General features: G+C 70.1%; 54 protein-coding genes (2 of these 54 cut by a window edge). 33 read left to right on the top strand and 21 right to left on the bottom strand.

The genetic code is table 11. The features are described from left to right. Positions 1–353 carry the 5' portion of a hypothetical protein gene (locus tag ACZ7CH_RS36060; RefSeq protein ID WP_470375990.1) on the bottom strand. The gene continues 127 nt to the left of window position 1, outside the view, so the window shows 353 of its 480 coding nt (coding positions 1–353); its start codon is at positions 351–353; its stop codon lies off the left edge, out of view. Positions 354–531: 178 nt separating this feature from the next. Here ACZ7CH_RS36060 and ACZ7CH_RS36055 point away from each other — a divergent pair, with 178 nt between their 5' ends. The 3 genes from ACZ7CH_RS36055 (at position 532) to ACZ7CH_RS36045 (ending at position 2904) form a co-directional block, all read left to right on the top strand. Further along, on the top strand, positions 532–1266 hold the full coding sequence (locus ACZ7CH_RS36055) for a lysophospholipid acyltransferase family protein (protein ID WP_360398566.1): 735 nt from the start codon (positions 532–534) through the stop codon (positions 1264–1266). Positions 1267–1287: 21 nt separating this feature from the next. Continuing rightward, on the top strand, positions 1288–1800 hold the full coding sequence (locus ACZ7CH_RS36050) for a polyadenylate-specific 3'-exoribonuclease AS (protein WP_360398564.1): 513 nt from the start codon (positions 1288–1290) through the stop codon (positions 1798–1800). 75 nt (positions 1801–1875) lie between these two features. Continuing rightward, the gene (locus tag ACZ7CH_RS36045; protein ID WP_360398612.1) at positions 1876–2904 is read left to right on the top strand and encodes a 6-phosphofructokinase; all 1029 of its coding nucleotides are present in this window, start codon (positions 1876–1878) and stop codon (positions 2902–2904) included. A gap of 94 nt (positions 2905–2998) precedes the next feature. On the opposite strand, the gene ACZ7CH_RS36040 is transcribed toward ACZ7CH_RS36045, so the two are convergent. Then, the gene (locus tag ACZ7CH_RS36040) at positions 2999–4006 is read right to left on the bottom strand and encodes a DUF2891 domain-containing protein (protein ID WP_360398562.1); all 1008 of its coding nucleotides are present in this window, start codon (positions 4004–4006) and stop codon (positions 2999–3001) included. Positions 4007–4190: 184 nt separating this feature from the next. On the opposite strand from ACZ7CH_RS36040, the gene ACZ7CH_RS36035 reads away from it, so the two are divergent. After that, complete coding sequence (locus ACZ7CH_RS36035; protein WP_360398560.1) at positions 4191–5579, top strand: class II 3-deoxy-7-phosphoheptulonate synthase; 1389 nt, start codon at positions 4191–4193, stop codon at positions 5577–5579. A 70-nt stretch (positions 5580–5649) separates the two neighbouring features. Here the strand turns inward: ACZ7CH_RS36035 and pknB are convergent, their stop codons facing one another. Further along, complete coding sequence (gene pknB, locus ACZ7CH_RS36030; protein ID WP_470375989.1) at positions 5650–7638, bottom strand: Stk1 family PASTA domain-containing Ser/Thr kinase; 1989 nt, start codon at positions 7636–7638, stop codon at positions 5650–5652. Between the two features lie 77 nt (positions 7639–7715). On the opposite strand from pknB, the gene ACZ7CH_RS36025 reads away from it, so the two are divergent. After that, positions 7716–8081 carry an Rv2175c family DNA-binding protein gene (locus tag ACZ7CH_RS36025; protein ID WP_360398556.1) on the top strand — a complete coding sequence of 122 codons (366 nt, stop codon included), beginning with the start codon at positions 7716–7718 and terminating at the stop codon, positions 8079–8081. 157 nt (positions 8082–8238) lie between these two features. On the opposite strand, the gene mptB is transcribed toward ACZ7CH_RS36025, so the two are convergent. Together mptB and ACZ7CH_RS36015 are read right to left on the bottom strand one after the other, a co-directional pair. Then, the gene (mptB, locus tag ACZ7CH_RS36020; protein WP_458433754.1) at positions 8239–9690 is read right to left on the bottom strand and encodes a polyprenol phosphomannose-dependent alpha 1,6 mannosyltransferase MptB; all 1452 of its coding nucleotides are present in this window, start codon (positions 9688–9690) and stop codon (positions 8239–8241) included. 170 nt (positions 9691–9860) lie between these two features. Continuing rightward, positions 9861–10928 carry a polyprenyl synthetase family protein gene (locus tag ACZ7CH_RS36015; RefSeq protein ID WP_470375988.1) on the bottom strand — a complete coding sequence of 356 codons (1068 nt, stop codon included), beginning with the start codon at positions 10926–10928 and terminating at the stop codon, positions 9861–9863. Between the two features lie 105 nt (positions 10929–11033). Here ACZ7CH_RS36015 and metF point away from each other — a divergent pair, with 105 nt between their 5' ends. After that, positions 11034–11915, top strand: a complete 882-nt coding sequence (metF, locus tag ACZ7CH_RS36010; RefSeq protein WP_360398552.1) for a methylenetetrahydrofolate reductase [NAD(P)H] — start codon at positions 11034–11036, stop codon at positions 11913–11915. Here metF and ACZ7CH_RS36005 read toward each other — a convergent pair. After that, a complete protein-coding gene (locus tag ACZ7CH_RS36005) occupies positions 11912–12574 on the bottom strand; it encodes a DUF3153 domain-containing protein (protein ID WP_458433753.1) in 663 nt (220 codons plus the stop codon). The genes metF and ACZ7CH_RS36005 overlap by 4 nt on opposite strands. A 97-nt stretch (positions 12575–12671) precedes the next feature. Here ACZ7CH_RS36005 and ACZ7CH_RS36000 point away from each other — a divergent pair, with 97 nt between their 5' ends. Next, positions 12672–14324, top strand: a complete 1653-nt coding sequence (locus ACZ7CH_RS36000) for a DUF885 domain-containing protein (protein WP_360398548.1) — start codon at positions 12672–12674, stop codon at positions 14322–14324. A 120-nt stretch (positions 14325–14444) separates the two neighbouring features. Here the strand turns inward: ACZ7CH_RS36000 and ACZ7CH_RS35995 are convergent, their stop codons facing one another. Next, the gene (locus ACZ7CH_RS35995) at positions 14445–14945 is read right to left on the bottom strand and encodes a VOC family protein (RefSeq protein ID WP_360398546.1); all 501 of its coding nucleotides are present in this window, start codon (positions 14943–14945) and stop codon (positions 14445–14447) included. Between the two features lie 24 nt (positions 14946–14969). On the opposite strand from ACZ7CH_RS35995, the gene ACZ7CH_RS35990 reads away from it, so the two are divergent. Beyond that, on the top strand, positions 14970–16535 hold the full coding sequence (locus ACZ7CH_RS35990; protein WP_470375987.1) for an alkaline phosphatase D family protein: 1566 nt from the start codon (positions 14970–14972) through the stop codon (positions 16533–16535). Here ACZ7CH_RS35990 and ACZ7CH_RS35985 read toward each other — a convergent pair. Both ACZ7CH_RS35985 and ACZ7CH_RS35980 read right to left on the bottom strand, forming a co-directional pair. Continuing rightward, positions 16512–17249 (bottom strand): maleylpyruvate isomerase N-terminal domain-containing protein, encoded by a 738-nt coding sequence (locus ACZ7CH_RS35985; RefSeq protein ID WP_470375986.1) that lies wholly within the window; start codon positions 17247–17249, stop codon positions 16512–16514. The genes ACZ7CH_RS35990 and ACZ7CH_RS35985 overlap by 24 nt on opposite strands. Beyond that, positions 17246–17650 carry an SAV_6107 family HEPN domain-containing protein gene (locus ACZ7CH_RS35980; protein WP_360398540.1) on the bottom strand — a complete coding sequence of 135 codons (405 nt, stop codon included), beginning with the start codon at positions 17648–17650 and terminating at the stop codon, positions 17246–17248. Before ACZ7CH_RS35980 ends, ACZ7CH_RS35985 begins: the two co-directional genes overlap by 4 nt. 203 nt (positions 17651–17853) lie before the next feature. Between ACZ7CH_RS35980 and ACZ7CH_RS35975 the strand changes: the two genes are divergently transcribed. The 4 genes from ACZ7CH_RS35975 to ACZ7CH_RS35960 all read left to right on the top strand — a co-directional run bounded on the left by ACZ7CH_RS35975 (position 17854) and on the right by ACZ7CH_RS35960 (position 20613). Next, the gene (locus ACZ7CH_RS35975; protein WP_360398538.1) at positions 17854–18354 is read left to right on the top strand and encodes a YbaK/EbsC family protein; all 501 of its coding nucleotides are present in this window, start codon (positions 17854–17856) and stop codon (positions 18352–18354) included. Next, positions 18351–18914 carry a GNAT family N-acetyltransferase gene (locus ACZ7CH_RS35970; protein WP_470375985.1) on the top strand — a complete coding sequence of 188 codons (564 nt, stop codon included), beginning with the start codon at positions 18351–18353 and terminating at the stop codon, positions 18912–18914. Before ACZ7CH_RS35975 ends, ACZ7CH_RS35970 begins: the two co-directional genes overlap by 4 nt. Before the next feature lie 86 nt (positions 18915–19000). Further along, positions 19001–19630, top strand: a complete 630-nt coding sequence (locus ACZ7CH_RS35965; RefSeq protein ID WP_470375984.1) for a GntR family transcriptional regulator — start codon at positions 19001–19003, stop codon at positions 19628–19630. Beyond that, positions 19627–20613 carry a 1-aminocyclopropane-1-carboxylate deaminase gene (locus tag ACZ7CH_RS35960; RefSeq protein WP_470375983.1) on the top strand — a complete coding sequence of 329 codons (987 nt, stop codon included), beginning with the start codon at positions 19627–19629 and terminating at the stop codon, positions 20611–20613. Before ACZ7CH_RS35965 ends, ACZ7CH_RS35960 begins: the two co-directional genes overlap by 4 nt. Before the next feature lie 749 nt (positions 20614–21362). Here ACZ7CH_RS35960 and ACZ7CH_RS35955 read toward each other — a convergent pair. Beyond that, on the bottom strand, positions 21363–25925 hold the full coding sequence (locus ACZ7CH_RS35955) for an ATP-dependent helicase (RefSeq protein ID WP_470375982.1): 4563 nt from the start codon (positions 25923–25925) through the stop codon (positions 21363–21365). A gap of 109 nt (positions 25926–26034) precedes the next feature. On the opposite strand from ACZ7CH_RS35955, the gene ACZ7CH_RS35950 reads away from it, so the two are divergent. The 8 genes from ACZ7CH_RS35950 to ACZ7CH_RS35915 all read left to right on the top strand — a co-directional run bounded on the left by ACZ7CH_RS35950 (position 26035) and on the right by ACZ7CH_RS35915 (position 33153). Continuing rightward, positions 26035–27897 (top strand): Hsp70 family protein, encoded by a 1863-nt coding sequence (locus tag ACZ7CH_RS35950; protein WP_470375981.1) that lies wholly within the window; start codon positions 26035–26037, stop codon positions 27895–27897. Positions 27898–27946: 49 nt separating this feature from the next. Continuing rightward, entirely contained in the window at positions 27947–29197 is a 1251-nt protein-coding gene (locus ACZ7CH_RS35945; RefSeq protein WP_458433746.1) for an MFS transporter, read from the top strand. 9 nt (positions 29198–29206) lie between these two features. Then, positions 29207–29401, top strand: a complete 195-nt coding sequence (locus ACZ7CH_RS35940; protein WP_360398524.1) for a DUF3046 domain-containing protein — start codon at positions 29207–29209, stop codon at positions 29399–29401. 147 nt (positions 29402–29548) lie between these two features. Next, the gene (recA, locus tag ACZ7CH_RS35935) at positions 29549–30595 is read left to right on the top strand and encodes a recombinase RecA (RefSeq protein ID WP_360398522.1); all 1047 of its coding nucleotides are present in this window, start codon (positions 29549–29551) and stop codon (positions 30593–30595) included. Positions 30596–30603: 8 nt separating this feature from the next. Continuing rightward, the gene (locus tag ACZ7CH_RS35930) at positions 30604–31113 is read left to right on the top strand and encodes a regulatory protein RecX (protein WP_360398520.1); all 510 of its coding nucleotides are present in this window, start codon (positions 30604–30606) and stop codon (positions 31111–31113) included. Positions 31114–31117: 4 nt separating this feature from the next. Further along, a complete protein-coding gene (locus ACZ7CH_RS35925; protein WP_360398518.1) occupies positions 31118–31744 on the top strand; it encodes a nucleotidyltransferase family protein in 627 nt (208 codons plus the stop codon). Positions 31745–31789: 45 nt separating this feature from the next. Continuing rightward, a complete protein-coding gene (locus ACZ7CH_RS35920; RefSeq protein ID WP_360398516.1) occupies positions 31790–32245 on the top strand; it encodes a MarR family winged helix-turn-helix transcriptional regulator in 456 nt (151 codons plus the stop codon). Positions 32246–32352: 107 nt separating this feature from the next. Further along, entirely contained in the window at positions 32353–33153 is an 801-nt protein-coding gene (locus ACZ7CH_RS35915; protein ID WP_470375980.1) for an alpha/beta fold hydrolase, read from the top strand. 54 nt (positions 33154–33207) lie between these two features. Here the strand turns inward: ACZ7CH_RS35915 and ACZ7CH_RS35910 are convergent, their stop codons facing one another. Continuing rightward, positions 33208–34008 (bottom strand): S1 family peptidase, encoded by an 801-nt coding sequence (locus ACZ7CH_RS35910; RefSeq protein ID WP_470372209.1) that lies wholly within the window; start codon positions 34006–34008, stop codon positions 33208–33210. A 397-nt stretch (positions 34009–34405) separates the two neighbouring features. On the opposite strand from ACZ7CH_RS35910, the gene ACZ7CH_RS35905 reads away from it, so the two are divergent. Genes ACZ7CH_RS35905 through ACZ7CH_RS35895 form a run of 3 tightly spaced genes read left to right on the top strand, consistent with a single transcriptional unit; the run spans position 34406 to position 36482 of the window. After that, entirely contained in the window at positions 34406–34558 is a 153-nt protein-coding gene (locus ACZ7CH_RS35905; RefSeq protein ID WP_470375979.1) for a hypothetical protein, read from the top strand. Between the two features lie 42 nt (positions 34559–34600). Next, positions 34601–35368, top strand: a complete 768-nt coding sequence (locus tag ACZ7CH_RS35900; protein WP_470375978.1) for an RNA ligase family protein — start codon at positions 34601–34603, stop codon at positions 35366–35368. Continuing rightward, positions 35361–36482, top strand: a complete 1122-nt coding sequence (locus tag ACZ7CH_RS35895; protein ID WP_470375977.1) for an AAA family ATPase — start codon at positions 35361–35363, stop codon at positions 36480–36482. Before ACZ7CH_RS35900 ends, ACZ7CH_RS35895 begins: the two co-directional genes overlap by 8 nt. 180 nt (positions 36483–36662) lie before the next feature. Here the strand turns inward: ACZ7CH_RS35895 and ACZ7CH_RS35890 are convergent, their stop codons facing one another. Further along, complete coding sequence (locus tag ACZ7CH_RS35890; protein WP_470375976.1) at positions 36663–37535, bottom strand: DUF4142 domain-containing protein; 873 nt, start codon at positions 37533–37535, stop codon at positions 36663–36665. Next, complete coding sequence (locus tag ACZ7CH_RS35885; protein ID WP_470375975.1) at positions 37536–37883, bottom strand: hypothetical protein; 348 nt, start codon at positions 37881–37883, stop codon at positions 37536–37538. 522 nt (positions 37884–38405) lie between these two features. On the opposite strand from ACZ7CH_RS35885, the gene ACZ7CH_RS35880 reads away from it, so the two are divergent. Next, a complete protein-coding gene (locus ACZ7CH_RS35880) occupies positions 38406–39098 on the top strand; it encodes a helix-turn-helix transcriptional regulator (RefSeq protein WP_470375974.1) in 693 nt (230 codons plus the stop codon). A gap of 48 nt (positions 39099–39146) precedes the next feature. Here the strand turns inward: ACZ7CH_RS35880 and eda are convergent, their stop codons facing one another. Together eda and edd are read right to left on the bottom strand one after the other, a co-directional pair. Beyond that, positions 39147–39794: a bifunctional 4-hydroxy-2-oxoglutarate aldolase/2-dehydro-3-deoxy-phosphogluconate aldolase gene (eda, locus tag ACZ7CH_RS35875; protein WP_470375973.1), complete on the bottom strand. Its 648-nt coding sequence runs from the start codon at positions 39792–39794 to the stop codon at positions 39147–39149. 333 nt (positions 39795–40127) lie between these two features. Then, positions 40128–41984, bottom strand: coding sequence for a phosphogluconate dehydratase (edd, locus tag ACZ7CH_RS35870; protein WP_470375972.1), 1857 nt, complete (start codon positions 41982–41984; stop codon positions 40128–40130). A 228-nt stretch (positions 41985–42212) separates the two neighbouring features. Between edd and ACZ7CH_RS35865 the strand changes: the two genes are divergently transcribed. From ACZ7CH_RS35865 to ACZ7CH_RS35850, 4 genes are all read left to right on the top strand, one after another. Continuing rightward, positions 42213–42503, top strand: coding sequence for a hypothetical protein (locus tag ACZ7CH_RS35865; RefSeq protein WP_360398494.1), 291 nt, complete (start codon positions 42213–42215; stop codon positions 42501–42503). Between the two features lie 84 nt (positions 42504–42587). Then, a complete protein-coding gene (locus ACZ7CH_RS35860; RefSeq protein WP_360398492.1) occupies positions 42588–43352 on the top strand; it encodes a hypothetical protein in 765 nt (254 codons plus the stop codon). Between the two features lie 9 nt (positions 43353–43361). Further along, positions 43362–45230 carry a fumarate reductase/succinate dehydrogenase flavoprotein subunit gene (locus ACZ7CH_RS35855; RefSeq protein ID WP_458433735.1) on the top strand — a complete coding sequence of 623 codons (1869 nt, stop codon included), beginning with the start codon at positions 43362–43364 and terminating at the stop codon, positions 45228–45230. Beyond that, positions 45227–45976: a succinate dehydrogenase/fumarate reductase iron-sulfur subunit gene (locus ACZ7CH_RS35850; RefSeq protein WP_360398488.1), complete on the top strand. Its 750-nt coding sequence runs from the start codon at positions 45227–45229 to the stop codon at positions 45974–45976. The genes ACZ7CH_RS35855 and ACZ7CH_RS35850 overlap by 4 nt, the downstream gene beginning before the upstream one ends. Positions 45977–46067: 91 nt before the next feature. Here the strand turns inward: ACZ7CH_RS35850 and ACZ7CH_RS35845 are convergent, their stop codons facing one another. The 4 genes from ACZ7CH_RS35845 to ACZ7CH_RS35830 form a co-directional block, all read right to left on the bottom strand. Further along, complete coding sequence (locus tag ACZ7CH_RS35845; RefSeq protein WP_360398486.1) at positions 46068–46937, bottom strand: amino acid ABC transporter permease; 870 nt, start codon at positions 46935–46937, stop codon at positions 46068–46070. Continuing rightward, positions 46934–47581, bottom strand: coding sequence for an amino acid ABC transporter permease (locus ACZ7CH_RS35840; RefSeq protein WP_360398484.1), 648 nt, complete (start codon positions 47579–47581; stop codon positions 46934–46936). The genes ACZ7CH_RS35845 and ACZ7CH_RS35840 overlap by 4 nt, the downstream gene beginning before the upstream one ends. Before the next feature lie 78 nt (positions 47582–47659). Then, positions 47660–48559 (bottom strand): glutamate ABC transporter substrate-binding protein, encoded by a 900-nt coding sequence (locus tag ACZ7CH_RS35835; protein ID WP_360398482.1) that lies wholly within the window; start codon positions 48557–48559, stop codon positions 47660–47662. A 40-nt stretch (positions 48560–48599) separates the two neighbouring features. Then, positions 48600–49328: an amino acid ABC transporter ATP-binding protein gene (locus ACZ7CH_RS35830; RefSeq protein WP_360398608.1), complete on the bottom strand. Its 729-nt coding sequence runs from the start codon at positions 49326–49328 to the stop codon at positions 48600–48602. Positions 49329–49487: 159 nt separating this feature from the next. Between ACZ7CH_RS35830 and ACZ7CH_RS35825 the strand changes: the two genes are divergently transcribed. Together ACZ7CH_RS35825 and ACZ7CH_RS35820 are read left to right on the top strand one after the other, a co-directional pair. Beyond that, positions 49488–50165: a response regulator transcription factor gene (locus ACZ7CH_RS35825; protein ID WP_065913426.1), complete on the top strand. Its 678-nt coding sequence runs from the start codon at positions 49488–49490 to the stop codon at positions 50163–50165. Between the two features lie 72 nt (positions 50166–50237). Then, complete coding sequence (locus ACZ7CH_RS35820; protein ID WP_360398480.1) at positions 50238–51623, top strand: sensor histidine kinase; 1386 nt, start codon at positions 50238–50240, stop codon at positions 51621–51623. 84 nt (positions 51624–51707) lie between these two features. Here the strand turns inward: ACZ7CH_RS35820 and ACZ7CH_RS35815 are convergent, their stop codons facing one another. After that, complete coding sequence (locus tag ACZ7CH_RS35815; RefSeq protein ID WP_360398478.1) at positions 51708–52625, bottom strand: TAXI family TRAP transporter solute-binding subunit; 918 nt, start codon at positions 52623–52625, stop codon at positions 51708–51710. A 169-nt stretch (positions 52626–52794) separates the two neighbouring features. Here ACZ7CH_RS35815 and miaB point away from each other — a divergent pair, with 169 nt between their 5' ends. Beyond that, complete coding sequence (gene miaB / locus ACZ7CH_RS35810; protein ID WP_470375971.1) at positions 52795–54279, top strand: tRNA (N6-isopentenyl adenosine(37)-C2)-methylthiotransferase MiaB; 1485 nt, start codon at positions 52795–52797, stop codon at positions 54277–54279. Then, positions 54276–54743, top strand: a complete 468-nt coding sequence (locus ACZ7CH_RS35805) for an Rv2732c family membrane protein (RefSeq protein ID WP_360398476.1) — start codon at positions 54276–54278, stop codon at positions 54741–54743. Before miaB ends, ACZ7CH_RS35805 begins: the two co-directional genes overlap by 4 nt. A 154-nt stretch (positions 54744–54897) precedes the next feature. Here the strand turns inward: ACZ7CH_RS35805 and ACZ7CH_RS35800 are convergent, their stop codons facing one another. Next, the gene (locus ACZ7CH_RS35800) at positions 54898–56250 is read right to left on the bottom strand and encodes a DUF349 domain-containing protein (RefSeq protein ID WP_360398474.1); all 1353 of its coding nucleotides are present in this window, start codon (positions 56248–56250) and stop codon (positions 54898–54900) included. Between the two features lie 170 nt (positions 56251–56420). On the opposite strand from ACZ7CH_RS35800, the gene ACZ7CH_RS35795 reads away from it, so the two are divergent. Then, on the top strand, positions 56421–56561 hold the start of the coding sequence (locus ACZ7CH_RS35795; protein ID WP_470375970.1) for a class III extradiol dioxygenase subunit B-like domain-containing protein. 540 nt of this gene lie beyond the right edge of the window; 141 of the gene's 681 nt are visible here — the first part of the coding sequence; the start codon lies at positions 56421–56423; the stop codon falls past the right edge of the window.

The following is a 56561-nucleotide window of genomic DNA, read 5'->3' as shown; positions in this document are numbered from 1 at the left end:
CCGAAGAGCCCGGGGGCCACCAGCAGCACGATGCCCAGCACCAGGATCAGCAGCGCCACGATCGTCGAGGCGCGCAGCACCGGGAACGGCGGCGGCTCCGGCGGCACGTAGTGGTCGTCGGCTTCGGACCGGTCGCGGTCGTCGTCCTCCGGTTCGGAGAGCACGTCCTCGGCCGGGTCGTCCCGGTCCTCGGTCCGCGTCCTCACGTCCTCCGTGCCCGCCTCGTCGAGGTCGAGCCAGTCCTTGCCGACCCCGTCCCGCTCGAGACCCGCGACGATCTCGGCAAAGAGCTCGTCGACGTTCTCGGGGCCGTCGGTCGAGTCGCGCCGGGCGTTCATCCAGAGCCTCTCCATGTGCCGCAACCCTCTGACCCCTCATCGTTGCACGGAGCGGATGTGTTGCGGGTTACGGCAGTCGGCTCAGTCACGCCCGTGACGCACAACCGCGGGACTCGTTGTGTGAGCAGCGGTCGGCTCCGTAGGCTGGTTGCCGGGATCAAGGTTCGCGGGGTCTAGGGAGGCGCTTCCCAAAGTGCTGTACTGGTTGATGAAGCACGTCCTCCTGGGACCGGTTCTGCGGCTGTTCTTCCAGCCGAAGATCATCGAGGGCGCCGAGAACATCCCCAAGGAGGGTGGCGCCATCCTGGCGAGCAACCACCTCGCCGTCTCCGACTCGTTCTTCCTGCCGCTGATGCTGTCGCGGCGGGTCACCTTCCCCGCGAAGATCGAGTACTTCACCGGCACGGGGATCAAGGGCAAGCTGCAGAAGTGGTTCTTCTCCGGCGTCGGCCAGGTGCCGATCGACCGGTCCAGCGCCTCCGCCGCGCAGGGCGCCCTCGACACCGGTGTGCGGATCGTGCGCGAGGGCAAGCTGCTCGGCATCTACCCCGAGGGCACCCGTTCGCCCGACGCCCGCCTCTACAAGGGCAAGGTCGGGGTCGCGTGGATCGCGCTGGAGTCCGGTGCGCCGGTCATCCCCGTGGCGATGTTCGGCACGGACAAGGCCAACCCCATCGGCTCGAGGATGTGGAAGCCGCACCCGATCCGCATCAAGATCGGCAAGCCGCTCGACTTCTCGCGCTACGAGGGCCTGTCCGGCGACCGGTTCGTGCTGCGGTCGATCACCGACGAGATCATGTACGCGCTCATGGAGCTCTCCGGCCAGGAGTACGTCGACGTCTACGCGGCCAAGGCCAAGGAGCTGCCCGGCAACGCGTCCGAGCAGGGCGGGAAGGCCGACCGGGTGCCCGAGAAGAAGGCGAGCTGAGCGGCACCCTAGGGTGTCGCGGTGCGGTTCTTCTACGACTGTGAGTTCATCGAGGACGGGGTGACGATCGACCTGGTGTCGATCGGTGTGGTCGACGAGGAAGGCCGCGAGTTCTACGCCGTGTCCACCGAGTTCGACCCCGAGCGCGCGGGTCCGTGGGTGCGGCAGAACGTCCTCAACCAGCTGCCCTCACCCGCGGACAAGGCGTGGCGCAGCCGCGCCCGCATCCGCGAGGACCTGCTCGACTTCCTCGGCGCCCGCAACGCCGCGCGCGACGACGTCGAGCTGTGGGCGTGGTTCGCCGCCTACGACCACGTGGCGCTGGCGCAGCTGTGGGGCGCCATGCCGGCGTTGCCGCGCGCCCTGCCCCGGTTCACCCGCGACTTGCGGCAACGCTGGGACGACGTCGGCCGCCCCAAGCTGCCCGCCCCTCCCGCCGACGCCCACGACGCCCTGGCCGACGCGCGGCACAACCTCGCGCGCTGGAAGGTGATCGAGGAACACCGGCAGAAAACCGGTTTTCCGGTCCGGTAAGTGAGACCCGCATTGCTGCACCGATACAGCTCGTGAAAGTCTGCGTGACACAGAACACGAGAGATGGGGAAGCAGATGCGCATCGGTGTGCTCACTGGCGGTGGTGACTGCCCCGGTCTGAACGCCGTGATCCGGGCCGTGGTCCGCAAGGGCATCAAGGCACACGGCTGGGAGATCGTCGGGTTCCGCAACGGGTGGCAGGGCCCGATCGAGAACCTCACCAAGTCGATCGACCTCGCGGACGTCGAGGAGATCCTGACCCGCGGTGGCACGATCCTGGGCTCGTCGCGCACGAACCCCTACAAGGTCGAGGGCGGTGTCGACCGCATCCGCGAGACCATCGCGGCGAACAACGTCGACGCCATCATCGCGATCGGCGGCGAGGACACCCTCGGTGTCGCCAAGCGCCTGACCGACGACGGCATCGGCGTCGTCGGCGTGCCGAAGACGATCGACAACGACCTCGGCGCCACGGACTACACGTTCGGCTTCGACACGGCCGTCCACATCGCGACCGAGGCCATCGACCGCCTGCGCACCACGGCCGAGTCGCACCACCGTGCGCTCGTCGTCGAGGTCATGGGCCGGCACGCGGGCTGGATCGCGCTGCACTCCGGTCTCGCCGGTGGCGCGAACGTCATCCTCGTCCCGGAGCGCCCGTTCAGCGTCGACAAGGTCGTCGAGCACGTCGAGCGCCGCTTCGAGAGCGAGTTCGCGCCGATCATCGTCGTCGCCGAGGGTGCGATCCCCGAGGGCGGCGCCGAGGTGCTGCACTCCGGTGAGCGCGACGCGTTCGGCCACGTCCGCCTCGGCGGTGTCGGCCAGTGGCTCGCGGAGGAGATCGCGGACCGCACCGGCAAGGAGTCCCGCGCGGCCGTCCTCGGCCACATCCAGCGCGGTGGCACGCCGACCGCCTACGACCGCGTGCTCGCGACCCGCTTCGGCCTGCACGCCGTCGACGCCGTCGCCGCCGGTGACTTCGGCACCATGGTCGCGCTGCGCGGCACCGAGATCGTGCGCGTGAAGCTCTCCGAGGCCACGGCCGAGCTCAAGACCGTCCCGGCCGAGCGCTACGAAGAGGCCGAGGTCTTCTTCGGCGCCTGACCCGGTAGCTCACGGGCAACCGATATATCAGTTGTGCAAAAGACGTTTGCGGACGACCGCAAACGTCTTTTGCATGAGTGGCGATTTGTGCTGGTCAGAAGGCTTTGACGTCGAGGTAGGCGGCGAAGGTGCCGAGCCAGTGGTCAGCCATGTAGCCGTGGCCGCCGAACACGTAGGTCCACCCGGCTTCGCGGTGTGCGGCGGAGGCCGTGCGCGCCAGGTCCGCGTACCGGTGCCCGGCCGGCACCGCATCGGCGATCGCCTCCCAGTTCCAGGCGCGCGACAACGCGAGCCCGGCCAGGTGCGAGCCGTACGGGTCACTGGGGTCGTCGACCGGGAACGGCTCACGCAGCGACCGCCACCGTTCCGCGTCCAGCTCCGGCAGGTAGGCGTCGAGCCAGGCGGCGAACTCGCCGGTGCCCAGCGCGCGCCGCATCAGGTCGGCCGTCGTCAGCGCGGGGGACAGGAAGTCGGCGGCGTCCGGTTCGAACCCGCCGTACGCCTTCTCGTCGCCGTGCCAGCGCAACGCCGCCTCGGCGCACGCGGTGACCAGCTCGGTGTCGCCGTTCGCCTGAGCCGCGTCGAACACCAGCCCGGTCGCGAACGCCGTGTTGCTGTGCGTCCCCGTCCGGATCGGCAACCGGGCCGCCGAGACCCACTCCAGCCACCGGTCGCGCAGCACGTCCGCGATCGGCGCCACCGACCACGGCAGCCCGGACGACCGCAGCTCCGCGTCGAGCAGCAGCAACCACGCCCACCCGTAGGGCCGCTCCCAGTACCGGCCCGCCGGTGAGGCGAAGAACGCGGCCTCCACGGCGCAGTTGTCCTGCGTGATCAGCTTGTCCAGCACGTCCCGCGCCAGGTCCGCGCCCTCCAGCTCCGGCCGCAACCGCAGCAGTCGCACCGCGAGCCACGTCTGGTGCACGCAGGAGTGCCAGTCGAACGACCCGGCGAACACCGGGTGCAGCACCCGTTGCGGCACCAGCCGGTCGTCGTTGTCGATCACGTGGGTCCAGTGCACGGGGTGGTCGCGCTGGACGTTGTCGATCGCGATGGCCAGCAGCCGGGCCGCGGTGCGGTCATCCAATCGGGTGGCATTCATGTGGCAATCATGCAATGTGACGTCTCAACAGGGCAGAGGCCAGCTCCCGCTGCCGATCGTTGACAACTGACAGACGACCGGGCAAAGCCGCTCGTCAACCGGTCGTGGCCGCGGTTGTGATCTTCGGCGGGCGGCTGACAGGGCCGACCCGGTCTCTCAGTGTGGAACAACTAAGCTGAGCAGCGTGAACTGGACCGTGGACGTGCCCATCGACACGCTTCCCGAGCTTCCGCCGCTGCCTCCCGAGATGCGCAAGCGCCTGGACGACGCCCTGTCGCGCCCGGCCGCCCAGCAGCCGGAGTGGCCCGACGCCGAACAGGTGCGTCGTGTGCGGACGGTGCTCGAGAGCGTGCCGCCGATCACCGTGCCCGCCGAGATCGACCGGCTGCACACGCAACTGGCGCAGGTCGCGAACGGTCAGGCGTTTCTGCTGCAGGGTGGTGACTGCGCGGAGACGTTCGCGGACAACACCGAGCCGCACATCCGCGCGAACATCCGGACCCTGCTGCAGATGGCCGTGGTACTGACCTACGGCGCGAGCCTGCCGGTGGTGAAGGTCGGCCGCATCGCCGGCCAGTACGCCAAGCCGCGTTCGTCGAACATCGACGCCCTCGGCCTGCCGTCCTACCGCGGCGACATCATCAACTCCCTGGTGGCCACGCCCGAAGCCCGTGTCCCGGACCCCGGTCGCATGATCCGCGCGTACGCCAACGCCGGTGCCGCGATGAACCTGCTGCGGGCGCTGACCGGCGCGGGTCTGGCCGACCTGCACCGCGTGCACGACTGGAACCGCGACTTCGTGCGCACCTCGCCCGCCGGTGAGCGCTACGAGGCGCTGGCCGGTGAGATCGACCGCGGCCTGCGGTTCATGTCGGCGTGCGGGGTGACCGACCAGTCGCTGCACGGCACCGAGATCTTCGCCTCGCACGAGGCGCTGCTGCTCGACTACGAGCGCGCCCTGCTGCGCCTGGACACCACCGGTGAGCAGCCCAGGCTGTACGACCTGTCGTCGCACTTCGTGTGGATCGGCGAGCGCACCCGCCAGCTCGACGGCGCGCACATCGCGTTCGCGGAGCTGCTGGCCAACCCGATCGGCCTGAAGATCGGCCCGTCGACGTCGCCGGAGATGGCCGTGGAGTACGTCGAGCGCCTCGACCCGCGGGGCGAACCGGGCCGCCTGACGCTCATCTCGCGCATGGGCAACCAGAAGGTCCGCGACGTGCTCCCGGCGATCGTGGAGAAGGTCGAGGCCAGCGGCCACAAGGTCATCTGGCAGTGCGACCCGATGCACGGCAACACCCACGAGTCGAGCACCGGCTACAAGACCCGCCACTTCGACCGCATCGTCGACGAGGTGCAGGGCTTCTTCGAGGTGCACCGGCGCCTGGGCACCCACCCCGGCGGCATCCACATCGAGCTGACCGGCGAGGACGTCACCGAGTGCCTGGGCGGCGCCCAGGAGATCTCCGACGCCGACCTGGCCGGCCGCTACGAGACGGCCTGCGACCCGCGCCTGAACACCCAGCAGTCACTGGAGCTGGCGTTCCTCGTCGCGGAGATGCTGCGCTCGTAGGTTTCCTGAAGACCGGCTGAAGAACGGAGGGCCCCGCGTCGAGAACGCGGGGCCCTCCGTGTTCTCACGGTCAGAGACCGATGATCGTGATCTCGGTACCGCGGCGCACCTTGCTGCGCGGCTGCGGGTCCTGGTTCACGACGGTCGCGTTGCCGCTCTTGTTGAACTCGACCTTGACCTTGAAGCCGAGGCGTTCGAGCTCCTCCTTGGCCTCGCGGACCTTCTTGCGGGTCACGTCCGGCACCTCGACCTCGCTGGTGTCCTCGAAGAACACCGTGACGCGCTTGCTCGACCCGACCTCCAGCACCGTGTTGGCCGCGGGATCGGTCCGGGTGACCCGCAGGTCGTCGGGGTTGCCGCCGTTCTGGCCCGCCTCCACCGGTTCGAGGCCCAGGCGCTGCAGCTCGGCGAACGCCTCGTCCCTCTTCTTGCCCTTCAGGTCCGGCACGGTCACCCGCGGCGCCGGGCCCTTGCTCAGCACCAGCGTGACCGGCTTGCCGATCTCCAGCGCCGTACCGGGCCGCGGGTCGAGCGCCACGACCTTGCCGATCGGCACGGTCTCGTGGAACGCGTCCTTCGCCGGGTCCTTGGTCGCCGTCAGACCGACCGCCTCGACCTCCTTGGTCGCGACCTCCACCTCGACGCCGACGGTCACGAACGGCACGACCGGCTTGCCCCGCGACACGATGAGCTTCACCGACTCGCTCTTACGCATCTCCGTGCCCTTGCCCGGCTCGGTGCGGATGACCTCACCCAGCGGCACCGTGTTCGACGGCTCCCGCACGACCAGCGGCGTGAGGTCGGCGCTCGACAGCAACCGGGTCGCGTTCGTCTCCGACTGACCCGACACCTCCGGCACGGTCGTCCAGCGGCCCGCGCTGAGGTACCAGGAGAACAGCCCGGCGATCAGCACCAGCACCGCGGCAACGGACCCCCAGATGGTCATCAGCCGCTTCTTGCGCTTGCGCTCCTCCTCGGCCGCGTCGACCTTCTTCTTGCGCTCAGGGGGGCGCCGGCGGGGCGGTTCGGGCCGCTGCATCGTGCGGGTGGCCGTCGCGGCCGGAGGAGGGCCGGTGTTGACCGTCGTCATCGCCGGCTTGCGCACCGGCGTCGTCGCCTCGGCCACGGCCACCGGCGTCACACCGACGGCCACCGGGACGGGGCGCATCACGACGGTCCTGTCGTTCTCGGGCGCCGTACCGGGAACGGGCACCGGCTGCGGCGTCAGGCCCAGCTCCGCGCCCACGCGTTCGAGCTCGGCGAGGAACGCGTCCGCGTTCGCCGGCCGCAGCGCAGGGTCGCGCCGCGTCGCCTTGCGCACGAGCGTGTCCAGGGCCAGCGGGATCTCGGGGATCGACGGGACGTCCGAGGTCACGTGCCGGTAAGCGACGGAGATGGGGGTCTCGCCGCGGTAGGGCGCCTGCCCGGCCAGCATCTCGTAGAGCACGATCCCGGCCGAGTACACGTCACTGCGCGCGTCCGCCGAACCCGTCTCCACCTGTTCGGGTGAAAGGTAGGCGACGGTGCCGAGGATCTCGCTGTCGCTGGTGATGCCGTTCTCACCGATCGCGCGCGCCAGCCCGAAGTCGGCGACCTTCACCTGGCCGGCCGACCCGATCAGCACGTTCTCCGGCTTCACGTCGCGGTGCACCAGGCCGGCGCGGTGGGCCGCACCCAGCGCGGACAGCACCGGGCCCAGCACGCTGAGCGCCGTGGCGGGAGGGAGCTTGCCGCGCTGGTTGAGCAGGTCGCGGAGGTTGCCGCCGTCGATCAGCTCCATGACCAGGTACACCTGGTCACCGTCGACGCCCTGGTCGTGCACCGACACCACGGCCGGGTGGTGCAGCTGCGCCGACGCGCGCGCCTCGCGTTCGAAGCGCGCGACGAAAGCGGGGTCCGCGGTCAGGCGCGGATCCATCACCTTCACGGCGACCTCGCGGTCAAGGCGGGTGTCGCGACCTCGATAGACGGTGGACATGCCACCGCGCGCGAGCACGGAGTCCACCCGGTAGCGCTGCTCCAGCAGTCCACCCATCACGTTCGAAACCGACCTCTCCACAGTGCGAGATGGTAAAGCTCAGGATGACCCGGTTGGCGGAAGGGCGTTCACAGTTGAGTTATGGCATCGTGACCCCCGTGAGTGCGATTCCTGCCGCTGCGGATGTACTGGCTGCCGACCTGGAGGTTCTTCCCCTCCCGGAGGTGGCCGACCGATTGGGACTTCCGGTCACCCGGGTCCACCAAATGCTGCGCGACGGGCAGCTGCTCGCCGAGCGGCGCGACGGCGTCCTCGTCGTTCCCGAAGCCTTCCTCGCCGCCGCGGGGGTGGTGAAGGGGCTGCCCGGCACCATCACGGTGCTGCGCGACCAGGGCTTCTCGACGAACGAGATCCTGCGCTGGCTGTTCGCGGAGGACGACAGCCTCCCCGGCACTCCGATCGAAGCATTGCGCGGAGACCGTGGGCGTGAGGTGAAGCGACGCGCCCAGGCGATGGGCTTCTAGATCACCCGATGCGGCGGTTCCGGGCGTCTCCGCAGACCAGAGGCGTCCGGAACCCCTGACCCGACGTGCCAGCCCGCGACGCCGAACGCCGCCGGGTAACGCCGGCCTCATCCGGTGGACGCTCGGGCGAGCACCACCCGGCCTGCTGTGCCGGCGCTCATTCGTAGCGGGTGGACAGGCCGAACGGGTCCGGCTTCACCAGCGACCTCGCCGCGAGCGCAGACACCAGCAACGCGAAGAACAGGTAGCCCCACGAGTACAGCGCGGTGTCGCCGTTGGGGAACGTCACCAGCAGCAGGAACACCGAGGCCAGCGACACCGCCACCAGCGCGCCCGTGGTCCACGCGAACCCGGCGGCCAGCGCCAGCGGCCAGCTGAAGTACCACGGCAGCGTGGCGGGGGACAGCAGCGCGACCGCCAGCATCGTCACCGCGCCGCGGCGGATGGCGTTGCGGACCTCGCCGTCACGCGAGGCCCACCACTGCGTGTACGCGATCCAGACGAGCACGATCGACCCGAGGGCCCGTGCGACGCCGAGGAAGATGCCGCCGTCGACGTAGACGAACCAGTTGACGACCATCCGCACGAAGTCGCCGACCGCGCTCGGGACCGACAGCCAGTTGATGATCATCGACGAGCTGCGCAGCGCCGGGATCCAGCCGAGGCCCACCCCCGCGACGAGCGTGCACGCGAGGAACGCCCCGGCGAACGCCGCCACACCGGGCAGCAGCGCCTTGCGGAACCGGGCGCGCTTGTCGCCCTCCAGCCGCGCCGCCCAGATCCACACCAGGAACGGCACGACCACGACCGCCGTCGCCTTCACCGAGAACGCGAGGCCGAGCAGCACGAAGCCCAGCACGTGCCTGCGGTCGAGCACCAGCAGCACACCGGCGGCCATCAGCCCGATCATCAGCAGGTCGTTGTGCGCGCCGCCGACCAGGTGGATCAGCAGCAGCGGGTTGGCCGCCACCAGCCACAGCGCGATCGCCGACTTCCCGCCCAGGTGCCGCGCGATGCCGGGCAGCGCCCAGCACAGCAGCACCAGCCCGCCGGCCAGCGCGAAGCGCATCGCGACGACGCCGAGGATCACGCTCGCGTCGGTGGCCCACACGATCGCCTTCGCGACCAGGATGAACAGCGGCCCGTACGGTGCCGGCGTGTGCTGCCAGACCCAGCTGACGTTGTCGCTCAGGGTGCTCTGCAGCACCGCGGGCCCGACCTCGTACGGGTCGTAGCCGGTCAGCGCGAGCTGGCCCTGCGCGAGGTAGCTGTAGATGTCCTTGCTGAACAGCGGCGGTGCGAACAGCAACGGCAACGTCCACACCGTCACCGCGACCAGCACCGCGAAGTCACCGATCTCGCCCCACCGCACGAGGCGGCCCAGGCGGACCCACGCCCAGATGACGAGGCCCAGGCCGATGTAGAGCACCATGTTGGCCAGGTCGTGGCCGTGGCCGTAGCGCAGCCAGCTCAGCCCGACCTTCGTGAGCAGCGGGTCCCGTTGCAGGATCGCGCCCGCGCCCATTCCGCCCAGCGCGATCAGCGCGACGCCCAGCAGGCCGAGCATGGTCGTGCGGATGGGGATGGCGTAGGGGTTCTTCTCGAGCACAGCTTCAAGAGGCTCCTGTGGAGACACCTCGGAGCTCGTGCGGGGAAGGGACGGGGTTGCAGCCATCGCCCGAACATCGTTGCACAAGGCGCGGAAGCGTCAGCAAGCAACGGCCCCCACTGGTCACGAGGAGTTAATCAGCGCACACGGCCGACGAGCGGCGGTCGTCCTCAGAAGGTCCGCTTCGTCGAGCTGATCGCGAGCTCGGCGAGCTTCGCGGCGGCCGGTTCCGCGACGGGGGCGTCGTCGAGCGCGGCGAGGGCGCTCTTGGTCAGGTCCTCGATGCGTTCCTCGACGGCGTCGACGGCGCCGACCTCGACGAGCTGGCGGCGGACCTCCTCGACGGTGGCGAGGTCGAGGTCCGGCTTGCCGAGCGCGATGTCCAACACATCGGCACCGAACTGCATGCCCAGCGCCACGAGCAGGGTGCGCTTGCCCTCGGCGAGGTCGTCGCCCGCGGGCTTGCCGGTCACCCCGGGGTCGCCGAACACACCGAGCAGGTCGTCGCGCAGCTGGAACGCGACGCCGATGTCGGCGCCGAACGCCCGCAGCCCGTCGACCAGCTCCGGTGAGCCGCCGGCCATCGCCGCGCCCATGTGCAGCGGCCGTTCGACGGTGTAGGCGGCGGTCTTGAGCCGGTCGATCCGCACCGCCGCGTCCGCCGACGAGTCGCCCCGCGCCTGCGTGAGGACGTCGAGGTACTGGCCGGCGAGCATCTCGGTGCGCATGTCCCGCCACGGCTCGCTCAGCCGGCGCAGCACGTCCGACGGCAGCCCGGCGGCGAAGAGCATGTCGTCGGCCCAGGCCAGTGCGATGTCACCGATCAGCACCGCGGCCGACATGCCGAACCGCTCCGGCGAACCGAGCCAGCCCTGCTCGCGGTGCCGCTCGCCGAACGCGATGTGCACGGTCGGCTTGCCCCGGCGCACCGAGGAGGCGTCCATCAGGTCGTCGTGGATCAACGCGCACGCCTGGATCAGCTCCAGCGAGCTGACCGCGGTGAGCACCTCGCCGGCGAGCTCACCGTCGGGGTCGCCCCCCGCCGCGCGCCACCCCCACCACGCGTAGGTCGGGCGGATGCGCTTGCCGCCGCCCAGCACGAACCCGGACAGCGCGTCCACCGCGCTCGCGAAGCTCGGGTCCATCGCCTCGCCCGACGCGCGCCGGGAGGCCAGGTACGTGGTCAGCGCTTCTTCGACGTGCGCGGGCAGTGCGACGTCGACGGGGTGGTGGGACACCCCTCCATGGTCCGCTGTGTCGGGTGCCACCCGCACGTCGGGGCGACCCCGTCCACATCGTGAGCCACCGTCCCACCAGGCGGACGACCCATTAGGGTGGGGACCATGACGTCGGTGGTGGAGCGGCTGCAGGGGCAGTCCCCCAAGTTCTCGGTCGAGTTCCTCCCGCCGAGGAACGCGGACGACGAGCGCGTCCTGTGGACCGCCGTGCGCGAGCTGGAGGCGTTCGACCCGGCGTTCGTCTCGATCACCTACGGCGCCGGCGGTTCGAGCCGCGACCGCACGATCCGCGCCACCGCCCGCGTCGCCCAGGAGACGACGCTGCTGCCGGTCGCCCACCTCACCGCCGTCGACCACTCGGTGGCCGAGCTGCGCAACGTCATCGGCTGGTACGCGGCGGTCGGCGTGCGCAACGTGCTGGCGCTGCGCGGCGACCCCCCTGGCGACCCGATGGGCGAGTGGGTCGCGCACCCGCAGGGCCTGACCTACGCGGAGGAGCTCGTGCGGCTCGTGCGCGAGCTCGGCGACTTCTGCGTGGGCGTGGCGGCGTTCCCGTACGGGCACCCGCGCTCCGGTGACCTCGCGACCGACGTGAAGTTCCTGGTGCGCAAGCTGAACGCCGGCGCGGACTACGCGGTGGCGCAGCTGTTCCACGAACCGGAGCCGTTCCTGCGCATGCGCGACAGCGTGGCGGCGACGGGCTGCACGGCGACGTTGCTGCCGGGGATCATGCCGATCCTGTCGCCGCGCGCGCTCACGAAGATCGTGGAGCTGTCCGGCGCCGACCTGCCGGTGGAGCTGGCACGCCGGCTGGACCGCTACGCCGACGACCCGGCCGGGTTCCGCGCGACCGGCATCGACATCGCCACCGAGATGTGCCGGCGCCTGCTCGACGAGGGCGTGCCGGCGCTGCACTTCTACACGATGAACCGGGCCAAGGCGACGCGCGAGGTCCTGGGCCGCCTGGGCCTGGTGACGCGCGCCTAGACCGTCACGTTGCGCTTGTGCGCGAGGAGCGCGAGCACGACGACGATCAGCGCCGCACCGCCGGTGAGACCCGCGACGAGCAACACCCAGCCGAGGAACGAGCTGGAGTTCTCGCCCGCGTACTGCACGGTGGCCTGCAGCATCGACGCCTGACCGGGTTTCGGAGACCACGCGATCGTGTTGTTCTCCTCCTCCCGGCCGTTGGTGTTCACGACCCGGCCGGGGAAGCTGACCTTGACCTGGATGTCCGCGCGTTCCACCGGCACCTGGGTCAGGTCGACCGAGCCCGACAGCGTGACCAGGTCGCCGGAGCGCCGGAAGTTCAGGCTGTAGCGGCTGTTCGACGAGCTGGTGGCGGTGGAGAGCGTGCGCATCTCCTCGAACGACAACCCGTTGAAGAACAGCTGCGTGCCCGCGTACGACTCCACCCGGTACGGCTTGGTGGTGACGCGGCTCGCGAGCTCCGGCGGCACCTTGAGCTGGGGACCGGGGTCGTTGTCCTGCGTGGGCGGGGTGGCCGCGACGATCTCACCCGAGACGCGGTCGTCGTCGGACACGGCCATCGCCGCGTACACGCGAACGCAACCGCTCAACGAGAACAGGGTGAGCAGCAGGAAGACCGGCACGAGCAGTGCCGAGGATCTACGCACGGCGGACATCCTGCCAGGACGGCCGGGACGACGCAGTCCCTCCTTTGGTCGTGAGCTTGACTAACTACCTTTTGGCGTCGATCACCGCGAGGTAGCGTCTGCGGCCATGGCATCCGTGCACGACATCAGCAACAAGTTCGTCACCGACCACGTGGCGCTCGACCCCATCACGGCCACCAGCCTGGGCTTCGCCGGTTCCGACGACCAGCTGACGGACTTCTCCCCGGAAGGGCACGCGGCACGCGACGAGGTCGCCGCCCGCGCACTCGCCGACATCACGGCCGCCGACCCCGCGGATGCTTCCGAAGCGGCGGCGAAAGCCGTGTTCCAGGAACGGGTCGGTCTCGAACGCGAGCTGTACGCCGCCGGCCTCACCGAATCCTCGCTGAACGTGATCGCGAGCCCCATCCAGTCGGTCCGCGACATCTTCGACCAGATGCCGACCGACACGCCCGGGCAATGGGCCACGATCGGGCGGCGTCTCGCGGCGGTACCTGCCTCCCTGTCCGGTCTGCGGGCCTCGCTGTCGGCCGCCGCGGCCCGCGGGAACGTGTCCGCGCTGCGCCAGGTGACCAAGGTGGCCGACCAGTGCGACACGTGGGCCGGCACGTTCTTCGGCTCCTTCGTCGCCAAGGCGGACGTCCCCGGCTCGGTGCGCGCCGACCTCGACTCCGGCGCCGCGGCCGCGTCCGCCGCCTACGCCGACTTCGCCTCGTTCCTGCGCACGTCGCTGGCACCGCTCGCACCCGAGAAGGACGCCGTCGGCGAGGAGCGCTACCGCCTCGGCTCCCGCTACTTCACCGGCTCGAAGCTCGACCTGGCCGAGGCCTACGCGTGGGGCTGGGAGGAGTTCCTCTCCATCGAGGCGGAGATGAAGGAGGTCGCGGCACGGCTCAAGCCCGGCGCCTCGCTCGCGGAGACGGCGGCATATCTCGACGAGCACCCCCGCTACCAGGTGCACGGCCAGGACGGCCTGCGGGCGTGGATGCAGGAGCTGTCCGACAAGGCCCTGCTCGACCTGCGCGACGTGCACTTCGACCTGCCGGACGCGCTGATGAACCTCGAGTGCAAGATCGCCCCGCCCGGCGGTGGCGTCGGCGCCTACTACACGCCGCCGACCGCGGACTTCTCCCGGCCCGGCCGCATGTGGTGGTCGGTCGCCGAGGGCAAGACGGTGTTCCCGACGTGGCGGGAGACCTCGACGGTCTACCACGAGGGCGTGCCGGGGCACCACCTCCAGTGCGCGACGGCGGTGTACCAGTCGGAGAGCTTGAACGACTTCCAGCGCCTCATGTGCTGGGTGTCGGGTCACGGCGAGGGCTGGGCGCTGTACTCGGAACGCCTCATGCGCGAGCTCGGCTACCTCGACGACGACGGCGACCTGCTCGGCATGCTCGACGCGCACCTGTTCCGCGCCGCCCGCGTCATCATCGACATCGGCATGCACCTGGAGCTGGAGATCCCGCAGGGGACCGGGTTCCACCCCGGTGAGCGCTGGACGCCCGAGCTGGGCCTGGAGTTCATGCTCACCAGGACGCTGACCGAGGCCGCGCACGTCCACGACGAGATCGACCGCTACCTCGGCTGGCCCGGCCAGGCCCCGGCGTACAAGATCGGCGAACGCCTCTGGCTCGCCGCCCGCGAGGACGCCCGTGCCCGCAAGGGCGCGGACTTCGACCTCAAGCAGTTCCACCAGCAGTCGCTGGAGATGGGCTCGATGGGCCTCGACACCCTCCGCGAACGCCTCGCCGCGCTGTAGCCGCGTTCAGCAAGCGATGTGCGATGTGCGATATCCGGTATACCGGCGTGAGCACCAGCTGCGCCCCAGCTGACTGATATACCGGATATCGCACATCGGTGGTGTGCAACGCCACACCGGTCAGGACACGGCGGCGGCCCACCGCACGCGGACGCGGTTCGTGAACGGGTCGGCGTCATCGGTGCGCACGAACTCCAGCCACGGCCCGCCGGCCTCCGGCCGCACCGAGGCGAACCCGTCCCCGCTGCGCACCACCGGGTGCCCGGTCGCCCGCGCCGCCGCGAGCGGGTCGTGCGCGTCGACGACCACCGCCGCGATCGCACCGGTGTACTCGGGACGAGGTTCGAGCACGCAGAACTCGTTGCCCTGCGGGTCTCTCAGCACCACCCACGGCACATCGCGCTGTCCGACGTCGGCGTGCTCGGCACCCAGTTCCACCGCCCGCGCCACGATGTCCGCCTGGTTCTGCGGCGAGGTCGACGCCAGGTCGAGGTGCACCCGGTTCTTCTCGATCTTCGGCGCGTCGCTCCACACGAACGTCAGCTCGACCTCGTCGCCCGCGAGCTCGGACCAGAACGCCGCCAGCGCGGAGGGATCTGCGGCGTCGAACGTGATTTCCACTCGTACGAGGGTACTGTCTCGCGGGTGACGAAGCTGGTGCTCGGACCGCTCCTCAGGTACGTCGACTCGACCTCGGCCACGGTGTGGGTCGAGACGGACGCGGCGTGTGAGGTGACCATCGCCGGCCACACGGCGAGGACGTTCCAGGTGGGCCGCCAGCACTACGCCCTGGTGCGCATCGAGAACCTGGGGCCCCGCACCGAGTACGACGTCCGGCTCGACCGCGAGCTGGTCTGGCCGGAGCCGGGCAGCGACTTCCCGAAACCGGTCATCCGCACCGGCCGGGTGCGCCGCATCGCGTTCGGTTCCTGCCGCGCCGCCCCCGACCAGCCCCTGGGCCCCGACGCCCTCGACGCCTTCGCGCAACGGCTGATGCGCCAGCCGGAGGAGGAGTGGCCGCAGGCGTTGCTCCTGCTGGGAGACCAGGTCTACGCCGACGAACCGACCGAGGGCACCAAGCAGTGGTTGTGCGAGCACCGCCGCGGTTCGGAGGAACCCGACGGCGAGGTCGTGCACTTCTCCGAGTACGCCCGGCTCTACCACGAGACCTGGGGCGACCCGGAGATCCGCTGGCTGCTGTCGGTCGTGCCGACGTCGATGATCTTCGACGACCACGACGTGCGCGACGACTGGAACACCTCCTCCGCCTGGAAGCAGCGGATGCAGGACAAGCCGTGGTGGCGCGACCGCATCCGCGGCGCGCTGTCCTCGTACTGGGTGTACCAGCACATCGGCAACCTCGCCCCGGACGAGCTCGCCCGCGATCCCTTGTACGCCAAGGTGAAGGCGCAGGGCACCGACGTGCAGCCGATGCTGGAGGAGTTCGCCGAGCAGGCCGACAAGGAGAACGAGGGCCGCAAGTCCACGCGGTGGAGCTACCGGCGCGACTTCGACCGCATCCGGCTGCTGATGATCGACACGCGCTGCGGCCGCATCCTGGAGGACGACCGCAGGCAGATGGTCAGCGACGCGGAGTTCGAATGGCTCGAACGCAACTCCGAGGGCGACTACGACCACCTGCTGATCGGCTCGTCGCTGCCGTGGCTGATGCCGCACGCGCTCAGCCACTTCCAGTCCATCAACGAGGTCGGCGCGCGCAAACCCGGCTGGCAGGGCAAAGCCGCCGAGCAGGTCCGCCAGGTGCTCGACCTGGAGCACTGGCCCGCGTTCCGCGAGTCGTTCGACCGGCTGACCCGGATGATCCGCAACGCGGCCGACAACGGCTGCGCCACCGTGAACGTGCTGTCCGGCGACGTCCACCACAGCTACGTCGCCGAAGCTGACTTCCCCGTGCCCGCCAAGGCAACGGTCACGCAGCTCGTGTGCTCGCCGGTGCACAACGAGGCGCCCAAGGCGTTGCGCCCGGCGTTCCGGCTGTCGTGGTCACGCGGCGCCGGACGGGTGTTCCGCCGGCTCGCCACGTTCGCCGGTGTGCCGGAGGACGTCGTGCGGTGGCGCAAGACCACCGGCCCGCACTTCGGGAACTCCGTGGCACTGCTGGACTTCGACGGCCGCCGCGCCCGCTACCGGCTGATCTCGGCAGCGGGCGGGGAGACCGCCTCGGTGTCACTTGGTCGCGAGCCGCAGTAGCGCCCACAGCTGCGCGATGGCGTCGTGGTCGCCGTAGACCTCGATCATCCGGTCGGGCAGGCGACCCCACAGCCAGCGGTACATCGTCATCGGGCTCGCCGTCACCAGTGCGTCGGCGTGGTCGGCCTCCTCCGGTTCGACCCGCCACGCCGAAGCGCCCTGCGGCCCGCACCGGGTGAGCCACACGTGGTCCTCGACGCGCACGGCGACCAGCTCGTCACGCGACCCCCGCACACCGAGGGTGTCGAGCTTGTGCCCCAGCCACAACGTGAGCACCTCGTCGACGCCGTCGAGCGCGACCTCGTCGCCGACCGGACCGGCCGCCAAGCCCGCGGCGCCCTGCACGTCCATGCGGTGCACCGTGGTCTCGTGCGCGAGCCGGCGCCGCCAGAAACCGTAGTTCCGCTGTTCCGGCCACCACGTCGCGCACGGCTCGTCCTCGTCGTGCGCGGCGAGCTCCGCGATCACGGCCTCGGCGCCCGAACGCGTGAAGTCCAGCAGGTCCTGCCCGTCCGCGGGGTGGCGCTGCCACTGCCGCGGCTCCTCCCCGACGCGCAGGTACTCCGACGTCCAGTGGTAGCCGCTGCCGACGTGCCGCACGGTCTCGCCCAGGTTCAGGCCGGGACAGGCGGGCACGCCCTTGTGCGTGGGCTGGCCGAGCGCGGACATGACGAGCAGATCAGCCTCACGCCGCAACACTTCCAGTGCGTTCACCGCCTGCCCTCGTTCATCACGTGACCCACCAGACCGACGAACTGCTCGGTCTGCCTCACCAAGTCGTCGGCCGTGCGCGCGTTGACGTGGCGTGTGATCCCCGCGAGCACAGCGGCGCGCGTCGAGGACCACTCCGCGAAGAACGCCGCCCACTCCCGCATCTCCGGTGCTATCGCGGCAAGCAACACCCACGCGCTCGTAGGCCTGGAACGCCCGCGGTGCGGGCGTCCGCGCAACGCGAGCACCGCCGCCGCGGCGCGCAGAGCGGCCAGGTAGGCGGCGGCGAACCGCTCCGGTGGGTCGGGGGTGCGTTCCGCCTCGGCGAGCGAGTCGCGTGCCTGCTGCAGCAACGCGAGCGCTGAAGCGGGGGGCAAGGGGATCGGGAAGGCTGGTGCTGACATCTCGGCCTCCTCGTGGCGTCGGTGAACGACGTCTCCGCCGAGGGGAAGCCGGCGGCTCTCGGAGGTGGGGTGCTTCCCCCACCCCACCTCCGAGGCATTGTGCGACTCGAACACATGTTCGAGCCCTCTCCAGCGTAGCTCCCGGCCGATGGATTCCTCAACCCGGCCCACCGCTCAGCGCCCGCTCGTGGTCTGATGGTGTGGTGAGTGCTGTCGAAAACCCTGCGGAGCACCCCGGGATCCGCAAAGTCGCCGCCGCTCTGCCGCCCGCCGCCGCGGCGCGCATCGTCGTGCTGTCCGACGCGGTGCGCACGGCGGCCGCCGCAGCCGAGGCGGTGGGGGTACCGGTGGGCGCGATCGCGAACAGCCTGCTGTTCGCCGCCGTCCGCGACGGCGTCGCGACCCCGCTGCTGGTGCTGACCTCCGGCGCGCACCGCGCGGACACCGCGCTGGTGGCCGGGCTGGTGGGCGCGGACGCGGTCAAGCGCGCCGACCCCGACTTCGTGCGCGAGCACACGGGCCAGGTGATCGGCGGCGTCTCCCCGGTCGGGCACCCAGCGCCGATCGAGACGCTGGTCGACGAGTCGCTGTCGGGCTACGAGGAGGTCTGGGCCGCCGCCGGGCACCCCCGCGCCGTGTACCCCACGACGTTCGCGGAGCTGGTCGAGCTGACCGGTGGCCGCGTCGCGGTGGTCGCGCAATGACCGCGTCGCCACGCCTGGAGCGCATCGTCGAGATGAGCGCCGCCGAGCTGAACGTGCGACTGAGCGAGGCGCTCGAGCTGTACGTGACCGCGATGAACTACCCGCCCGGCACCGTCGAGCAGCGCGCCCCGATGTGGCTCGCGCACATGATGCGCGAGGACTGGCGCTGCGTGGTCGCGGTGGGAGAGCAGGACGAGCTCGTCGGCATCGGCTACGGCTACCGCGGCGCCACCGGGCAGTGGTGGCACGAACAGGTGCGGCGCGGCCTCATGGCCGTCTCGTCGCCCTCGGTCGTCGACGAGTGGCTCCAGGACTACTTCGAGCTCACCGAGCTGCACGTGCTGCCGCGCGCCCAGGGCCGTGGCCTCGGCGAGGAGCTGCTGCGCAGGCTGCTGGACGGCGTTGGCTCCTCGCGCGTGCTGCTGTCCACTCCCGAAGGCCCGAGCAAGGCGTGGAAGCTGTACCGCCGCGTCGGGTTCCAGGACGTGCTGCGGCACTACCAGTTCACCGGCGACCCGCGCCCGTTCGCCGTGCTCGGCCGGATTCTGCCGGTCACCTAGCTCTACGTCGTCCCACTTCCCGGCCGCAGCACACCTCGTGCTGCGGCCGGTTGCGTTTGCCTGTGACCCACCCTACTCTCACCAATATGCAATATATTGGATATGGGTCGCTGAAAGAGCGAGCTGCGGCAGAGATCAGGTCGGCGATCGTGCGCGGCGACCTCGAACCGGGCACCGCCATCAAGGACGTCGAGCTGGCCCAGAAACTCGGCCTCTCCCGCACCCCGGTGCGCGAAGCCCTGGCGACCCTCACCGACGAAGGCCTCGTCGAGACCAAACCACACGCCTACACCCGCGTCACCGCACTGGAAGCAGAACCCGTGCGCGACGCCCTCGTCGTCGTCCAGACGATGCACGCCCTCGCCGCCGGCCTCGCCGTCCCCCGGATGACCGACGACGACTTCGCCACCATGCACACCGCCAACAAGGCGTTCAAGAAGGCCCTCGACGCCAACGACGCCGTAGCCGCCCTCGCCGCCGACGACGAGTTCCACGCCGTCGCCGTCCACCGCTGCGACAACTTCGCGATCACCGCCACCATCGACCGCTTCACCCCACTCGTCCGCCGCGCCGAGCACAACCGCTTCTCGTCCCCCCACGCCCGCCACTCGGTGACCCAGCACCAGCAGATCATCGAGGCCTGCGAACGACGCGACGACAAGCAGGCCGCTCTTCTCGTGGACGAGAACTGGGGCACCCTCCTGGAGGAGCTGTGAACAGGTTCCCGCTGCTCTTCGGCCCGTCCCCGGTCCACCGCCTCGACCGCCTGATCGCCCACCTCGGCGGCGCCGCGATCTGGGCCAAGCGCGAGGACTGCAACTCCGGCCTCGCCTACGGCGGCAACAAGACCCGCAAACTTGAGTACCTCGTCGCCGACGCCCTCGCCACCGGCTGCGACACCCTCGTCTCCATCGGCGGCATCCAGTCCAACCACACCCGCCAGGTGGCCGCCGCAGCCGCCTGCGCCGGCCTCAAAGCCGTGCTGGTGCAGGAAAGCTGGGTCGACTGGACCGACACCGGCCACGACCGCGTGGGCAACATCCTGCTGAGCCGCATGATGGGCGCCGACGTCCGCCTCGTGAACGCCGACTTCGGCATCGGCGTCAAACCCGCCTGGGAACAGGCCATCAACGACGTCCGCGCCGCCGGCGGCACCCCCTACCCGATCCCGGCAGGCGCCTCCGACCACCCCCTGGGCGGCATGGGCTTCGCGACCTGGGCCGACGAGGTCCGCGAACAAGAAGCTCAGCTCGGCATCTTCTTCGACACCATCATCGTCTGTTCGGTCACCGGCAGCACCCAGGCCGGCATGGTCGCCGGCTTCGCAGGCGACCCCAACCGCCGCGTCCTGGGCATCGACGCCTCCGCGAAGCCCGCGGAAACCCTCGCCCAGATCACCCGCATCGCCCACAACACCGCCAAGCTCCGCAACACCACGGTGTCCGAAGAGGACATCCTCCTCGACGACCGCTTCCACGCCGGCGTCTACGGCCTGGCCGACGACACCACCCTCGACGCCATGCGCCTCGGCGCCCAGCTCGAAGGCATGATCACCGATCCGGTCTACGAGGGTAAGTCCCTGGCCGGCCTCGTCCACCTCGTGAGCTCAGGCGAGATCGACCGCAACTCCACCGTCCTCTACGCCCACCTCGGCGGCCAACCCGCACTCAACGCCTACAGCTCCCTCTTCCCGGCCTGATGCTCGTTGCCTGTCACTCCAACGGGTGAACCTTGTCCTGATCCGTCAGTTCGCCCGCCCGCAATGCGGAGGAACGCGGGGGTGCGACCAGGGTTCGGATCTTGAGGTGAGGGAGAGGGAGGCCGACGAGCAGACGCGGTTCGAGCCAGCTGACGGAGGCCAAACCAGCGCGGCCAGTGCCGAGTGAGGTGGGGTGGAACCGCGGGGCGAGTGGGATGTCGGCGCGGGTTGTGTCGACTGTGGACTTGTCGTCGATGAGTGGGCGGCGTCTGCGATGTGGTGAGTCGGGAGTGCTCGGCTCGGCGGGTTGGGCTCGGCGGTATCGCAGAATCGGGCGTCGCACTTGGCTTGGAGATCGGGCTGGGGTGAAGCGCGCCCATCGAGTCAGCCAACGCTGCTCGGGTCGGCATCAGCAGGCTTGTTGAGCCGGACCGGGTGATCGGGCACCAGCGGAAGTTTGCTGGCTGCACCTGACCAATCGCACTCGGCCAAGTGGTGCCGCGCCAAGCCGTGCGTGCCTGCTCGCGCCGCGCTCCGCTAACCCGCACCTTTCTGTCACGCCGCACTCCGGACGACCTGCGCCCGGCCGGCCTGCGCCCCTGCCAACCCGCACCCCTGCCAACCCGCGTCCCGCCAACCTGGACCCTCGCCACGCCGCGGCCGGGCCAATCCGCGCCCCGGCCAACTCGCGCCCGGCCACAGCCGCGCGCCACCCATGCTGCCTACGCCAATCCGGCTCTGGGGTGAGGTCAGGCGCGGAGGCGGAGGCCCTTCGGGGTGGCGCGGAAGCCAGCCTCTTGCAGGACGGTGGCCAGGTGGGAGGTGAGGGCGGATTCGCCGTCGGCGCGTTGGACGGCCAGTTGGCCCAGCCAGCCGTCGCGGACTGCGCGGCTCAGGGCGGTTGCGGCGGTGCGGAGGGTTTGGTCGTCGTCGGTGAAGGAGAGCAGGGACTTGCCGCCGCGTTCCACGTAGAGGGCCGGGGTGCCGTCGACCAGGACGGCCAGGGCACCGGCTTTGCGGGCGGGGCGGTGTTTGCCTTCGCCGAGTGGGGTGGGCCAGGTGAGGGCGGCGCCGTAGGGCTGGGCCGGGTCGGCTGCGGCCAGGACCACGGCGGGCTGGTCCGCCTGTGCGGGTTGGCCCGGGGAGCGGGAGAGGGTGCGGAGGCGGTCGACGGCGCCGCGGGCGGCGAACTGGGCGGCGCCCAGGCCTTCCACGACGTAGCCGCGGATGACCTGACCGGACTCCTCCATGGCGCGCAGGACGCGGTAGACGGAGCTGAAGCCGCCGGTCACGCGTTCGGTGTCGAGGGCGCCGCGGGTGAGGACGCCGTGGCGTTCGAGGAACGACTCGGCGCGGGCGGCGGCGCGGCGGGTCGGGTCGGCGGCCGGGGCGACGGCGAGGGACCAGCGGCCGGCCGCTGATGGCGGGCCGGTGCGGGAGGGCAGGTCGGGGCGGGCGGCGCGCAGGCGGGCGTAGCGGCCGCGCGGGGTGGCGCGGCGGGACTTGTGGGCGGCGCCGCCGCCGGAGACCAGGGCGCGCAGCGGGGCCAGGGTGTCGTTCGTGGCCAGGCCCGCCCAGACCAGGTCCCAGAGGGTGCCGACGACCTCGGCGTCGGTGCACTGCACGGACAGCGAGGTGCGGTCGACGACCTGGCGGAAGAAGAGCGCGCCGCCGGACAGGGACTCCAGCACCGCGGTGTGCAGCGGGGACTCGGGGATCGACTCCGGCACCAGGTCGGGCAGCAGCAGGTCGGCCACGTCGGTGGGGGCCAGCGCGATCCAGCCGTCGCCACCGGACAGGGAACCGCACCCGGTCCAGGTGACCTCGCCGGACGCGGTCAGCTCGTCGAGCAGGGCCGGGTAGTAGCCGGGCAGGCGCGACGGCAGCAGCAACGACTCCAGCGCACTCGCGGGCAATGGGGCGCCGGCGAGCTGTTCGACGACGGAGAACACGTCGTCGGCGGTCGGGGCGGAGCGCAGGCGGCGGCCGAGACCGTGCCACGCGGGCAGGAAACGGCCGAGCGCTGCGGGTTCGACCGGTTCGACCTCGGAGCGCAGGCGGGCGAGGGAGCCGCGGCGCAGGCGGCGCAGCACGTCGGCGTCGCAGTACTCGGTGTGGGTGCCGCCGGGGCGCAGCTCACCGCGGACCAGGCGGCCGGTGGCGGCCATGCGTTCCAGCACACCCGTCACGACGGCCACACCCAGGCCGAAACGGGCCGCGGGCTCGGTGGCGGCGAACGGGCCGTGGGTGCGGGCGTAGCGGTTCAGCAGGTCGCCGAGCGGATCGGCGACCGGTTCGGTGAAGGCCTCCGGGACGCCGACGGGCAGTGCCACGCCCAACGCGTCGCGCACCCGGCCCGCGTCCTCGATGGCGATCGTGCGTTCCTCACCGGCGATGCGGACGCGGATCGCACGGCGCTCCGCCACCAGCTCGTCCAGCCACTCCCGCGGCACACCGCGCTCCGCCGCCTCCGCGTCGGAGAGGTCTCCCAGGAACCGCAACAGGTCCGCAGTGTCCTCCGCGTGCCGGGGACGGCGGTCCGCGGACAGGCGCTGCAGGCTCTGCTCGACCTCTGCGACCACCTCGGGGTCGAGCAGCTCGCGGATCGCCTCGGAGCCCAGCAGCTCGGCCAGCAGCGTCGAGTCGAGCGACAACGCGGCCGCGCGGCGTTCGGCGAGCGGCGCGTCGAGCTCGTAGAGGAACATGCCGACATACCCGAAGAGCAGGCTGCGGGCGAACGGCGACGGCGACGGCGTCTCCACCTCGACCACGCGCACCCGCCGCGCGCGCACGTCCGACATCAGCTCACGCAGGCCCGGCACGTCGTAGACGTCCTGCAGGCACTCGCGCATCGCTTCCAGCACAACGGGAAAACGCTCGTACTTCGAGGCCACCGACAACAGCTGCGCCGAACGCTGCCGCTGCTGCCACAACGGCGTGCGCCGGCGCGGGTCGCGACGGGGCAGCAACAGCGACCGGGCCGCGCATTCGCGGAACCGGGCCGCGAACAACGCCGAGCCACCGACCTCGGCGACCACGATCTGCTCGACCTCGTCCGGGTCCAGCAGCACGTCCTCCGCGCTCGCGGTGACCTCCTGCCCGTCGGCGTCCAGCGCGTCGGGCAGCCGCAGGACGATGCCGTCGTCCGAGTGCGCCGTCTGCGCCTCGACCCCGCGCCGCTCCCGCAACCGTGCCGCGATCGCGAGGGCCCACGGCGCGTTCACCTGCGCGCCGAACGGCGAGTGCACCACGAGCCGCCAGTCGCCCAGCTCGTCGCGGAACCGCTCCACCAGCACGGTCCGGTCGTTCGGCACGTGCCGCGTGGCCTCCCGCTGCTCACCCAGGTACGCCAGCAGGTTGTCCGTCGCCCACTCGTCCAGCCCCGCCGAGGCCGCACGGGCACGCGCCGCCGCGTCCTCCATCGTGGACACCTCGCGCAGGAACTTCCCCATGGCACGGCCCAGTTCCAGCGGCCGGCCCGGCGCGTCGCCCTTCCAGAACGGCATCCGCGCCGGCTGGCCGGGAGCGGGCACCACGATCACCCGGTCGTGCGTGATGTCCTCGACCCGCCACGACGACGTGCCCAGCAGGAACGTGTCGCCCACCCGCGACTCGTAGACCATCTCCTCGTCGAGCTCACCGACCCGCGACCCGGGACCGTTCTCCGACGGCGGCGTCATCACCGCGAACAGCCCGCGGTCGGGGATCGTGCCGCCCGAGGTGACCGCCAGCCGCTGCGAACCAGGACGGCCGCGCAGCTCGGAGTTCACCCGGTCCCACGTGATCCGCGGCCGCAGCTCGCCGAACTCCTCCGACGGGTACCGGCCCGACAGCATGTCCAGCACCGCGTGCAACGCCGAGTCCGGCAGCCCCGCGAACGGTGCCGCCCGCCGCACCAGCGCCGTCAGCTCGTCGACCGGCCACGCCTCCATGGCCACCATCGCGACGATGTGCTGCGCCAGCACGTCCAACGGGTTGCGCGGGAACCGCACCGCCTCGATCGCACCGCTCTGCATCCGCTCGGCCACCACCGCGCACGACACCAGGTCGCCGCGGAACTTCGGGAACATCACGCCCCGCGACACCGCACCCACCTGGTGACCCGCGCGGCCGACGCGCTGCAGCCCCGACGCGACCGACGGCGGCGCCTCCACCTGCACCACCAGGTCGACCGCGCCCATGTCGATGCCGAGCTCCAGCGACGACGTGGCCACCACGCACGGCAGCCGCCCCGACTTCAGGTCCTCCTCCACGGCGGTGCGCTGCTCCCGCGACATCGACCCGTGGTGCGCACGGGCCACCGACGCGGACTTCTGCACCGTCAGCCCCGACTGCCCGATCGCCTCCGCCGGGAACGACTCCGGCCCGGTGCCCTCCGCGGCCGCGGCCGCCTCCTCGTCGAACTCGTTCAGCCGCGCCGTGAGTCGCTCCGCGAGCCGGCGCGAGTTCGCGAACACGATCGTCGACCGGTGCGCCCGCACCAGCTCCAGGATCCGCGCCTCGACCGACGGCCAGATCGACGTGCGCTGCTCGGCACCGGCCGCCGACCCCGACACCTCACCCGTCGGCTGGCCGAGCACCGACATGTCCTCGACCGGCACCTCCACCTCGACCTGGATGGTCTTCGGGGTCTTCGGCTGCACCACCGACACCGGCCGCCCACCGGCGAGGAACGTGCTGATCTCCTCGACCGGCCGCACCGTGGCCGACAGCCCGATCCGCTGCGCCGGCCGTTCCAGCAGCGAGTCCAGCCGTTCGAGTGACAACGCCAGGTGCGCGCCGCGCTTGGTGCCCGCCACCGCGTGCACCTCGTCGACGATCACCGTCTCCACCCCGCGCAGCGACTCCCGCGCCGAGGACGTGAGCAGCAGGAACAACGACTCCGGCGTCGTCACCAGCACGTCCGGCGGGGTCCGCCCGAACGCCCGCCGCTCCTCGGGCGACGTGTCACCCGTGCGCATGCCCACCGTGATCGACGGCTCCGCCAGCCCCAGCCGCTGCGCTGCCTGCCGGATGCCCGTCAACGGCGCCCGCAGGTTCCGCTCCACGTCCACGGCCAGCGCCTTCAGCGGCGACACGTACAGCACCCGGCACCGCCGCCGCGGCTCCTCCGGGACCGCGGCCGACGCCAGCCGGTCCAGCGCCCACAGGAACGCGGCCAGCGTCTTGCCCGAGCCCGTCGGGGCGATGACCAGCGCGTGCTCGCCCGCCGCGGCGGCCGCCCACGCACCCGTCTGCGCCTGGGTGGGCGCCGCGAAGGCCCCGGCGAACCACTGCCTGGTCGCCGGTGAGAATGCCTTCGTCACGTCCATGGAGACCATCATGACGCCGGGGTCTGACAATTTCTGATTGCGCAGGTCCGAGCACCCGCCGGAGCCCCCTGTGGCACGATCACCCCCGAACGTCTGTGAGGGGAGACCGGTGCGCGTCCTGTCCGTCGACCTGGGCACCGCCAACACGGTTGCGGTGCTGTCCGACCACGGTGTCGTGGATGTGGACGGGGGGCCGACCATGCCCTCGTCGGTCTACCTCGACGAGGACGGCACCCTGCTCGTCGGCAGGGAGGCCGAACGCCGGTCCCGGCAGGACCCGTCGCGCTACGAGGCCACGCCCAAGCGCCACATCGACAAGCCCACGATCAAGCTCGCCGGCACGCAGCTCCCGCTCAACGACGCGCTCGCGGCCGTCTACGCGCGCGTGATGGAGGCGGTGACCCCGCTGCTGCAGGGCGGGCAGCTCGACGAGATCCGCCTGACCCACCCGGCCGAATGGGGCCCGACCAGGCGCAACAAGCTCCTGTCCGCCGCACGGCTCGCGGGCATGACCGGTGAGCTCGTGCCCGTCCCCGAGGCCATCGCGGTGGCCTCGCTCGGCGGTGGCCGCCCGCTCGCGGTCTACGACTTCGGCGCCGACACGTTCGACGTTTCCGTGCTCGACGCGGAGCACCGCATCCTCGCCGACGGCAGCCTCAGCGACGTCGGTGGCCTGGACGTGGACGAGGCGCTGCTGGAGCACATCGGCCGCACCGTCTCGCACAAGGACCCGGCTGGCTGGCAGCGGCTGCTGCGCCCGGTCACCACCGACGACCACCGCGCCCGCCTCGGTCTGCGCGAGGAGCTGCGGCTCGCGAAGGAGGACCTCTCCGAGCTGCCCCAGGTCGAGGTGATGATGCCGGAGCCGTTCGAGAAGGTCGTCGTCACGCGCGGCGAGCTGGAGGCGCTGATCCGGCCCAGCCTGATCCGCAGCACCGAGCTGCTCATCTCCACCGTCCGCAGGGCCGGCGTCACGCCCGAGCACGTCTACCTCGTCGGCGGCTCCTGCCGGATGCCGCTGGTCGCGCAGACCATCGCGGAGAAGGTCGGCATCGTCCCGACCAACCCCGACCACCCCGAGACCATCGTCGCGTCCGGTGCCCTCGCCGTGGACCGCGCGACGATCACCCTGAAGGCCGAGGACGACAAGCCCCGGTACGACGAGCCGCCCACGGTCGTGACCACGCCGGTCAGCCCGGCCGTGAGCGCTCCGCACCCGGTCGGCCCCACCACCAGCGGCTCGTACCCGGTCGGCCCCACCGCGAGCGGTTCGCACCCGGTCAACCCGAGCACCAGCGGCGCCTACTCCGCCAGCGGCAGCTACCCGGTCACCGGCCCCTACCCGGTGAACCCGTCGGTCAGCGGCAGCTACCCGATGAACTTCCCCGTCCCCCAGCAGGTGCAGAAGAAGGACAACAAGAAGGTCCTGCTCGGCATCGGCGGCGCGGTCGTGCTGGTCGCCGGCGTCATCGGCGCGGTCTTCGCGCTGTCCGGCCCCGACCTGCCCAGCGCCGACGAGTGCAAGGACGACGTCACCCAAGACGGCCAGGGCTTCACCCGCTGCCTGCGCCAGCTCGCCGGCACCGTGCCCGACGGCGGCGGCTGCGAGAAGGCCGACTCCGCTCAGATCACCGGCATGGACGAGATCAAGGGCACGGTCGTGAGCTGCGCGGTCCGCGACGGCTACGAGGTCCAGTACATCCTCACCGACAGCGTCACCGGCGCCGAGAACAACGCCGACGCCGTCGTGAGGTCGTTCCAGACCGACCGGGTCGAGGCCGACTGGACCGGCAACGGCCTGGAGGGCACCTACCGGGCGGCCACCTCGAGCGGCACCGGCGTGCTGGTCTTCACGGCCAAGGGCCGCCCCATGTTCGGCATCCTCACCAAGCACGCCGAGGAGAACGCCGACGAGCTCAAGCCCGACGAGGTCGCCGACTTCTTCGAGAAGTCCGTCCAACCGGGGGAGTAACCGCAACGGCCCTGTCGGCGGGGCGCCCCGGCGTGCCACGATCGCGATCATGGTGACCGTCGCGCCGCAGGTCGAACGCGTGCAGCGCAAGGTCGTTCGGGTCCTGACCGGCACCCAGATCATGGGGTCGGCCGCGATGACGATCGGCCTCGCGATCAGCACGCTGATCGCCGCGTCGCTGTCCGGGTCCGACGCCGTCGGCGGGCTCGCGCAGACCGCGGCCGTCGCCGGAGCCGCACTGCTCGCCCTGCCCGGCGCCCGTCTCGCACAACGGCGCGGGCGCCGCCCGGCGTTGACCCTCGGCTACGGCATGGGCGCTATCGGTGCGTTGGTCGCCGCTGTCGCCGTGGCCCTCGGATGGTGGCCCATGTTGTTAGTGGGACTCCTCCTGTTCGGCGGTGCGTCGAGTGCGAACCTCGCGGCTCGTTATGCCGCAACGGATCTCGCGCACCCACAACGCCGTGCGCGTGAGCTGTCGCGCGTGGTGTGGGCGGCCATGATCGGCGCGATCGTCGGGCCGAACCTCGCGGATCCAGCCGGTCGGGTGACGGCCGCGATCGGGCTGCCGGTGGGCGTCGGGCCGTTCGTCCTCTCCGCGCTGGTGCTCGGGATCGCGGTGCTGGGCATCCAGCTCGGCCTGCGCCCCGACCCGTTGGTGGTGGTCAGGAGCACCCGGCCGGTGCAACCGGCGCACTGCTCCGGCGGCGGGGCGCCCGGTGGGGTGCGGATCTGGGGATCGCTCGGGCCGATGGCACGGCTTGCACTCGTTGGGGTGATGTTGTGCCACACGGCGATGGTCGGGCTGATGTCGATGACACCGGTCCACATGAACCACGCCGGGTCGTCGTTGCGCGTGGTCGGCATCGTGATCAGCCTGCACGTGGCCGCGATGTACGCGGCGAGCCCGTTGTTCGGGTGGCTGGCGGACCGGCTGGGCCGGGTGCCGGTGCTCGCCATCGGGGCGTCGCTGGTCGTGGCGGCCGCCGCGATCGCGGGCATGGCGCCCTCGCACGACGCCCCGCAGCTCGCTGCGGGCCTGGTGGTGCTCGGGTTCGGCTGGTCGGCGGGGCTGGTGTCGGGGTCCGCGCTGCTCACGGAGTCCGTGAGTGTGGACGAGCGCCCCGCGGCGCAGGGGCTGTCCGATCTGATGATGAACGTCGGCGGCGCCGTGGGTGGCGCGGTGGCCGGTGTCGTCGTGACGGCGTGGTCGTACGCCGCGCTCGGGCTGATCGTGGGGTTCACCGCGCTGCCGCTGCTCGTCGTCTGCCTCTTCGCGTCGCTGCGCAGGACCGCCCGTTAGGGTCTGTGCGTGCGCCTCACCATGTTCCGCAAGCTGATGTCGGGGGAGTTCGGCGAGGTCAGGGGGGAGATGATCGCCCGCGACCACGTGCTGTCGTCGCTCGGCGGCCGCACCGCCGACCAGGCGCTGGAGGCCGGGATCGACGCGAAAGCGGTCTGGGTCGCCGTGTGCGAGGCGTTCGAAATCCCCGAAAACCGCCGCTGACCTCGCGGGCCGGAGTGTCACGTGTGCTCGAACACGTGTTCGGCTACAGTGGCCCCGACCCCCGGCTTCGCAAAATTGTCAGACCCCGCCAGTAGCGTCAGGTCCAACATGACGAAGCAACGGCAGACGACAAAAGGTGGACCCAAGATGGCACCCGCAGCACCCGACCGGGACAAGGCGCTCGAGCTGGCCCTGGCGCAGATCGACAAGCAGTTCGGCAAGGGCTCCGTGATGCGCCTCGGCGAAGAGGGCCGCGCCCCGATCGAGGTGATCCCGACCGGTGCGATCGCGCTGGACGTGGCGCTCGGCATCGGTGGTCTGCCGAGGGGTCGTGTCGTCGAGATCTACGGTCCGGAGTCCTCCGGTAAGACGACCGTGGCGCTGCACGCCGTGGCGAACGCCCAGAAGGCCGGTGGCATCGCGGCGTTCATCGACGCCGAGCACGCGCTCGACCCGGAGTACGCGAAGAAGCTGGGCGTCGACACCGACGCGCTGCTGGTCTCCCAGCCCGACACCGGTGAGCAGGCCCTGGAGATCGCGGACATGCTGGTCCGCTCCGGTGCGCTCGACATCCTGGTCATCGACTCGGTCGCCGCCCTCGTGCCGCGCGCCGAGATCGAGGGCGAGATGGGCGACAACCACGTCGGTCTGCAGGCCCGCCTGATGAGCCAGGCGCTGCGCAAGATCACCGGTGCGCTCAGCGCGTCCAACACGACCGCGATCTTCATCAACCAGCTGCGCGAGAAGATCGGCGTGATGTTCGGCTCCCCGGAGACCACGACCGGTGGTAAGGCGCTGAAGTTCTACGCCTCCGTGCGCCTGGACGTCCGCCGCATCGAGACCCTGAAGGACGGCGGCGAGCCCGTCGGCAACCGCACCAGGGTCAAGGTCGTGAAGAACAAGGTCGCGCCGCCGTTCAAGCAGGCCGAGTTCGACATCCTCTACGGCAAGGGCGTCAGCCGCGAGGGCTCGCTCATCGACATGGGCGTCGACCAGGGCATCCTGCGCAAGTCCGGTGCCTGGTACACCTACGAGGGCGACCAGCTCGGCCAGGGCAAGGAGAACGCCCGCAAGTTCCTGCTGGAGAACCCGGACATCGCGAACGAGATCGAGAAGCGGATCAAGGACAAGCTCGGCATCGGCGCCACGCTCGACGCCGACGAGTCGGCACCCGCGGCTCCCGTCGAGTTCTGAGTTCCGCGTTGGACGAGGCTGAGGAGCAGCGCAAGGCACGCGACATCTGCTACGCGCTGCTCACCGCTCGTGCCCGGTCCCGGCGCGAGCTGCACGACGCGTTGCTGCGCAAGGGGATCAGCGAAGGCGTGGCCGAGGTCGTCCTCGGCAAGTTCGACCGCGCCGGCCTGATCGACGACGCGCAGTTCGCGGAGATGTGGGTGCAGTCGCGGCACAACTACAACGGTCTCGGCCGCCGCGCCCTCACCATGGAGCTGCGCCGCAAGGGCGTCGCCGACGAGGTGGTGGCCGAGGCCGTCGCCGCCGTCGACGGTGAGGCCGAGGAGGAGAAGGCCCGCGAGCTGGTTCGCAAACGGCTGCGCACCATGTCCGGTGTGGACGAGACGGCGAAGATACGCCGTCTCGTGGGGGCGTTGGCGCGCAAGGGATACGCGGAAGGCCTCGCGTACCGGGTGGTGCGCGACGAGCTGCGTGCCACCGGGGACGAGGCCTCGGCGCTGGACGAGCCCTGGTCGTAGGCCCGTGCAGCACGGGGCCGCGCTCGCCCGGCTACCGGTGGACGACCAGGTCATGGCGTTGCGTGCGGTCCTCGCGCGCAACGAGCTGCTGGTCGAGGTCCTGACCCGGGCCGCGGGACTGGGCCTGCCGGGTTGGTACCTCACGGCGGGCTGCGTGGTCCAGACGGTGTGGAACGTCGTCACCGGTCGCCCGTCGGGCGAGGGCATCAAGGACTACGACCTGTTCTACTTCGACGACTCCGACCTCGGCTGGGCCGCCGAGAACGAGGTCATCGAGGTCGGCGCGCGGGTTTTCGGCGACCTGCCGGTGGACGTCGAGATCCGCAACGAGGCTCGTGTGCACCTCTGGTACGAGGACCGGTTCGGGGTGCCCTGCGCGCCCCACACTTCAACCGAGGCGGCCATCGACTCGTTCGCCGCCACGACCTGTTGCGTGGGCATCAGGCTCGAAGGCGACCGGTGGCGGGTCTACGCGCCACACGGGCTGGCCGACGTGTTCACCCTCGTAGTCCGCCCGAACCCGGTGCTCGCTCCTCGCGGTGTCTACGAGGAGAAGACCCGGCGGTGGCGTGCTCAGTGGCCGGAGCTGACTGTGCTCCCGTGGCCCGAACCGGTGATCGACGGCCGGTGACCGATCTTGCCGCTCGTCCGGTTCGTCACGAGTAGCCTGAACCACGTGAGCACCACTCCCGAGGCGTCGCCCGCTGTGACCCCCACGGTCTCCGAACTGCTGTGCTTCGACCTCTACACGACGTCGCGGGCGGTCACCGGGTTCTACCGGCCGATCCTGGACAAGGCCGGCATCACCTACCCGCAGTTCCTGGTGATGCTGCTGCTGTGGGAGCGGGACTCGCGGCCGATCAGGGAGCTCGTCCAGGAGCTCGACCTGGAGTACAGCACCCTGTCGCCGTTGATCAAACGGCTGGAGAAGAGCGGGCTGCTGGTGCGCGTCACGCACCCCGATGACGAGCGTTCGGTGCTGGTCCAGCTCACCGACAAGGGCCGTGAGCTCAGGTGGATCGGTGCGGAGATCACCACCCGGCTGAGCCAGGCGCTCGGCATGGACGCCCAGGAGATCGAGGTCCTGCGCAAGGCCCTGCACCGGGTTAAGCACGGCGCCGAACGCCAGTGAGCTGAATTACATCGCGTACGAGGTAACTCGTCCGGTAGCTTACATCGTGCACGACTTAATCGAGCACGATGCACCATCACCCGGTGCCGGACGAGAGTGAGAGAGCAATGCGAGTTCGCAAGGTTTTCGCCGTTCTGGGGACCCTGTTGGCCCTGGCCGCCGCCATTCCGTCGGGTGCCGGTGCCGTGGAGAAGACCGAGAAGCCCGGCGCCAAGAAGCCGACCATCGTGCTGGTGCACGGCGCGTTCGCGGACGCCTCCAGCTGGAACGGGGTCGTGGAACGCCTGCAGCGCAAGGGATTCCCGGTCGTCGCGGTGGCGAACCCGCTGCGCGGCCTGACTTACGACGCCAACTACCTTCGCAGGGTCCTCGCCTCGATCGAGGGTCCCGTCGTGCTGGCCGGCCACTCCTACGGCGGCATGGTCGGGTCGCAGGCCGCGCTGGGCAACCAGAACGTGAAGTCGCTGGTCTACGTCGCCGCGTTCGCGCCGGAGAAGGGCGAGAGCGCGCTGGAGCTGTCGAACAAGTTCCCCGGCAGCACGCTCGGCGACACGCTGCAGGTCATCGACCTCGGTGACGGCACCAAGGACCTCGCGATCCAGCAGGACGAGTACTGGCAGCAGTTCGCCGCCGACGTCCCGCGCCGTGAGGCGACGCTGGCCGCGGCGACGCAGCGGCCGGTCAACGACTCCGCGCTGTCGGAGGGCGCCGGTGAGCCCGCGTGGCACGCGATCCCGTCGTACTTCGTGAACGCGGGCAAGGACAAGAACATCCCGGTCGCAGCGCAGCGGTGGATGGCCGAGCGCGCCCACGCCAAGGCCGTCGTCGAGGTCCGCGACGCCTCGCACTCGGTCGCGGTGTCGCACCCGGAGGCCGTCGCCGACATGATCGTCCGCGCGGCGCGGTAGTGCGCGGACCAGGAAGCCGGGACGCGGCAAGGGGCGTCCCGGCTTCCGCCGTGCCTACGGCTTCGCGACCGCGCAGTCCGGCAACGACAGGTCGAGCGTCGTTCCGGGACCGAAGCAGGAGACGAAGCCGAACGTCTGCTGGCCGTAGTTGATGCCGCGCCGGACGGTCACCTGGCCGGCGGCGTCCACCTCGCACGGGTTGTTCATCGTGCAGCGGCCACCGCTCTCGTTGCCGGTGTTGTTGACGCCGACGACCTTGCCGCTGGTGTTGTCGATGATCGGCGAGCCCGAGGTTCCGCCGATCGTGTTGCACGCGGACGTGTAGCGGATGGAGTCGCGCCAGGTCCAGGCGTCCTCCCTGAGCTGGTGCACGAACCCGTCGATCTGGCAGGAGTAGATCCGCTTCCAGTAGCCGGAGACGACACGGATGTCCGTCTGGGCAACGGGGTGCGAGGCCGACAGTTCCAGCGCACGGCTGCCGTACTGCTGCTGGATCTGCCCGTAGGTCGTGTTGAGTTGGTAGAGCGCGGCGTCCGTGCCCGTCATCGTCGCGTAGACGAGCTTGGTGCCGGTGAGGGTCGCGATCTTCGAGCCGGACCCGCCGAGCAGGCTGAAGCTGCGGGACACGGTCTGGTTGACGATCACCTCGCCGGCCTTCATCAGCTTGACGCAGTGCCCGTTGGTGAGCACGAGCGCCTTGTCCGCCGCCGTCGAGGACGGCAGCCGGACCAGTGAGCCGGAGCAGTTGTTGAGCGCCACGATGCCGGTGAAGTCGACAGCGGCCTGAGCGGGTGCCGTCGTCACGCCGAGCGCGGCGATCGCCGCGAGCAGGGTTCCGAGGAGTCGTCGTGCCATTGCAGGGTCCTTTCGGGAAATGGCATCCAACCGGGCCAGCGTGTACGGATCGTATCCGCGCCGCTACCTTCGGAAGTCGGGTGCCGCGCCCGCGTTAACTCGATCGGGCGGTGTCCGTAGGTGGATCTCCGCGCTGTTCGTGCTGTTCACGGCCGGTGTCGTGGTCGGCATGCCGTGGAATGTGGCGGGTAACGGGCGAAGCAGACCAATCGACTTGGTGATCACACTTCGCAACCGCCCAGAGAGCACGTGATGACCCTCGGGACAGCCGGTGTCCTCGGCTCGCCGGTCATCATCTTCAACAACGTCACTGCCATCGCCGCGTGTCGGTCGACGTGGCGGCGCCTGTGCCGCCACGCCCGGCGAGTACGCCTCGCCGACGACCATCGCCCGTGCCGTGAAGTTCACCGTCACGATCACCAACGGCACGAGTGCCGCGTTCGAGACCGCGCTGCTGTCGCTCGGCAACGACGCGCAGCTGGGCGAGATGCAGCTCGTGTGCGAACCGAGCCTCGGCTCCGACAAGGCGGCGTTCGTCGGCCAGGCGTAAACCGTTCGCCCCCGCCTGCCGCGGCGAGCTACAAATCGGGGCATGTTGCGCAAGTACCCGCGGACGCCCCACCTCCAGGGCTCGCGCCTGCAACCGGGCGACGAGGACCTCGACCAGGTGCCGTTCCGTGCGATCGCGGGACGGCACCTCGTCGTCGAGGAGAAGCTCGACGGTGCCAACGCGGGCATCAGCTTCACGCCCGACGGCGTGCTGCGGCTCCAGTCCCGCGGCCACTACCTGACCGGTGGGCCGCGTGAACGGCAGTTCGCGCCGCTCAAGGCGTGGGCCGCGACGCATCAGGCGGTGCTGCACGAACGGCTCGGCTCACGTTTCGTGCTGTACGGGGAATGGTTGTACGCCAAGCACACCGTGTTCTACGACGCGCTGCCGCACCACTTCTGCGAGTTCGACCTGCTCGACCGGGAGACCGGCGAGTTCCTGTCCACTCCGGAACGCCGGCGCGTGCTCGCGGGCACGCCCGTGGTGTCCGTGCCCGTGCTGCACGAAGGTCCGTTGCGGGCGCTCAAGGACCTGAAGGCGTTGGTCGGGCCGTCGACGTGCCGCACGGCGCGATGGCGTGACGTCTTGGTGGAGGCGGCGCGCTCGGCCGGACAGGACCCGGATGTCGTTGTCGCGGAAACGGATTCCGACGACGACATGGAAGGCCTCTACGTCAAGGTGGAGGAGGGCGGTCGTACGGTCGAGCGGTACAAGTGGGTGCGACCGACGTTCCTCACCGCCGTGCTGGACTCGGGCAGCCATTGGCAGGACCGGCCTGTCCTGCCGAACCGGGTGGTGGACCGTGTTTGAGCAGCTCTGCCCGGTCGGTCCATCGTGGACGCTGGACTGGGATGCGGTGCGTGACGAGTTCGCCTGGGTGCGCGCGTTGGAAGGTGTTCCGCAGGACTCGGTGCATCACGCCGAGGGAGACGTTGCGACGCACACGCGGATGGCGTGCGAGGCCTTGACTGAGCTGCCGGAGTGGCGGGCGCGACCGGAGGCGGACCGGGTGCGGTTGTTCGCGGCGGTGCTGCTGCACGACGTGGCGAAACCGTTCCGCACGCAGGTCGAGGACGGCCGGATCACCGCGCACGGCCACTCGCGGGCCGGGGACCTGATGGCGCGCCGGCTGCTGTGGGAGATGGGGCGGCCGATCGAGTGGCGTGAGCACGTCGCCGCCCTGGTGCGCCACCACCAGGTGCCGTTCTGGGCGCTGGAACGGCCGGACCTCGACCACATCGCGTTCCGGGTGAGCCTGCTCGCGCGCAACGACGACCTGGCGACGCTCGCCCGCGCCGACATCCTCGGCCGGATCTGCGGTGACGCCGCGTCGGTGCTGGAGAACATCGCGCTGTTCGAGGAGTACTGCCGCGAACGCGCGTGCCTGGACCGGCCGCGGGAGTTCCCGTCGGACCACGCCCGGTTCCAGTACTTCCGAACGCCCGGCCGCGACCCCGGTTACGCCGCCTACGACGACACGCGCGTCGAGGTGACCGTGCTGTCGGGTCTGCCCGGTGTCGGGAAGGACCACTGGATTGCCACCCATCGGCCGGGCTGGCCCGTGGTGAGCTTGGACGCCGTGCGCACACGGCTCGGTATCGCTCCCGATGGCGACCAACGGGCCGTGGCGGCGGCTGCGTTCGAAGAAGCGCGGGTGCTGCTGCGGGCGGGGGAGCGGTTTGTGTGGAACGCGACCAACATCTCGCGGCAGCTCCGTGACCGTTGCATCGGGCTCGCGGCGGACTACCGCGCGCGAATCACGCTCGTCGGGCTGGAAGCACCGAAGGACGTGATCCACGCCCGCAACCGCTCCCGTCCGGAACCCGTGCCGGCCGCCGTGATCGACCGGCTCGTCGACAGGTGGGAAGCCGTCGACCCCACCGAGGCGCACATCGTCGACCGCGTCGACACCTCCCGCTGCTGACGACCTCGTCATCCGACAGCTGACGAACTCATACCGCGCTGACCTGGCCTCTAGCAACCAGTCTTTTGATGACGACCGCAAACGAGTCATTGCAAAGGCTGCTTCCGGTGGGTGCAGAGCTATAGGGAGAGCTAAGGGCGGGGCGCTGATATATCGGTTGGTGAGGGCTCAGCCGATATATCAGCGGCGGTGCTCGCCGTGGTGGCCGACGGCGCGGACGAGCCAGAGGGTTCCGGCGCCGGCGACGACGAGCACGGCGATGCCGGTGAGGAAGCCGATGCTCGTGGAGGAGTCGTCGGGTGGCGGCGGGGTGTTCTGCTTGGCCTGGGCGACCGGTGCCTCGGTCATCTGCAGGGACGTCGCCTTCACCAGGCCCGTGCTCTCCAGCAGCAGCATGTGCTTGAGCAGGAGCGTCAGGCCGGTCTGCGCGGCGGTGCGGGCGGGGGCACTCCTGGTCGTAGCGCGAGCTTGGGCGACCTCGACGATGAGCGAACCGTCCGCGGCGCGCGCCAGGTTCGCGAACATGCGGTCGAGCTCATCGCCCGAGCTGGACGAGACGGCGTTCGCCCACGACTTCTGCTCGGCCGTCGGCTCCGCCGGCAGGGCCACGCCGAGCTGCGCGGCGGCGTCGGTCACCGCCCGGGACAGCTGGGTGTGCTCGGCGGCGAGCTGACCCGCCACCTTGCGGACCTGGGCGTCCCTGCCCCGGTCGGAGGCCTCCCGGCTGGTCGGCTTCTGCCACAGCGAATGCCGGGCGAGCAGTACCAGCACCTCGCGGTCCGGTGGTTCCACGTTCTGGCCGATCACCCGCACCGAGTTCACCTGCGCCTTGGCGGTCACCAACTCGAAAGCGGACGGGTCGGCCAGGCCGGTGTTCTCCAATGTCATCATGGTGCGGACGAGGGTTTGCACGGTCTGGTGGGCGAGCGTGCGAATTTCGGTGTTCTGCGTCAGCGCTCGCGTTTGCGTGGCCGTCACCAAAAGGCCGCCCTGAGCCTGTCGCACGATCGTCGCGTAAGCGCGGTCGTGGTTGTCCCCGGTGCGTTCGGCCATCTACCGGATGAGTGACAGGTGTTCACTTCTCACGTCGTTCGGCAGGACGGTGCCAAGTTCCGAAGCGGCTTTCAGCAGGTCGACGTCGAGTCGTGAGTGTCCCTCGAAAATTTCCCTCGCGGCGTTGCTCAGTCCGGTGTTCGTAGTGCGCGCCGGAGCGTCTTTGCTCACCGGAACCAGCCACGAGTCGGCTTGGCGGAGCGACACCATGAACTGGCGGTCGGAATCCTGCAGATCCGCCGACTGGCCGTGTGCTGGAACCGTTCCGAGAAATCCCCAGGAAAGTGCTGCGGACAGCAAAGTGAAAAGCGCTGCCTTCTTGCTCGGCGTACCCGGCCGGTGACCCATAGTACCCGTTCCTCCCCGTGATCGAGCTGCCTTCGAAGGTGATACGGGCTGGTGGGGCGGTAGTTCACGGGAGGTGCGCACTCTATATATGACATGGATCACACAAGCTTTCGCGAACCATTCGACACTGATTTACGTATCCAAGGGATTTTCGTGTTCACGGGGTAGTATCGGTACGATTCCGCTCGGCCACCGAGTCGCTAGGCCAGCCGCCCCCAGCGAACACGTCGCCGATATTCGGGGAGGACGCAGCCTTCATGGTTGACCAGGGCAAGGTCGCACAAGCCCATCAAGATGAAGAATTGCTCACACTGCTCTACGGGCAGTTCCAGCGGATGCTGTACTCACAGGTCCTGTGCCTGACCGACTACGACCGCCAGTGGACAGAGGACGTCGTTCAGAAGACCTTGATCAGGGCCTGGCAGAACTCGGCGCACCTCGTCCGGTACGTTTCGCAAACAGCCGAGCGGTGCTCATCACTCAATTGGCGCACGACATCGGGTCACCGCGGACGGGGAACTGTTGCAGCACATCAACGTCCTCTACGCGCGGGGCCGGCTCAAGCTCGCGTCGTGCCACGCGGAGGGTGCGCTGGAGGACCTGCTGGAAGCCGGTCGCCGCCTGGCCGCGCGGGAGATGCCGAACCCGGCGCTGATGGCGTGGCGGCACCACGCCGTGCGCGCGCATCTGGTGGTGGGCAACCGGGACGAGGCCGCGCGGCTCGCGCACGAGGAGCTCGACCTGGCCAAGCGGTGGGGGTCGCCGCGGGTGGTCGGCACGGCGTTGATGAGCGTCGGCATCAGCACCGACGACGCCGACGTCCTCGCCGAGGCCGAACAGGTGCTCGCCAGGACACCGCACCGGCTGCTGCACGCGCAGTCGCTGTACTGGCTGGGACACCACCTGCGCCGCAAGGGCCGCACCGACGCCGCGGCCCCGCACCTGCGCCGCGCGTTCGACCTGGCCCGCCAGCTCAGCGCGCACCCGCTGGCCAAGCTCGCGGGTGACGAGGCGCGCGGCGAGGGCGACCAGGTGCAGGGCCTGACCAGGCAGGAGAACCGGGTCGCGCGGATGGCGGCGCAGGGGCAGACGAACCGGCAGATCGCCGAGACCCTGCACCTCACCCGCCGCACGGTCGAGCTGCACCTGTCGAGCGCCTACCGCAAGCTCGGCATCACGGGACGGGCCGAGCTCGTCGCCGCTCTGTGGTCCTGAACCGATGAGCACGGCGCCTTTCGACGCCGTGCTCGTGGCGGCGTCGGGCTAGCCGAGCTGGCTCGCCTCACGGGCGAGGGTCTCGATGCGGTCCCAGTCGCCCGCCTGCAGGGCGTCCTTGGGTGCGAGCCAGGAGCCGCCGACGCAGCCCACGTTGGGCAGCTTCAGGTAGTTCGGCGCCGTCTGCGGGGTGATGCCGCCGGTGGGGCAGAACCGGACGTGCGGGATCGGGCCGCCGATCGACCTCAGGTAGTCGACGCCGCCCGCGGCCTCGGCCGGGAAGAACTTGAGCGCGTCGAGCCCGCGTTCCACCAGCCGCATCACCTCGGACACGGTCGCGGCACCGGGCAGGTACGGCAGCCCGGTCGCGTCGGCGGCGTCGAGGACCTGGTCGGTCGTGCCGGGCGTGACGAGGAACGCCGCCCCCGCCTTCGCCGCCTGCTCGGCGTGCTCGGGCGCGGTGACGGTGCCCGCGCCGATCACGATCTCCGGCACCTCGCGGGCGACGTTCTCGATCGCGGCGAGCGCGGCCGGCGTGCGCAGCGTGAGCTCGATGACGCGGACGCCCCCGCGCAGCAGTGCCTGCGCGAGCGGCACGGCGTGGTCGGCGTCGTCGACCACGACGACGGGGATGACGGGCGACAACGCGAGCAGGTCCGCCCCGGTGGTCGCCCTCGAAATGTCACCGCTGGTCACTGGTGCTCTCCTTGATCGAAAACCGATATATCGCGTGCTGCGTGCTGTGCCGCCCACCCTGCTGCAGCGGTCTCGCGGATGCAAAGCCGAACTCGCTGTCGTGCCGAGTTCACCGACCCCGGATGCAAAAAACGTTTGCGGACGTCCGCAAAAGACTGGTTGCAAAGCTTGTTGAGCTGGGCGGCCGGTGAGCGGGCGGAGCTAGTGAGCGGGTAGCTCGACGCCGCCGTCCCGAGCTTCGACGCGCCTTAGCAATGACTCGTTTGCGGTCGACCGCAAACGAGTCATTGCTAAGGCGCAGGTCAGCGAGCAGGGGAGGCGGCAATATATGGGCTAGTGGTGGGTGACCGGGGCGAAGTGGTCGGCGGTGATCGGGCCGAACACGGTTGCCCCGCGGTCGGCCGGACCGACGCTCCGGCGCAGTGCCGCGAAGAGCTCGCGGCCCGTGCCGACCCATTCGCGACCGGTCGGCGGGAAGTCGACGAGCGGGCGTTCGGCGAGCTCGTCGGCGGAGACCTGGACCTCGAGGGTTCCTGCGGTGGCGTCGAGGCGGACGACGTCACCGTCGCGCACCCGGCCGAGCGGGCCACCGATGGCGGCCTCCGGGGTGAGCTGGATGGCGGCCGGGATCTTGCCCGAAGCACCGGACATGCGGCCGTCGGTCACCAGGGCGACCCGGTAGCCGCGGTCCATCAGCACGCCCAGCGGCGGGGTCAGCTTGTGCAGCTCGGGCATGCCGTTGGCCTGCGGGCCCTGCTGGCGGACGACGACGACCACGTCCCGGTCGAGCTCGCCGGCCTTGAACGCCTCTTGGAACGCCTCCTGCGTGGTGAACACGCGGGCGGGAGCCTCGACGACGTGGTTCTCCTCCGCCACCGCCGACACCTTGATGACGGAACGGCCGAGGTTGCCCGACAGCATCCGCAGGCCACCGTCGGCGGCGAACGGGGCCGAGGCGGGGCGCAGGACGTTCTCGTCGAGGCTGTGACCGGGGCCGTCGAGCCACACCAGCTCGCCGTCCACCAGCGCCGGCTCCTGGCGGTAGCGGTCCAGGCCGAAGCCCGCCACGGTGTTCACGTCACCGTGCAGCAGGCCCGCGTCGAGCAGCGTGCCCACCACGAACTGCACGCCGCCCGCGGCCTGGAAGTGGTTGATGTCGGCGCTGCCGTTCGGGTAGACCCGCGCGATCAGCGGCACGACCGACGACAGGTCGGAGAAGTCGTCCCAGCTCAGCTCGATGCCCGCCGCCGCGGCCACCGCCACGAGGTGCATCGTGTGGTTCGTCGAGCCGCCGGTCGCCAGCAGCGCCACCACGCCGTTGACGACGGCCTTCTCGTCGACGATGTGCGCGATCGGCGTGTACGACTCGCCCTTGGCCATCTCGACGGCACGGTGGCCCGCGTGCTCGGTCAGCGCGCGGCGCAACGGCGTGCCCGGCGGCACGAACGACGCGCCCGGCAGGTGCAGGCCCATGACCTCGACGACCATCTGGTTCGAGTTCGCGGTGCCGTAGAACGTGCAGGTGCCGGGGGAGTGGTACGACGCGGCCTCGGCGTCGAGCAGCTCCTCGCGGGTCGCCTTGCCCTCCGCGTACAGCTGCCGGACGCGGGCCTTCTCCTTGTTCGACAGACCCGACTCCATCGGTCCTGCGGGCACCAGGATCGACGGCAGGTGGCCGAACGACAGGGCGCCGATCAGCAGGCCCGGCACGATCTTGTCGCACACGCCGAGCAGCACGGCGGCGTCGAACATCTCGTGCGACAGCGCGACACCGGTGGACATGGCGATGACGTCGCGGCTGAACAGCGACAGCTCCATGCCCTCACGGCCCTGCGTGATGCCGTCGCACATCGCGGGCACACCGCCCGCGAACTGGGACACCCCGCCGGCGGCGCGGACCGAGTCCTTGATCCAGGACGGGTACTCCTGGAACGGCTGGTGGGCCGACAGCATGTCGTTGTAGGAGGACACGATCGCGATGTTCGACTTGCGCAGCGCGCGCAGCGCGGCCTTGTCGCCACCGGTGATCCCGGCGAAGCCGTGCGCGAGGTTGCTGCACGCGAAGCCGGACCGGGACGTGCCGTCCTGCGCGGCCGCGGTCACTCGTTCGAGGTAGACGCGGCGGGAGTCCGCGCTGCGGGCGGCAATCCTGCGTGTCACCTCGGTCAGTACGGGATGCACAGCGCTCATGGGGATCTCCGGGTCATCACGGGCCGTGGTGGGGCCCTTACGAGACGACAACGGTGGCGTCCCACAGACGGGCGTGACGCCACACACAGTAAGTCATGGCTGGTCGCCGACACAAAAACGATTCAGTAAGTGGGAGGCGGCCAGTGTCGAATGTTGGCGTGTGGTGCTTGTCACATGGCTTGAGATTGGGCAGAGTGCGGGGCACGACCTTGGAACGGAGGTGTCCCCATGACGTCCACGGAGATCGTCGAACTGCGCCGGGTCATCGGTCAGATGCGGCACTGCGTCAGCTCGCTGCGAGCCAGGTACGGCGATGTGGCGGCCGTGCAGCGGCTCGCCAACGACGTTGAACGCATGGACATCGACGCCACCGAGCTCGTCGACCTGAGCACCCCGAGGCAGCGTGAAGCGCCTCTGGTGGAACGCGAGGTCGTGGTCGTGCCAGACACGCCCTACGACGAGTCGTTGTGGAAGGACGCGGACGACGAAGGACTCGGTGGCTACCGGCACCGGACCTGATCCGAGCTGATCACACGGCCCCCGCCTGACGCGGGGGCCGCTGTCGTTCCTCCACAACGGCGTGGACCCCCAGAAAGGTGAGCAATGGCGAGGGCAGAGATCGCCGCCAGGACTCTGCGCACGGACCGATGGTGGTTGCCGCCGCTGACGACATTCGTCGGGCTGCTGCTCATCTCGATCTACGCGGCGTTCCGCACGTTCCAGGGGGACTACTACTGGGTCGACCAGTACCACTACCTCACACCGATGTACTCCCCGTGCCTCACCGAGGAGTGCATCCCGGCAGCCTCGCACTTCGGCCAGTGGTTCCCCGCACTGCCCGGCTTCCTGACCCCGCCGCTGCTGATCATCCCGTTCCTGCTGGGCTTCCGGATCACCTGCTACTACTACCGCAAGGCCTACTACCGCGCGGCCTGGGCGTCACCGCCCGCCTGCGCCGTGGCCGAGCCGCACTCGAAGTACACCGGCGAGACCCGGTTCCCGCTGATCGCGCAGAACCTGCACCGCTACTTCTTCTACGCGGCCTCGCTCCTGCTGCTGATCAACATCTACGACGCGGTGCTCGCGTTCGGCACCGGCCTGGGCCTCGGCAACATCATCCTGCTCGTCAACGTCAGCCTGCTCGCCGCGTACACGCTGTCGTGCCACTCGTGCCGCCACATCGCCGGCGGCCGGCTCAAGCACTTCTCCAAGCACCCGGTCCGGTACTGGATGTGGACGCAGATCTCGAAGCTCAACAACCGGCACATGCAGCTCGCGTGGGCCTCGCTGATCTTCGTCTGCCTCACCGACCTCTACGTCGCGCTGGTCGCCTCGGGAACGATCTCCGACCTCCGCTTCATCAACTAAGGAGTGGTTTTGCCCGAGCTGGAAAGGCATTCGTTCGACGTCCTCGTGATCGGCGCGGGTGGTGCCGGTCTGCGTGCCGCGATCGAGGCCCGTGAGCACGGCATGCGCACCGCTGTCCTCTGCAAGTCGTTGTTCGGCAAGGCCCACACGGTCATGGCCGAGGGTGGTATCGCGGCCGCCATGGGCAACGCGAACGAGAACGACAACTGGCAGGTGCACTTCCGCGACACCATGCGCGGCGGCAAGTTCCTCAACAACTGGCGCATGGCCGAGCTGCACGCGCAGGAGGCGCCGCAACGGGTCTGGGAGCTGGAGACCTACGGCGCGCTGTTCGACCGCACCAAGGACGGCCGCATCTCGCAGCGCAACTTCGGCGGCCACGAGTACCCGCGCCTCGCGCACGTCGGTGACCGCACCGGCCTGGAGCTGATCCGCACGCTGCAGCAGAAGATCGTGTCGTTGCAGCAGGACGACTTCAAGGAGTCCGGCGACTACGAGGAACGCCTGCGGGTCTTCCAGGAGTTCACCGTCACCGACCTCGTGAAGGACGGCGACCGGATCGCCGGCGTGTTCGGCTACTGGCGCGAGTCCGGCCGGTTCGTGCTGTTCGAGGCACCGGCGGTGATCCTCGCGACCGGCGGCATCGGCAAGTCGTTCAAGGTCACCTCGAACTCCTGGGAGTACACCGGCGACGGCCACGCGCTGGCCCTGCGCGCGGGCGCCTCGCTGATCAACATGGAGTTCATCCAGTTCCACCCCACCGGGATGGTCTGGCCGCCGTCGGTCAAGGGCATCCTCGTCACCGAGTCCGTTCGCGGTGACGGCGGCGTGCTGCGCAACTCCGACGGCAAGCGGTTCATGTTCGACTACATCCCCGACGTCTTCAAGGACAAGTACGCCGACAACGAGGAGGAAGCCGACCGCTGGTACACCGACCAGGCGAACAACCGGCGCCCACCGGAGCTGCTGCCGCGCGACGAGGTCGCCCGTGCGATCAACTCCGAGGTCAAGGCCGGGCGCGGGTCGCCCCACGGCGGTGTGTTCCTGGACGTGTCGACCCGGTTGCCCGCCGAGGAGATCCGCCGCCGGCTGCCGTCGATGCACCACCAGTTCAAGGAACTGGCCGACGTCGACATCACCGCGCAACCCATGGAGGTCGGCCCGACCTGCCACTACGTGATGGGCGGCGTCGAGGTCGACCCGGACACCGGGTCGTCCGCCGTGCCGGGGCTCTTCGCCGCCGGTGAGGTCTCCGGCGGCATGCACGGCTCGAACCGCCTGGGCGGCAACTCGTTGTCGGACCTGCTGGTCTTCGGACGGCGGGCAGGTGCGGGTGCCTCCGAGTACGTGCGCTCGATGGGCGAACGGCCTGCCGTCGCCGAGGAGGCGGTCACCGAAGCGCGTGCGACCGCGTTGAAGCCCTTCCAGCAGGAGGGCGGGGAGAACCCGTACACGCTGCACATGGAGCTGCAGCAGTCGATGAACGACCTCGTCGGCATCATCCGGCGCGCGGGCGAGATGGAAGAAGCCCTGCAACGGCTGGAGAAGCTCAAGGAACGGGCCCGCTCGCTCAGCGTCGAGGGCCACCAGCAGTTCAACCCGGGCTGGCACCTCGCGCTCGACCTGAGGAACATGTTGCTGGTGTCGGAGTGCGTCGCGAAGGCCGCGCTGCTGCGGACCGAGTCCCGCGGCGGGCACACCCGCGACGACCACCCGTCGATGGACGCGCAGTGGCGGCGCAAGCTGCTGGTGTGCACCGCGTCCGGCGACGGGGCGGAGGTCGCGGAGAAACCGCAGATCCCGATCCGGTCCGACCTGCTCGACCTGTTCGACCGCACCGAGCTGGAGAAGTACCTCACCGCCGAGGAGCTGTCATGAGCTACCAGGGGAAGTTCCGGGTGTGGCGTGGCGACGACACCGGCGGCGGGCTGGAGGACTTCACCGTCGAGGTCAACGAGGGCGAGGTCGTCCTCGACATCATCCACCGCCTGCAGGCCACCCAGGCACCGGACCTCGCGGTGCGGTGGAACTGCAAGGCCGGCAAGTGCGGGTCGTGCTCCGCGGAGATCAACGGCAGACCGCGGCTGCTGTGCATGACGCGCATGTCGGTGTTCTCCGAGACCGAGACGATCACGGTCACGCCGATGCGGACGTTCCCGATCATCCGCGACCTCGTGACCGACGTGTCCTTCAACTACACCAAGGCCCGCGAGGTCCCGTCGTTCCAGCCGCCGAAGGACCTCGCACCGGGCGAGTACCGGATGCAGCAGGTGGACGTCGAGCGCTCGCAGGAGTTCCGCAAGTGCATCGAGTGCTTCCTGTGCCAGAACACCTGCCACGTGGTGCGTGACCACGAGGAGAACAAGGAGGCGTTCTCAGGGCCGAGGTTCCTGATGCGCGTGGCCGAGCTGGAGATGCACCCGCTCGACACCGCGGACCGCGTGGACCAGGCGCAGGACGAGCACGGCCTCGGGTACTGCAACATCACCAAGTGCTGCAGCGAGGTGTGCCCCGAGCACATCCACATCACCGACAACGCGCTCATCCCGATGAAGGAACGCGTCGCCGACCGCAAGTACGACCCGGTCGTGTGGCTCGGCAACAAGCTGTTCCGGCGGTCCTAGCGACGAGCCGCGGCCTGACCAGCCCCGGCTCGCGGAGACGCGAACGGGGCGCGTCCGAAGTGGACACGCCCCGTTCCGGTCAGCCCCAGCGTCAAGCCTGGTGGTCGTTCCCGATGACCACCAGCTCCGCCTTGTCGTTCTCCAGCGCGATGACCTTCTTGTTGCGGCGGTTGCGCTTCTCCAGGTAGTTCGCGAACCACGTCAGCAACAGGCACAGTCCGATGTAGGTGGCCGCGACCACGATCATCGTCGGGATCAGCGGACGGCCGAACTGCAGCTGACCACCGATCTGGCGGCCCCAGTACAGCAGCTCCTCGAACGTGATGAGGAAGCCGAGCGCGGTGTCCTTCAGCAGCACGACGAGCTGGCTGATGATGGTCGGCATCATCGCCCGCAACGCCTGCGGCAGCAGCACGAACACCATCACCTGCGTCTTGCGCATGCCCAGCGCGTACGCGGCCTCCGCCTGCCCCTTGGGCAGCGAGTTGATGCCCGCGCGGAACACCTCGGCGAGCACCGAGCCGTTGTACAGCATGAGGCTCAGCACCACGGACGTGAAAGCGGTGAGCTTCACGCCCGTCGCCGGCAGGCCGTAGTAGAAGAAGAACATCATGATGACGAGCGGGATCGCCCGGAACAGCTCGACGACCACGGCGGCGGGAGCGCTGACCCACCGGTGGTCCGACAGCCGGGCCGCGGCGAAGACCGCACCGAACACGAGCGCGAGCGCCGCGCCGACCGCGAACGCGCTGAGCGTGCGGCCGAGTGCCTCGACCAGCGAGATCTGGATCTGCTTGTACTCGATCCAGCTCCACTTGCGGCCCTCGAACTGGCCGGTGTCGATGAAGCGCCAGATCACGTAGCCGAGGAACGCGACGATCGCGGCGATGCCGACGACCGCGAGCAGCCGGTGCCGGACCCTGGCCCGCGGGCCGGGGACGTCGAAGAGGACGGTGGTCATCGGGCCACGCTCCAGCGCTTTTCGAGAACCCGCTGCAGGAACGTCAGCGGCAGGACCAGCAGGACGAAGATGCCGGCGACCCACAGCATGCCGACCAGCGTGCTCTCACCGGCCTCCGACAGCGCGTCGCGGATGGCACCCGCCTCCCGGACCGAGAAGCCCGCCGCGACGGTGGTGTTCTTCAGCAGGGCGATGAACGTGCTCACCATCGGCGGGACGACCGACCGCATGGCCTGCGGCAGCACGATGCTGCCGAGCATCTGGGTGAACGTGAGCCCCAGCGCCCTGGACGCCTCAGCCTGGCCGACCGGCACCGTGTTGATGCCCGACCGAACCACCTCGCAGACGAACGCCGAGGTGTAGATCGACAGCGCCACGACAGCGGCGGTGAAGAACTCGAACTTGATGATCTCCAGGTACGGGTACGCGAACACGAAGAACACGAACACCAGGGTCAGCGGGGTGTTGCGCACCACCGTGACGTACAGCGTGCCGACCCCGCGGAACACCGGGACGGGGCTGACGCGCAGCATGGCCAGGAAGACACCGGCCAGCAGTGAGATCACCGCGGAGAACGCGAACAGCCGCAGCGTTTCCCCGAAGTGAGCCACGAAGAGGTCGAGATTGCGGGTGAGGACGCCCATCGATTTCCTTGCCGTCGTCCGTCGTCAATGGAACGGCCGGTGAACCCGCCGTGCGAGTCCACCGGCCACAGAGGAACGTCAGTACTTCTCGAGGGTCGGGTGCTTGCCCTCAGAGCCCGACTTGCCCAGCGTGTTCTTGTAGATGTCGTCCCACTTGCCGTCGGACAGCGACTTCTCGAGGATCTCGTTGACCTTGTCGCGCAGCGCCTTGTCGTCCTTCGGCAGGCCGATGCCGTACTTCTCCGTGGAGAACGTCTTGCCGACGACCTTCAGCTTGTCCGGCTCGGCGGCCGCGTAGCCCTTGAGGATCGCGTCGTCGGTGCTGACCGCGTCGATCTCACCGTCGAGCAGCTTCGTGACGCACAGCGAGTAGCTCTGCAGCTCGACCACGTTGGTGTCGGGCTGGACCAGCTTGTCCTCGCGCAGCTTCTTGGCCGGCGTCGCGCCCGTGACCGAGCAGACCTTCTTGTCCTTGATGGTGTCCGGACCGGTGATGGCGGAGTTGTCCTTCTTCACCAGCAGGTCCTGGCCCGCGATGTAGTACGGGCCGGCGAAGGACACCTTCTCCTTGCGGGCGGCGGTGATCGAGTACGTGCCGACGTAGTAGTCGATGTCCCCGTTGATGATCGCCTGCTCGCGGGCGGCCGACTGGATCGTCTTGAACTCGACCTTCGACGCGGGGTCGAAGCCCAGCTGCGCTGCGATCAGCTTCGCCATGTCGATGTCGAAGCCGGTGTACTTGTTGGTCGTCGGGTCCTTGAAGCCCAGACCCGGCTGGTCCTCCTTGACGCCGACCACCAGCGAACCACGCGACTTGATCTTGTCGAACGTCGGCGAGCCCTCGACCTTGACGTCCTTGGCCACCTCGAAGACGCCGGCGGGTGCCGCCGCCGTGTCGGTGCCGGTGCCTTCCTTGCCACACGCGGTCAGGGCGAGGCCACCCGCCAGCAGTACCGCCGTAAGGGCGCGAACCCTCATCGTCCTTCTCCTGCCATTCGTTCGAAAAGTGAGCTGACTACTAGTGAGTCAGGATCTTGCCAAGGAAGTCCTTCGCGCGGTTGGACTTCGGGGCCGAGAAGAACTCTTCCGGGGTGGAATCCTCGACGACTTCACCGTCGGACATGAAGATCACCCGGTCTGCGGCCTTGCGGGCGAAGCCCATCTCGTGGGTGACCACGAGCATCGTCATGCCGTCCTTCGCGAGGCCGGTCATGACGTCGAGCACCTCCTGGACCATCTCGGGGTCCAAAGCGGAGGTCGGCTCGTCGAACAGCATCACCTTCGGCTTCATCGCGAGCGCACGGGCGATCGCCGCGCGCTGCTGCTGACCACCGGAGAGCTGAGCCGGGAACTTGTCGGCCTGGTTCGCGATGCCGACGCGCTCGAGCAGTTCCATCGCGGTCCTGCGGGCCTCCGCGGCCGGGGTCTTGCGCACCTTGACCGGCGCGAGCATCACGTTCTCGACGATGGTCTTGTGCGCGAAGAGGTTGAAGGACTGGAACACCATGCCCACGTCGGCACGCAGGCGAGCCAGTTCCTTGCCCTCCGCGGGAAGCGGCTGGCCGTCCACCTCGATGACACCGGAGTCGATCGGTTCGAGGCGGTTGATGGTCCTGCACAGGGTCGACTTGCCGGAACCCGACGGCCCGAGCACGACCACGACCTGCCCCTTCGGCACCTCCAGCTGCACGTTCTTGAGCACGTGCAGCGGGCCGAAGAACTTGTCCACACCCGCCACACGGATCATCGGCGGGGTAGAGGCGGCAGTCATCCAGTCCTCCATGAGGGGTCGTCGGCGTTGGCGGAAACCTAGGTGTCCGCCACCACAGCAGTCCAGGGCATTGAGCAAGACTTAGGGTCTCAACTCTGTCACAGGCAGACATCGGTTGCCCGGGAGGTAGCGAAAGTGCGCGTGCTGCTGGTCGAAGACGACGACCGGGTCGCGGAGGCGCTGGTACCGGCCCTGACCAGACGGGGTTTCCACGTGGACCGGCAGGCCACCGGCCGCGGCACCCTCGACCGTCTCGCGGGCGTCGACGTGGTGCTGCTCGACCTGGGCCTGCCCGACATGGACGGCGTGACGCTGTGCCGTGCCATCAGAGCGGCCTCGGACGTGGCGATCATCGTGGTGTCCGCCCGCGGGGAGATCGACGACCGCATCCTCGGCCTGCACGCGGGGGCCGACGACTACCTGGTCAAGCCCTACGACGTGGGGGAGCTGGTCGCGCGGGTGCACGCGGTGCGGCGCCGCCGCGGTGCCGACCCGGTCGCGCCCGGCTCGTCGTCGACGGAGGTGTTCGAGACCGGCGACGTCCGCGTCGACCTGGGCCGCCACGAGGTCACCGTGGCGGGTGAATCCGTGGCTCTTTCGCGCAAGGAGTTCCAGGTGCTCGCGCTCGTCATGGCGGCCGGCGGGGCGGTGTGCACGCGGGAGCGGATCCTCGCCGAGGTGTGGGGACGGACGTGGTCGGGTGCGAACAGGACACTGGACGTGCACGTCGCGACGTTGCGCACCAAGCTGGGCCGGCCCGCGCTGCTCGAGACCGTGCGCGGGGTCGGGTACCGGCTGGGTCAGGTGTCGTGAGCGCGTGAGTTGGTGTGATCTGGGTCGCCGCGCCTTTCGCGGGTGCGTCCCGTCGCGGTTGGGTGACCCACCGTGAGGTCTCGACTGCTGGGCGTGGTGCTCGCCCTGATCGTGCTGGTGCTCGTCGGTCTCGGCGTGCCGCTGGGCCGTGGCGTGGCGACCGCGGAGCAGCAGGAGATGTTCCTCGACCGGCTGACCGACACCAGCCGGTTCGCCTCGCTCGCGCAGGGACCGCTGATCGACGACCGGCCGCACCTGATGCTGCCCGAGCTCCAGCGCTACGACGACATCTACGGCATCGGCGTCGCGGTCGTCGCCCGTGACGCGCCGACGGTGCCGTTGGTGGCCTCGCGCAACGACCTCGCGCTGGGCGACCCGGCGGTGCAGGAGCTGATCGGCAAGGCGCTGGCGGGCCGGTTGCCGGTGGCGCCGCCGTTCTTCATGCCGTGGAGCGACACCCAGGTGGTGCTCGCCGAGCCGGTGCTGGTCGACGGCGAGGTGCGCGGGGCGGTGATCACGTTCTCGCCGACGTCGAAGACCCGCTTCGAGATCCTGGCCTGGTGGGCGTTGCTGCTCGCGGCGAGCCTGCTGGTGCTGGCGCTCGCGGTGCTGCTGGCGCTGCCCGTGGTCCGCTGGACGCTGCGCCCGGTGCAGGCCCTCGACGACGCCACCGGCAAGCTCCTCGCCGCCGTCGTGGCCGGCCGCCCGGTGCCGCCGGTGGGGGCCGAGAGCGGTCCGCCGGAGCTGCGCCAGCTCAGCCGGTCGTTCGACCAGATGGCCGCGAACGTCAGCGATGTGCTCGCCGCGCAACGCGCCTTCGTCGCCGACGCCTCGCACCAGCTGCGCAACCCGTTGACCGCGCTGAAGCTGCGACTGTCCAACCTGGAGGGACACGTCGACGCCGAGGCCGAGGTGCACCAGGTCGAGGCGCTGAGCGAGACCGACCGGCTCAACCGCATCCTCGACGAGCTGCTCGCCATGGCCCGCACCGAGTCGAGCTCGGTGGACCCGGTGCCGGTCGACGTCGACAGGTCCGTGGCCGCCCGGCTGTCCGCGTGGCAGGCCGCCGCGGCCGCGAAGGAGGTGCACCTCGTGCTCGACGGCCAGCCCGTCGGCATGGCCCTCGCCCCGCCGCGCGGCGTCGAGACGGTGCTCGACGCGCTGCTCGACAACGCCCTCAAGTTCACCCCGGAGGGCACGCTCGTCATCGTCGACGTCCGCAAGGAAGGCGACGTCGTCCGCCTGTCGGTGGCCGACCACGGCCCCGGGTTGCAGCCCGACGAACTGGACCGGGCGACCGACCGGTTCTGGCGCAGCCCCGCCCACCAGAACGTTCCCGGCTCCGGTCTGGGGCTGTCGATCGTCCGGCTGGTGGTCGAACGCGTGAACGGCACCGTCCGCCTGGAGTCGCCAGAGGACGGCGGCTTGAAGGTCGTGATCGAGCTACCGGCCATCTGATATCCGATATACGGGCAGCTGATATCCGATATCCAATATTTAGAACATCGGATATTGGATATCGCGGAGCTGCGTTGCTGCTGCTCAGACCTTGAAGTCGCGGTAGTACCGGACCGCACCGGGGTGCAGCTGCACCGGCGACGTCTCGATCGCCGACCGCTGCTCTATCGTGCGCGCCGCCGAATGCGCCTTCACCAGGTCCGGCTGCGCCTCGAACAACTGCCGGACCAGCGCCTCGGCCACGTCGTCGGGCATGGATTCGGTGACGAGCAGGAAGTTGCGCACCACGAGCGTGATGACCGGGCCGGACGGCAGGTTGTAGATGGACGCGGGCAGCGTCGCCGAGCCGTAGGCGGGGTACTGCTCGCGGAACGACGACAGCACGTCCTTCAGGTCGAGCATCCGCACCTGGAGGTCCCTGGTGAGCCGCGTGATGCTCCCGGTCGGCAGGCCGCCGGACCAGAAGAACGCGTCGAGCCTGCCCTCCCGCATCGCGTCCGCCGAGGCGTCCAGGCCGAGGTTCAGCTGCTGCTGCGGCTTCACGTTCGTCGCCTTCAGCAGGCTGTTCGCGATGATCTCGACACCCGACTCCCTGGCGCCGATCGACACCCGCAGCCCGGCCAGGTCGGCGAACCGCGTCACCGGCAGGTCGGCCCGCACGATCACCTGCAGGTAGTCGTCGTGCATCCGGGCCAGCGCCCGCAGCTTCGACCCGCCCGGCACGTCCTCGATGGCGTCTGCCTGCGAGAACCCGACCTGCGCCTGGTTGTTGACCAGGCGCAGCACGTTGTCCTTCGACCCGTTCGTCACCACGACCTGCGGCCGCGCGATGCCCAGCCGCCCGCTCCAGGCGTCGGCCAGGCCGTTGCCCAGGGAGTAGTAGACGCCGCCCTGCGGGCCGGTCGCCATCGTGATCTTGACGTCCTCGAGCGTGCTGCTGCAGCCCGTCAGGACCGTTGCGGCGGCCAGCAGGCTCACGGCGGCATGCACTCGTCCCAGCACCAGCGCATCGTGCCACGCGGACGTTCGCCGCCTGCACCCGACGAAAGGTTGGTAGCCGTCTCACCAGCTCACCGGTGGTCAACGGGTAACCCCTGGTCAGGGCGGACGTGGGCGCCCGCGCGCCCGGTCCGCCGGAGAGGGGCTGCTGACCAGGCGTTATCGTGTCGGTGTGAGCACGGTGCAGGTTCAGAAGACCTTCCAGATCCGCACGTTCGGGTGTCAGATGAACGTGCACGACTCCGAGCGGCTCGCCGGTCTGCTGGAGGACGCCGGGTACGAGCGGGCCGCTGAGGACCAGCAGGCCGACGTCGTCGTCTTCAACACCTGCGCGGTGCGCGAGAACGCCGACAACAAGCTCTACGGCACCCTCGGGCACCTGGCCCCGCAGAAGGCGGCCAAGCCCGGCATGCAGATCGCCGTCGGCGGCTGCCTGGCGCAGAAGGACCGCAGCGAGATCGTGCGGCGCGCCCCGTGGGTGGACGTCGTGTTCGGCACGCACAACATCGGCTCGCTGCCGGTGCTGCTCGAACGCGCCCGCCACAACTCGGAGGCGCAGGTCGAGATCCTCGACGCGCTGGAGACGTTCCCGTCGGCGCTGCCGGCCGCCCGCGACTCCGCCTACTCGGGCTGGGTGTCGATCTCGGTGGGCTGCAACAACACCTGCACGTTCTGCATCGTGCCGTCGTTGCGCGGCAAGGAGAAGGACCGCAGTCCCGGCGACGTGCTCGCCGAGGTGCAGACGCTGGTCGACGAAGGCGTGCTGGAGGTGACGCTGCTGGGGCAGAACGTCAACTCCTACGGCGTCGAGTTCGGCGACCGGTTCGCGTTCGGCAAGCTGCTGCGCGCCTGCGGCGAGATCGACGGCCTCGAACGGGTGCGCTTCACCTCGCCGCACCCCAAGGACTTCACCGACGACGTCATCGCCGCCATGGCCGAGACGCCGAACGTGTGCCACCAGCTGCACATGCCGCTGCAGTCCGGTTCGGACCGGGTGCTGAAGGCGATGCGCCGCTCGTACCGCACCGAGAAGTACCTCGGCATCATCGAGAAGGTCCGCGCAGCCATGCCGGACGCCGCGATCACCACGGACATCATCGTGGGCTTCCCCGGCGAGACCGAGGAGGACTTCCAGGGCACCCTCGACGTGGTGCGCCGGGCCAGGTTCTCCTCCGCGTTCACGTTCCAGTACTCGAAGCGCCCCGGCACCCCGGCCGCCGACCTGCCCGACCAGCTGCCGAAGGCCGTCGTGCAGGAACGCTTCGACCGCCTCGTCGCCATGCAGAACGAGATGACCCACTCGCTCAACACCGAGCAGCTCGGCCGCACCGTCGAGGTCCTGGTCGCCACCGGTGAGGGCAAGCGCGACGCCGAGACCCACCGCATGAGCGGCCGCGCCCGCGACGGCCGGCTCGTGCACTTCACGCCCGGCACCACCGCACCGCGCCCCGGTGACGTCGTCGAGACCGTCGTCACCTACGCCGCCCCGCACTACCTGGTCGCCGACGGCGAACCGCTGTCGTGGCGCCGCACCAGGGCGGGTGACCGGTCGGAGGCGGGCCTCAAGCCCAAGACCCAGGGCGTCGGCCTGGGCCTGCCGTCGTTCGGCAAGCCGGCCCCGCTGCCCGTCGCCGTGTCGGGATGTGCTGCCCAGTGAGCGACGAGGAGTACCTGCGCAGGGAGATCGACGAGGTGGAACGCACCGCCGCCCGCCGCATCGACCCCGGCACCGGAGCGCTGACGATCTCCATCGCGGTGCTCGCCCTGCTCGTCTCGCTGATCCTGCCGTGGGTCGGCGAGCACACCGGCCTGCAGGTCGTGCTGGGCGAGTCCGAGACGTTCCTGCCGCGCCTGTTCGCGTTCCTCGCCCTCGGCGTCGGCGTGGTCGGCTCCGGCCTCACGCTCGCCGTGCGCCGCTGGACGCTCGCGTGGGTGTGCTCGCTGGGCCTGTTCGCGGCGTCGGTCACCGGTGTGCTGTCGATCTGGACCCAGCAGACCACCACCAGCAACAAGACGATCGGCCCCGGTCCGGGCCTCGGCCTGACCATCGCCGTCGTCGCCGTGCTGGTGCTGCTGGTGAAGTGGCTGCGGATGGCCGCGTCCCGCCCGCCGCAGCTCTGAGCGGGTGCACGGTCCCGGCTTCCTCTTGCCTTGAAGGTGAACGCGGAGGCGGGAGAGTGCCTCGACGACGCGAGCCAACGCTGGCGAATTGCCCGCTGAACGCACCGAGGGGCCCCTCCCACGTGGGAGGGGCCCCTCGGTGCGTCAAACCTGACTAGCGGGTCGCCAGCGCCTGCTCAGCCGCGGCCAGCCACTCACGCCACTGCGCGGCCTGCGCCTCTGCCTGCTCGGTGCGGCGCTTGTCGCCCGCGGCACGGGCCTTGGCGGCCTGCGCCTCGAACTGCTCCACGCGCTCGCGGAACTGCGCCACGCGGGCCTCGGCCTCGGGGTCGGAGCGACGCCACTGGGCGTCGACCGCGCCGCGCACCCTCTCCTCGATCGAGCGCAGCTTGCCCTCGAGCTCGCGGATCCGCTCGCGCGGCACCTTGCCGATGGCGTCCCAGCGCTCCTGGATCTTGTACAGGTGTGCCCTGGCCGCCTCGAGGTCGCCCGACGGGTCGATCGTCTCGGCCTCGGCGAGCAGCTCCTCCTTCAGCTTCGCGTTGGCCGTGAACTCGGCGTCCCGCTCGCTGAAGGCCTCGGAGCGCTTCTGGAAGAACGCGTCCTGCGCGGCGCGGAAGCGCTGCCACAGCGCGTCGTCGGCCTCCTTGGGCGCACGCCCGGCGGCCTTCCACTCGACCATGAGCTCCTTGTAGCGACCGGCCGTGGCACCCCAGTCGTCGGAGTCGACGAGCTTCTCCGCCTCCTCGACGAGGGACTGCTTGGAGGACTTCGCCACCGAACGCTGCCGGTCGAGGTCCGCGAAGTGCGAGCCGCGACGGCGGTTGAACGCGTCACGGGCCTTCGAGAACCGGCGCCACAGCTGCTCGTCGGTCTTGCGGTCGACGCCGCGGATGGTCTTCCACTCGTCGAGGATCTGGCGCAGCCGGTCGCCGGCGACCTTCCACTGGGTCGACTCGTTCGCGATCGACTCGGCCTCGTCGACCAGCGCCTGCTTGCGCGCGACGGACTGGGCGCGGGCGGCCTCCTTGGCCTCCTTCGCCTTCTCCATGCCCGCCTCGGCCCGCTCCAGCACGTGCTCGACGCGGGCGGCCAGCGCCTTCAGGTCGCCGACCACCGCGGCTTCGGCGAGCTGCTCCTTGACGTGCTTCGCGCTGGTCAGGGCGTGCTTCGGGTCGCCGGCACCGGACGCGAGCCGCGTCACCAGCAGCTCGACCTCGGTGCGCAGGTCGTCGAACCGGCGCGCGAAGTGCGCGAGGCCCTCGACCGGCTCGCCCGCCTGCCACGACCCGACGGCGCGCTCGCCGTCCTCGGTCTTCACGTAAACGGTGCCGTCGGCGTCCACGCGCCCCCAGCGGTCAGGGTGGTCCGACGCCACGGGGACGGCCGGAGGCGTTGCCGCCGCGGTCTCCTTCGGCGTTTCCTCGACTCCACCCTCGACCTCGGTGACGGTCTCGACCTCGGTCGCGACCGCGACGGTCTCCGGTGTGCTGTCCTGCTCCGACATCGCCGGTTCCTCCCATCTGACGCCCGTGCCAGCCACGAGCGCCCCGCCAGCGGCGGGGCCGATGCAATACGGGCGCTGGAGGGTCTCCCGTCCCCAGTTCCCCGCGCGCATTCAAACAGGTCAGGGCTCGACTCGGTACTGGGAGTCCACGATAGGTAGCCTGGTTCGTCGTGATCACCCGTGCCGCGGTGGTGCCGCACCCGCCGCTTCTGGTGCCAGAACTGGTCGCCGGAGCCGCCGCAGAAACCGCCCCCGTGCGAGCCGCAACCGTTGCCGCGGCAGGGAAGTTGCCTGGTCCGTGGATCGCTGTC

Source organism: Lentzea sp. NPDC037011 (assembly GCF_055607425.1).
This window is presented reverse-complemented; position numbering and strand designations above follow the sequence as displayed.

Bases quoted from the DNA above. Each gene is read 5' to 3' on its own strand.
- ACZ7CH_RS36045 (WP_360398612.1), top strand. From the start codon at position 1,876: ATGCGCATCGGTGTGCTCACTGGCGGTGGTGACTGCCCCGGTCTGAAC.
- ACZ7CH_RS36040 (WP_360398562.1), bottom strand. From the start codon at position 4,006: ATGAATGCCACCCGATTGGATGACCGCACCGCGGCCCGGCTGCTGGCC.
- metF (WP_360398552.1), top strand. From the start codon at position 11,034: ATGACGTCGGTGGTGGAGCGGCTGCAGGGGCAGTCCCCCAAGTTCTCG.
- ACZ7CH_RS36005 (WP_458433753.1), bottom strand. From the start codon at position 12,574: ATGTCCGCCGTGCGTAGATCCTCGGCACTGCTCGTGCCGGTCTTCCTG.
- ACZ7CH_RS36000 (WP_360398548.1), top strand. From the start codon at position 12,672: ATGGCATCCGTGCACGACATCAGCAACAAGTTCGTCACCGACCACGTG.
- ACZ7CH_RS35980 (WP_360398540.1), bottom strand. From the start codon at position 17,650: ATGTCAGCACCAGCCTTCCCGATCCCCTTGCCCCCCGCTTCAGCGCTC.
- ACZ7CH_RS35970 (WP_470375985.1), top strand. From the start codon at position 18,351: ATGACCGCGTCGCCACGCCTGGAGCGCATCGTCGAGATGAGCGCCGCC.
- ACZ7CH_RS35965 (WP_470375984.1), top strand. From the start codon at position 19,001: ATGCAATATATTGGATATGGGTCGCTGAAAGAGCGAGCTGCGGCAGAG.
- ACZ7CH_RS35955 (WP_470375982.1), bottom strand. From the start codon at position 25,925: ATGGACGTGACGAAGGCATTCTCACCGGCGACCAGGCAGTGGTTCGCC.
- ACZ7CH_RS35945 (WP_458433746.1), top strand. From the start codon at position 27,947: ATGGTGACCGTCGCGCCGCAGGTCGAACGCGTGCAGCGCAAGGTCGTT.
- recA (WP_360398522.1), top strand. From the start codon at position 29,549: ATGGCACCCGCAGCACCCGACCGGGACAAGGCGCTCGAGCTGGCCCTG.
- ACZ7CH_RS35915 (WP_470375980.1), top strand. From the start codon at position 32,353: ATGCGAGTTCGCAAGGTTTTCGCCGTTCTGGGGACCCTGTTGGCCCTG.
- ACZ7CH_RS35910 (WP_470372209.1), bottom strand. From the start codon at position 34,008: ATGGCACGACGACTCCTCGGAACCCTGCTCGCGGCGATCGCCGCGCTC.
- ACZ7CH_RS35900 (WP_470375978.1), top strand. From the start codon at position 34,601: ATGTTGCGCAAGTACCCGCGGACGCCCCACCTCCAGGGCTCGCGCCTG.
- ACZ7CH_RS35890 (WP_470375976.1), bottom strand. From the start codon at position 37,535: ATGGCCGAACGCACCGGGGACAACCACGACCGCGCTTACGCGACGATC.
- ACZ7CH_RS35885 (WP_470375975.1), bottom strand. From the start codon at position 37,883: ATGGGTCACCGGCCGGGTACGCCGAGCAAGAAGGCAGCGCTTTTCACT.
- edd (WP_470375972.1), bottom strand. From the start codon at position 41,984: ATGAGCGCTGTGCATCCCGTACTGACCGAGGTGACACGCAGGATTGCC.
- ACZ7CH_RS35865 (WP_360398494.1), top strand. From the start codon at position 42,213: ATGACGTCCACGGAGATCGTCGAACTGCGCCGGGTCATCGGTCAGATG.
- ACZ7CH_RS35860 (WP_360398492.1), top strand. From the start codon at position 42,588: ATGGCGAGGGCAGAGATCGCCGCCAGGACTCTGCGCACGGACCGATGG.
- ACZ7CH_RS35850 (WP_360398488.1), top strand. From the start codon at position 45,227: ATGAGCTACCAGGGGAAGTTCCGGGTGTGGCGTGGCGACGACACCGGC.
- ACZ7CH_RS35845 (WP_360398486.1), bottom strand. From the start codon at position 46,937: ATGACCACCGTCCTCTTCGACGTCCCCGGCCCGCGGGCCAGGGTCCGG.
- ACZ7CH_RS35840 (WP_360398484.1), bottom strand. From the start codon at position 47,581: ATGGGCGTCCTCACCCGCAATCTCGACCTCTTCGTGGCTCACTTCGGG.
- ACZ7CH_RS35835 (WP_360398482.1), bottom strand. From the start codon at position 48,559: ATGAGGGTTCGCGCCCTTACGGCGGTACTGCTGGCGGGTGGCCTCGCC.
- ACZ7CH_RS35830 (WP_360398608.1), bottom strand. From the start codon at position 49,328: ATGATCCGTGTGGCGGGTGTGGACAAGTTCTTCGGCCCGCTGCACGTG.
- ACZ7CH_RS35800 (WP_360398474.1), bottom strand. From the start codon at position 56,250: ATGTCGGAGCAGGACAGCACACCGGAGACCGTCGCGGTCGCGACCGAG.